The sequence below is a fragment of the Candidatus Bartonella washoeensis Sb944nv genome (assembly GCF_000278135.1).
GTDB classification, from domain to species: domain Bacteria; phylum Pseudomonadota; class Alphaproteobacteria; order Rhizobiales; family Rhizobiaceae; genus Bartonella; species Bartonella washoeensis.
Genome location: NZ_JH725022.1, coordinates 469,557 through 527,227, shown reverse-complemented (window position 1 = coordinate 527,227; position 57,671 = coordinate 469,557). Strand labels below are relative to the sequence as shown.

Annotated in this window: 39 protein-coding genes, 1 tRNA gene and 2 pseudogenes (2 of these 42 cut by a window edge); 12 read left to right on the top strand and 30 right to left on the bottom strand. The window is 38.1% G+C overall.

What is annotated here, in order from left to right:
- The 8 genes and pseudogenes from MCQ_RS02215 to MCQ_RS02175 form a co-directional block, all read right to left on the bottom strand.
- Positions 1 to 135 carry the 5' portion of an autotransporter outer membrane beta-barrel domain-containing protein gene (locus MCQ_RS02215; RefSeq protein WP_006923274.1) on the bottom strand. 2,619 nt of this gene lie to the left of the window's left edge, so the window shows 135 of its 2,754 coding nt (coding positions 1-135); its start codon is at positions 133 to 135; its stop codon lies off the left edge, out of view.
- A 963-nt stretch (positions 136 to 1,098) separates the two neighbouring features.
- Positions 1,099 to 1,540 (bottom strand): annotated as a pseudogene (locus MCQ_RS09905) (hypothetical protein).
- A gap of 179 nt (positions 1,541 to 1,719) precedes the next feature.
- Positions 1,720 to 2,107, bottom strand: a pseudogene (locus tag MCQ_RS09505) (hypothetical protein).
- Positions 2,104 to 10,116, bottom strand: a complete 8,013-nt coding sequence (locus MCQ_RS02200) for a hemagglutinin repeat-containing protein (RefSeq protein WP_006923272.1) — start codon at positions 10,114 to 10,116, stop codon at positions 2,104 to 2,106. The pseudogene MCQ_RS09505 and the gene MCQ_RS02200 overlap by 4 nt, the downstream one beginning before the upstream one ends.
- Positions 10,117 to 10,141: 25 nt before the next feature.
- A complete protein-coding gene (locus MCQ_RS02195; RefSeq protein WP_006923270.1) occupies positions 10,142 to 11,905 on the bottom strand; it encodes a ShlB/FhaC/HecB family hemolysin secretion/activation protein in 1,764 nt (587 codons plus the stop codon).
- Positions 11,906 to 12,753: 848 nt separating this feature from the next.
- Entirely contained in the window at positions 12,754 to 14,133 is a 1,380-nt protein-coding gene (locus MCQ_RS02190; RefSeq protein ID WP_006923268.1) for an amino acid permease, read from the bottom strand.
- A gap of 1,425 nt (positions 14,134 to 15,558) precedes the next feature.
- Entirely contained in the window at positions 15,559 to 17,097 is a 1,539-nt protein-coding gene (hutH, locus tag MCQ_RS02180; RefSeq protein ID WP_006923266.1) for a histidine ammonia-lyase, read from the bottom strand.
- A gap of 504 nt (positions 17,098 to 17,601) precedes the next feature.
- Positions 17,602 to 17,678 (bottom strand) — tRNA-Arg (locus tag MCQ_RS02175).
- 268 nt (positions 17,679 to 17,946) lie between these two features.
- Here MCQ_RS02175 and MCQ_RS02170 point away from each other — a divergent pair.
- Together MCQ_RS02170 and MCQ_RS02165 are read left to right on the top strand one after the other, a co-directional pair.
- Positions 17,947 to 18,720 carry an NAD kinase gene (locus MCQ_RS02170; protein ID WP_006923264.1) on the top strand — a complete coding sequence of 258 codons (774 nt, stop codon included), beginning with the start codon at positions 17,947 to 17,949 and terminating at the stop codon, positions 18,718 to 18,720.
- 146 nt (positions 18,721 to 18,866) lie between these two features.
- Positions 18,867 to 20,270, top strand: coding sequence for a DEAD/DEAH box helicase (locus tag MCQ_RS02165; protein ID WP_006923263.1), 1,404 nt, complete (start codon positions 18,867 to 18,869; stop codon positions 20,268 to 20,270).
- A gap of 60 nt (positions 20,271 to 20,330) precedes the next feature.
- Here MCQ_RS02165 and gltX (MCQ_RS02160) read toward each other — a convergent pair whose 3' ends face one another.
- The 7 genes from gltX (MCQ_RS02160) to MCQ_RS02130 form a co-directional block, all read right to left on the bottom strand.
- Positions 20,331 to 21,710: a glutamate--tRNA ligase gene (gene gltX, locus MCQ_RS02160; protein ID WP_006923262.1), complete on the bottom strand. Its 1,380-nt coding sequence runs from the start codon at positions 21,708 to 21,710 to the stop codon at positions 20,331 to 20,333.
- Between the two features lie 10 nt (positions 21,711 to 21,720).
- Positions 21,721 to 23,382 carry an NAD+ synthase gene (locus MCQ_RS02155; protein WP_006923260.1) on the bottom strand — a complete coding sequence of 554 codons (1,662 nt, stop codon included), beginning with the start codon at positions 23,380 to 23,382 and terminating at the stop codon, positions 21,721 to 21,723.
- Between the two features lie 127 nt (positions 23,383 to 23,509).
- Entirely contained in the window at positions 23,510 to 24,889 is a 1,380-nt protein-coding gene (locus tag MCQ_RS02150; RefSeq protein ID WP_006923258.1) for a class II 3-deoxy-7-phosphoheptulonate synthase, read from the bottom strand.
- Positions 24,890 to 24,963: 74 nt separating this feature from the next.
- Complete coding sequence (gor, locus tag MCQ_RS02145) at positions 24,964 to 26,355, bottom strand: glutathione-disulfide reductase (protein ID WP_006923256.1); 1,392 nt, start codon at positions 26,353 to 26,355, stop codon at positions 24,964 to 24,966.
- Between the two features lie 199 nt (positions 26,356 to 26,554).
- A complete protein-coding gene (locus MCQ_RS02140) occupies positions 26,555 to 27,112 on the bottom strand; it encodes a DUF2059 domain-containing protein (protein WP_006923254.1) in 558 nt (185 codons plus the stop codon).
- Between the two features lie 107 nt (positions 27,113 to 27,219).
- Positions 27,220 to 27,924: a ribose-5-phosphate isomerase RpiA gene (rpiA, locus tag MCQ_RS02135; RefSeq protein WP_006923253.1), complete on the bottom strand. Its 705-nt coding sequence runs from the start codon at positions 27,922 to 27,924 to the stop codon at positions 27,220 to 27,222.
- A 389-nt stretch (positions 27,925 to 28,313) separates the two neighbouring features.
- Positions 28,314 to 30,581, bottom strand: a complete 2,268-nt coding sequence (locus MCQ_RS02130; RefSeq protein WP_006923250.1) for a ComEC/Rec2 family competence protein — start codon at positions 30,579 to 30,581, stop codon at positions 28,314 to 28,316.
- 116 nt (positions 30,582 to 30,697) lie between these two features.
- Between MCQ_RS02130 and gltX (MCQ_RS02125) the strand changes: the two genes are divergently transcribed.
- The 7 genes from gltX (MCQ_RS02125) to MCQ_RS02095 all read left to right on the top strand — a co-directional run bounded on the left by gltX (MCQ_RS02125) (position 30,698) and on the right by MCQ_RS02095 (position 38,687).
- Positions 30,698 to 32,125 carry a glutamate--tRNA ligase gene (gene gltX, locus MCQ_RS02125; RefSeq protein ID WP_006923249.1) on the top strand — a complete coding sequence of 476 codons (1,428 nt, stop codon included), beginning with the start codon at positions 30,698 to 30,700 and terminating at the stop codon, positions 32,123 to 32,125.
- A 264-nt stretch (positions 32,126 to 32,389) separates the two neighbouring features.
- Positions 32,390 to 33,685 carry a citrate synthase gene (gene gltA, locus MCQ_RS02120; protein ID WP_006923247.1) on the top strand — a complete coding sequence of 432 codons (1,296 nt, stop codon included), beginning with the start codon at positions 32,390 to 32,392 and terminating at the stop codon, positions 33,683 to 33,685.
- A gap of 713 nt (positions 33,686 to 34,398) precedes the next feature.
- Positions 34,399 to 35,151 (top strand): transporter substrate-binding domain-containing protein, encoded by a 753-nt coding sequence (locus MCQ_RS02115; protein WP_006923246.1) that lies wholly within the window; start codon positions 34,399 to 34,401, stop codon positions 35,149 to 35,151.
- A gap of 429 nt (positions 35,152 to 35,580) precedes the next feature.
- Positions 35,581 to 36,333, top strand: coding sequence for a transporter substrate-binding domain-containing protein (locus MCQ_RS02110; RefSeq protein ID WP_006923245.1), 753 nt, complete (start codon positions 35,581 to 35,583; stop codon positions 36,331 to 36,333).
- 76 nt (positions 36,334 to 36,409) lie between these two features.
- Complete coding sequence (locus MCQ_RS02105) at positions 36,410 to 37,129, top strand: ABC transporter permease (protein ID WP_006923244.1); 720 nt, start codon at positions 36,410 to 36,412, stop codon at positions 37,127 to 37,129.
- Positions 37,129 to 37,836: an ABC transporter permease gene (locus MCQ_RS02100; RefSeq protein WP_006923243.1), complete on the top strand. Its 708-nt coding sequence runs from the start codon at positions 37,129 to 37,131 to the stop codon at positions 37,834 to 37,836. Before MCQ_RS02105 ends, MCQ_RS02100 begins: the two co-directional genes overlap by 1 nt.
- A 77-nt stretch (positions 37,837 to 37,913) precedes the next feature.
- Positions 37,914 to 38,687, top strand: a complete 774-nt coding sequence (locus tag MCQ_RS02095; protein WP_006923242.1) for an amino acid ABC transporter ATP-binding protein — start codon at positions 37,914 to 37,916, stop codon at positions 38,685 to 38,687.
- Between the two features lie 14 nt (positions 38,688 to 38,701).
- Here MCQ_RS02095 and lpxB read toward each other — a convergent pair whose 3' ends face one another.
- The 13 genes from lpxB to MCQ_RS02030 form a co-directional block, all read right to left on the bottom strand.
- Complete coding sequence (gene lpxB, locus MCQ_RS02090) at positions 38,702 to 39,892, bottom strand: lipid-A-disaccharide synthase (RefSeq protein ID WP_006923241.1); 1,191 nt, start codon at positions 39,890 to 39,892, stop codon at positions 38,702 to 38,704.
- Entirely contained in the window at positions 39,885 to 40,757 is an 873-nt protein-coding gene (locus tag MCQ_RS02085) for an LpxI family protein (protein WP_006923240.1), read from the bottom strand. Before MCQ_RS02085 ends, lpxB begins: the two co-directional genes overlap by 8 nt.
- 1 nt (position 40,758) lies before the next feature.
- Positions 40,759 to 41,583: an acyl-ACP--UDP-N-acetylglucosamine O-acyltransferase gene (gene lpxA / locus MCQ_RS02080; protein WP_006923239.1), complete on the bottom strand. Its 825-nt coding sequence runs from the start codon at positions 41,581 to 41,583 to the stop codon at positions 40,759 to 40,761.
- 22 nt (positions 41,584 to 41,605) lie between these two features.
- Positions 41,606 to 42,073 carry a 3-hydroxyacyl-ACP dehydratase FabZ gene (gene fabZ / locus MCQ_RS02075; protein ID WP_006923238.1) on the bottom strand — a complete coding sequence of 156 codons (468 nt, stop codon included), beginning with the start codon at positions 42,071 to 42,073 and terminating at the stop codon, positions 41,606 to 41,608.
- A gap of 1 nt (position 42,074) precedes the next feature.
- The gene (gene lpxD, locus MCQ_RS02070) at positions 42,075 to 43,121 is read right to left on the bottom strand and encodes a UDP-3-O-(3-hydroxymyristoyl)glucosamine N-acyltransferase (RefSeq protein ID WP_035007777.1); all 1,047 of its coding nucleotides are present in this window, start codon (positions 43,119 to 43,121) and stop codon (positions 42,075 to 42,077) included.
- Positions 43,122 to 43,187: 66 nt separating this feature from the next.
- Positions 43,188 to 45,584, bottom strand: a complete 2,397-nt coding sequence (bamA, locus tag MCQ_RS02065; RefSeq protein WP_006923235.1) for an outer membrane protein assembly factor BamA — start codon at positions 45,582 to 45,584, stop codon at positions 43,188 to 43,190.
- A 207-nt stretch (positions 45,585 to 45,791) separates the two neighbouring features.
- A complete protein-coding gene (gene rseP / locus MCQ_RS02060) occupies positions 45,792 to 46,937 on the bottom strand; it encodes an RIP metalloprotease RseP (protein ID WP_006923234.1) in 1,146 nt (381 codons plus the stop codon).
- Positions 46,938 to 46,952: 15 nt separating this feature from the next.
- Complete coding sequence (locus MCQ_RS02055; RefSeq protein ID WP_006923232.1) at positions 46,953 to 47,771, bottom strand: phosphatidate cytidylyltransferase; 819 nt, start codon at positions 47,769 to 47,771, stop codon at positions 46,953 to 46,955.
- 761 nt (positions 47,772 to 48,532) lie between these two features.
- Complete coding sequence (gene frr / locus MCQ_RS02050) at positions 48,533 to 49,093, bottom strand: ribosome recycling factor (RefSeq protein WP_006923230.1); 561 nt, start codon at positions 49,091 to 49,093, stop codon at positions 48,533 to 48,535.
- Between the two features lie 37 nt (positions 49,094 to 49,130).
- The gene (gene pyrH / locus MCQ_RS02045) at positions 49,131 to 49,850 is read right to left on the bottom strand and encodes a UMP kinase (protein WP_006923229.1); all 720 of its coding nucleotides are present in this window, start codon (positions 49,848 to 49,850) and stop codon (positions 49,131 to 49,133) included.
- 157 nt (positions 49,851 to 50,007) lie between these two features.
- Complete coding sequence (gene tsf / locus MCQ_RS02040; protein ID WP_006923227.1) at positions 50,008 to 50,931, bottom strand: translation elongation factor Ts; 924 nt, start codon at positions 50,929 to 50,931, stop codon at positions 50,008 to 50,010.
- Between the two features lie 109 nt (positions 50,932 to 51,040).
- Positions 51,041 to 51,814, bottom strand: a complete 774-nt coding sequence (gene rpsB, locus MCQ_RS02035; protein ID WP_006923225.1) for a 30S ribosomal protein S2 — start codon at positions 51,812 to 51,814, stop codon at positions 51,041 to 51,043.
- Between the two features lie 158 nt (positions 51,815 to 51,972).
- Entirely contained in the window at positions 51,973 to 52,797 is an 825-nt protein-coding gene (locus MCQ_RS02030; protein WP_006923223.1) for an EipB family protein, read from the bottom strand.
- 144 nt (positions 52,798 to 52,941) lie between these two features.
- On the opposite strand from MCQ_RS02030, the gene MCQ_RS02025 reads away from it, so the two are divergent.
- Entirely contained in the window at positions 52,942 to 53,403 is a 462-nt protein-coding gene (locus MCQ_RS02025) for a RidA family protein (protein ID WP_006923222.1), read from the top strand.
- Between the two features lie 55 nt (positions 53,404 to 53,458).
- Positions 53,459 to 53,881 (top strand): HIT family protein, encoded by a 423-nt coding sequence (locus MCQ_RS02020; protein WP_006923221.1) that lies wholly within the window; start codon positions 53,459 to 53,461, stop codon positions 53,879 to 53,881.
- A gap of 7 nt (positions 53,882 to 53,888) precedes the next feature.
- Here the strand turns inward: MCQ_RS02020 and clpA are convergent, their stop codons facing one another.
- Both clpA and clpS read right to left on the bottom strand, forming a co-directional pair.
- On the bottom strand, positions 53,889 to 56,240 hold the full coding sequence (gene clpA, locus MCQ_RS02015; RefSeq protein ID WP_006923220.1) for an ATP-dependent Clp protease ATP-binding subunit ClpA: 2,352 nt from the start codon (positions 56,238 to 56,240) through the stop codon (positions 53,889 to 53,891).
- 6 nt (positions 56,241 to 56,246) lie between these two features.
- On the bottom strand, positions 56,247 to 56,618 hold the full coding sequence (gene clpS, locus MCQ_RS02010) for an ATP-dependent Clp protease adapter ClpS (RefSeq protein ID WP_181461092.1): 372 nt from the start codon (positions 56,616 to 56,618) through the stop codon (positions 56,247 to 56,249).
- Positions 56,619 to 56,860: 242 nt separating this feature from the next.
- On the opposite strand from clpS, the gene MCQ_RS02005 reads away from it, so the two are divergent.
- Positions 56,861 to 57,671 carry the 5' portion of a D-alanyl-D-alanine carboxypeptidase gene (locus tag MCQ_RS02005; RefSeq protein ID WP_006923218.1) on the top strand. It continues 539 nt past the right edge of the window, so the window shows 811 of its 1,350 coding nt (coding positions 1-811); its start codon is at positions 56,861 to 56,863; its stop codon lies beyond the right edge, outside the window.

The window sequence follows — 57,671 nt, the reverse complement described above, 5'->3', positions numbered from 1 at the left end:
ATAAGGTAATTTTCCTTCATGACATGAAAGTGGTACAGATGAAAGAGAACTCGCCTTAACATCTATATTTGATAAAAAAGAAAAAATAGCTGCTGTAAAAACGCACGAATATAAGCGATTTTTAGACACTCTCATCATCATCCCTCTTCAAATTTTCTTTTTCTAAAAAAAACAAAAAAGTAGAAAAAACCATAATTTAAAATTCGATAACTATAAAAAAAATAAAGAGTATCTACTATTTATATGATTTACATTCATACACATAATTTGTTTTGTGTTTTATGTAAAGCGAGAATAAAAAATCACAATTTACGCTTGCAACCTTTGAAAAAAACTCCTAGACATCGTTAAGAAGTAATGTAAAATGCCTAAAAAATAATCTCAATAAGTTTATATTGATAATGAAAATCACTATAAAACACGAAAAAGATAAAATGTATGGGAAATGAAATAACAATAAGAAGCTCTTTGATAACAGCGAAAATCTGCGGAAATGCTTACCATATACAGCGGCTGATGGATCAAATTTCGATACCAAAGCGATCAATACCTAAAATAAAGATTTGGAGATGCAAATAGAACTTTTGTATCAAAGCAAGGCTGCCTTAATTTTCTACCATCAATAGCTGTACCATTAAGACAATAAATTGCTTACGAAAACGTTCTTTAATGTTGCAGTCTTGCCTCACACAAAATTGAAGATATTATCTCTAATTAAATTTAAGGCTGAGGGAATATTTACGTAAAAGTGAATTGCGTAATACTGTGGATTTCCAGATAGAAACATAAGATAAAGTGGTTGACACCATTCTGAAATTGAGAACAATCAAAGTTAACTCTCTCAGTAAAATCAATTATACTAACAACTAACCACCGTGCTCTATAAAAAACTTTTTTATATCGAGTAAGTTTTGATAAACAATAACGGACAGGAATATCCATACAGTTGAAACATCAATAATATATTGCTGATCTCAAACTTAATGAGTTTTACCTGTATTTTTATTAAGAGAACCATCATTTTTCTCTCTTTCCCGTTATTTTTTCCGGTTACTTCTTTAAGAATTAGCTTAATATTATGTTGCTGATTATTACTTTTCAAAGCTTTTTTGTTTGCTGGTGCTTTCTATTCGTTTCAATATGTCTCATCAATTTACGTTCCTGTTTCGTCGAATTAGTCACACCAAAGGTATCATTATCCATAAACTGCTGATATCCGGCTATCATAAGATTTGTTAGAAAGAAGTGACTACGTTGAGCAGTCAAAAAATAAATTCCCTTTGAATCTTGCAATTTATACAGGTAGCCTGCTTTGGTCATACACTCATGAACGGATAAAAATTCACTTACGCCCGAGTCTATATTCTCGAGAGAAATATAAACTGGTTTCCAACCACATTTTGACAGTTCCTGTTAGATCACAAGTTGATTGGCCCTCGCCCTTTCCTCATAATGCTAAAGTCGATGGAGGGAGCTGATTAATACATCTAGCCGTGCTTAATAGAGTTATCCCACTCAAGAATTTCAAGATTTTCTTCATTTTCTCCTCCTTTAATTGGGTTATTTACGATGGAAAAGCTTGTAAGCCTGTTAATTTTTTTATCCTCTCTGTTCAAAAAACTATGGATAAGTATTGTAATGGTAGATTGCAAAAAATAATCGCGTCATTCCAAACGAAAACAAAAGTGTCGGAATTGTTGATCATCACCAGAAGAAAACTTAAAACTTGCATTCAGATTGTTTTGGATACTTTATACAAAAAGAGCTATTCAAGCGCTTTTTGACACTTCTCTCAAGAATGACAGCGCCTGGACAACAAATGGGCAGGTATTCTTCTTTAAAAATATAATACCAGTTACCTCTCCCTACTTTATCACAGAATCCTGATTGAATAATGCAAGCTTCAATGGATGCATAGGCTTTTGCTTTCTAGATCCTCATCATAAGGAGTAGGCATTTCACATTCTAACAACGCTTTTCCTACCTCAATCACATCTGCACTCGACTTCTCTCACATCCCCAAATATGATGTGCGAAGTTTATTAAACTTACATCTAACCATACTTAACAGAATTATTCGACTTAATAATTTCAAGATTTGTTTTATTTTCCTTTCCCCGAAGGAATTCGTACACGGTGAGGCGTGCCATAGAGCTTTTTACATCCTGGCTTCCCACTTCCAAGACAACTATGGACAGTGATGGAATCCATCATCATTTCGAATGCTTCTTTTAACCTATTACTGCCAGGAGGCACTTTATCGAAGGTAGCTGGATTATCACCAATCCAACTACCTACAAAATCATATTTATGGTTTTCTAAGCCGACACTGGTTTGCTTTCCTCCACTCAGCTTATCTAATGTATCGGCTATAACTTGAGCATTATAAGCCGGTGCAAAAAGATTAATCGTTGTTTTGCCTGCTATACCATACATACCCTTCTCGTTTAGAGATTGCAATGCATTACCCACTGTCATACCGCCACGGCTATAAGCATCAAAATGCAGTCCATGATTGCCATGATGAATTATCAAATTGCGTACTTTCTTTGTTGAATTGCTCAAACCAAAAAAGTTATTTTCCATAAACTTTTGATATCCCGCTATCAACAGTTCTGATACGACCGAGTTGCTTTTTGGGAAATATATAAAATAGTGTGGCTCATTCTTATTGTCAGCATGCTGAAGCGCATAACGTGCTGCTCCATTTGCCGAGTTAAAAATTCCATTAATTGAAACATGGACTTTACCATCAGAGCCAACTTGCAAGTGCTGCTTTTCATCAGGCGTTAAATAATGATATTGAGGAGAAAGCTGCCCCTTTTTATCTGTTAAATAGATAATCCTTCTCTTTTCATCGTGATTAATAACAGCAATAGGATGCTCTTTGATAAACATGGTTTTATAGGCTTCATCACTATATTTAAACGCTTTTTCCAAAAATTGTGTTTTCATTTGGCGATTTGCACGGGCTATACGTTCTAGCTTTGCTACATCTAACCGTTCTATGCCCTGATGGGCTTCAGCTGTATCGCGATTAAGGGCATCTATTGTTTCTTCAGCACCCTTCCCAGTGGATGCTTTTTGCCTAGCTTCATCTTTAATGATTATCGTACCGCTACTGACCGTAGATTTGGTTTGCCCCTTAGCTGAATCATAGGCTTTCCCGTGATCCAAAGCATTTTTAGCAACGTTTTTTGCAATGCCGTATTTTCCCTCTTGCAATGCACCACCTACAGCGATACTGATCCCATCACTTGTGGATTCAGCCTGTGCACTGTTAGCAATATCTTCGGTAGCGATGCTTGCATTTGTCAATGTATTTTTGTCCACGGATGCTGTACTGTCAATGATACCACCGGTGAGGATTGTTTTACCTGTAACAGCAATATCAAAACCTTGCTCTCCCGCTTTGATCCCTGATTGCTCTACAACACTGTTATAATGGCTTGATGATTTATCCTGCTGTAAGGAGAAGTTTATTGATCCTGGATTGGCAATTTTTTCACCGCCATAACCAACAGAAAGTGATTTTTGTTTTTTGGAAGTTTTCCCGCTATCACTACGGCTCGCAATGGTGAAATTACCACCCACATCTGCTTTTATACCCTTTCCAGAAACCGCTGCACCTTCCAGCGAAGTGTCTGCTTCACTGGTGATATCAATATTGCCCTTGCCAATAACATGGCTATTCTTGTGTTGAACCTCCTCGCTGGAATCTTTCCCTTGACTAAAAGAAGTATTGCCTGTCCAGCCCCTGCCATCGATGCCATAACTATAACCAATATTCAAGGAAGAGCTTTGAGTTTTTCCATTACTTGATTGCACATTTTGGATACCTTCAAGATTGATATCCTGTCCTGCTTTCAGGATCATTTCTCCACTGTGTTCATTATTGCACTCATCATTATTTGGAGTATAAGCAGAAATTTTTCCAGCGATAATATCTGCTCCAACATCATGAAGAGTCCCTTTTTTGGCTTCAATACGCACAGCACGCCCAGCTTCTATTTTATCTGTCACCGCCATTGAGGTATTAAAAAACGCCTCTGTTTTATCAGATTTAAAGCCTGCTGTAACGTTGGCAGAAACATTTGCTGTATTGAAAAGATTATCTTTTGTTGCTTTACCTTTCATCCCATTGTACAAATTTTTGCTTTGGTTATAGAGATCATAGCCTTTCAAGCCAATCTTGCCAATCTTGCCGATCTTGTGTTTTCCATCACCATGACCAAAATGTTGTACTGCATCCCCCATCTCTTGTAACGTGCCAACAATGCCAGCATTGGCAGAAGTTGTGATACCTGCAAATGATTTGTCATGCATTTCTTTACCGTTGGATATATTATGGCTTTCCGAAAGCGTGACATCATTGCCGGCATCAATTTTCACATCACGATCTGCCACAATATCTGCAGCTTGCAAATGAACATTATGATCGGTGTTAATTTGAATATCTCTTCCCGCGATAAAATGCGATTGCACTGAAGAACTTCCCTCTTGATTTGCCTTGTCCTTTGAAGAAGTCAATCCAATGCCTATCGAAGTACCGTTGTGGTTCTTTGTCACTTGAATACCAAAAGCAGATTGTTTTTCTTGCATGTTCGACGTATAATTACCATAACCGTCCTTAACATTGACATCACGCACTGCGAAAAGAGTAATATCTTTATTCGCTGCAAAGTCAGAGCCTACCATAGTTACATTTGATTTCTTTGCAGCAATGTTTATATTGCCACCAGCACCCAAGGAAGATCCTTTATGCTCAACACTTTCATCAGTTTGTGTTTTTGATTTTTTTCCCCAGATAGATACAAAACCTGAACCTGAACCTATTCCAAAATCAGACTTATGCTCTTGTAAATACGTGTTATGATAGTCTTTCATGCCATCGATGAAGACATTCTCCCCGATCAAAGCAATATCTTTCCCTGTGAACATTTGAGAGCCTGAGATTATCGTCTCGTTCTTTGCTTTTATCACGATATTGCCCTCTGCTCCAAGGTTGCTTGAAATTGTTGTTGTATGTTCCTGAGATTTGTTTGACGATTTCTCAGTGAGAAATGCTTTTTTTGTCAACTTTTCTTGCTGTTTAAAACGTTCTTGGCCTCCTTTTATGGTAATATTCCTACCGGACTTAAGTAAAATATTAGCTTTTACCTGATCTTTTGTTTCATCCGCTATATTGGCAATGAGAATTGATTCAATAACTTGTGTATCTTTTCCAGATTCAATAGTAATTCCTTCATCCCCTGTTATGTTTGCACTTACCACTTGCGTGCTCTCAACATTGTTATGAACTGATTTACCACCACCAAACACTCCACCACCTGCGAAACCTGATATTTTTCGCTGTAAACTATTCTCTGTATTGGTAATCAAGATATCGTTGCTAGCTTTCAGCCCCACATTGCCATCAGCCGCAACAGAACTGCCTATAATGCTGAGGTCATGCTGCTTTCCATCTTGACCTGCGATCATACTAATATCACCCCCAGCTTTTATCGATGCTCCAAGAAAAGCTGACACATGCCTGTCGATTGTCGTGTTTTGACTTTGAAGATGATACTCCATTTGATCTTTTTTTGCACTTATAGTTACTTCACCTTGTGCGCCAAAAACAATATTGCCCTTAGCGTCCACACTAGAAGCAGCAACATGGATATCTCGACCAGATGAGACAGCGATGCCTTTTCCAGAACTCAAATAAGAACCTTTGTGCAATGCTAGGTGCGATGTTTCACCATGAACATGATGATTCATGTTATTATGTATAGCATCTATCGAAACATTTCGCGCAGCTTTTAAGTGAAGAGTATCGTGGGCTTGAACACGAGAATTTACAACATTCAAATCTTTCCCTGCTAAAAGTACTACCAAGTTTCCAGAGTTCACTTCTGTTTGATGCTGTATGACGGAAACGCGTTGTCCCATACGATTGGTGATAGCTGCTGCTCCTACAGACAAGGTTCCCTGTTCTGCTGACAATGCCAATACCCCTCTTGTTGTGATACACACTCCTGAAGCTGTCACATCTTGTTTTGCAATGACAACAGCATTACCACTGGCAGAAATTGCACCAGTTTTTAACGCTGTCTTGACGCTTTCTACAGTGGCATGACCTGCTTCAAAACGAATGTTGTTATCAGCAACCAAAACAATATTATCACCAGAAGCTAAATGTCCCCCTTGATTGAGAATATTACAGCCCTTGATATGTAATTGGTGTGATGCCTCAACTAGCCCTGAATTGGTTATCGTTGAATTGCTCGTATTTTGGCTGGTGATATTAACATCCCTCCCCATGATCAACGCACCAGAAGAGACAAAGGAAGCCCTATCTTTTTTGGGAATGTAAAGCACAGGCGCATAAACATCCATGCCCTTTACTTGTTGGCGCACATAAATCACCATCGGTGCTTCTAGGGAAGCCAATTGTTCTTCACTCAAGGCATCACCAAAGGGAAGATTGTGTGCTCTTACATATTCTGCTCCCTTGTCAAGCAAGGTTTTGACTTGTTCAATGGCATCACTGCCAGGAATAAAGGAGCCCTTGCCCAAACCTTGACCAACAAGATCACGCAATTGTTTCTCAATCAGTTGCTTTTCGAAATAAGCATCCCCTAAGAAAAAAATCTCTCTGTTAGGATTGTAACCAATTCTGTTTAAATAATAGGCTGAGCCATAAAACTTGCCAACATCGAGGAATTGCGCCCGCGTTTCATAAAGGAAATTTTGTTTCGGCAAGGTGCCACCAACCCCACCCGATTGTGGTTTTGGTAAAGGCAACGAACTCCCATCCGAAACACCAGCTGTACCATCTATAGCGATGTTTGGCGTAAACAAAGCACCTGCTGCTGTTAAACCACTCAGTGCCCCCAGTGGATCACCCCCAACGGCTTGTGCCTTAAAATGCGCATCCCCTGTAATGGAACCTTCAGCAGCCATGTTGTTGAGTGTCTCAACCACCAGATTCAACGTGCCACCCGCTTGAACAAGACCAGAAACGGTATCCGCAATTTCCGAACTGATATGGCGAAGAGCACCATTACTTGCTATGTCTAAAGCAACATTACGACTTCCATCAGCGTTATAAGCATAACAATAATAATCCGTATTTGCGTTACAGCCCATAAAGGTATTTTTATAAGCCGTTGCCCCTAAATTGCTCAGCACATTGGCGTGGATATCAGCGTTTCCTTCCACTCTTATAATACTGTAATGGTTGTCAATGGTATCAGCATTAATGATGAGATTGCCGCTAGATTGTATCATCCCCTGAATAGTGGGTTTATGCGAAAATGCTTCAGTGACAGTTTTCTCTGTCATATGTGACAAGTTATTCCATCGATACCCTTGATAAAAAAGTAGATTTTCACTCTCTTTCCAAGTAAACGTCTTGTACATTACCGCATCTTTTAAAGTTATCTTACCATAAGTTGCTTCTTTGTTGGGCAAAAAATTTTTAATGTGAAGATCACATGTGTCTCCTGAACATTCAACTTCTTTATAGGAGACGCCCCATTTTTCTTTTATCCCAAAATCATGTACTACACTTGTTGTATGATACAAAATCGCATTTTCAATTGAATCAAAGCGCTCTGGTTTTTGGAATGAAATAGTCGCATTTTGGGATGTTTTGATAATTTCCGGCGTACTATCGGCTTGATTTTTTAGGGATTTTGTTTGGATGGCGAGGGTTCCACCGGCTTGGATCAAGCCCGCTTTGTTGACAAGGGAAAGGCTCTTTCCGGTGCCTTGTGCATTGACAAAAAACAAATCACCCTCTGCCAAAATGGCAGCAAAATCATTCAACACAGTGCCATCGACTTTGAGGGCACCACTCCCCCCTGCATAGATTAAACCTGTCTTGTTATTGGTCACATCGCCCGTCACGGTAAAGACTAAATCCTGACCCGATGCCAATTGTCCGCTATTTTCAAGCGCCCCCGCTTTGATTACGAAATCTCTGGCAGCCAAAACAGAGGTATCTTTATCAGCCATAACACTTGGAGCAATAAAGAGAATATCTCCAGTCCCATCCTCTTGCGTAATGGCTCTGAGCAATGCATGACGAATCTCAAGAGCTTTTATGCTATTAAAGTCTAAACCGCCATAAATCAGCGTGCTGCCTGAGATATCAATAGTATCCCCCTTTAAAAACAGCGTTTGCGGCGTGTGAATATGAGAACGATCATTGCTTAAATCGAGGGTTGTTGCCGTCAATCTCACATCCCCTCTAACAGACAGCTCATGTTCAATACTGATCCCTCCAGACACCGATGTCAGTGTTGCGGTGCCATAACCCATGACATGATCATAATAAATGTCGTTGCCGGCCAAAAGTTCAATATTGCCACCACTAACAATTTGTTTAACCTTGATGCCCTCTTGTGCTGTAATAAAAAGTGAGCCATTTTCATCTAAAACAAGATCACCTATCTCGCCTCCCTCAACGATACCTGTAATAAGCGTCCCAGCATCCAAACTTCCAACTGTTAAAATGGTATCACCCCTCGTTATCAGAGAAGTAAAATCAACCGCCCCGCCCTTAATATTTGCATCGCCATTGGCTAAAAGTTGTCCAAAATGAACGGAGGTATTTGTGTTTGGTTGTGCATGAATAGCAATATTTTGATGCGATAGGATCGTTTGAGAAACAGAAAGCCCGTTATGTGAAACCAAGGTGATATCTCCTGCTCCATAAACACTTTCAGCGACAATCGCCCCTTGACTGCTCTGGAGATCAACATCCCCTTTGGTGCCAAGAACAACAACACCAATAGCACCTGTAGCCGCCATATCAACCCCACCGGCTAAAAGCTGCGCCTGGATATCACCACTGGCATGTGCTTTGAGGTTCCCTTGCGCTAAAACAATCCCCTCAATCTTCAGATCTCCACCTGCTTCAAGAGCCATATCAGCGCCAGAACCAAGCCCTGAAACTTTAAGAGTCTGGCGCGAAGACAGCTCCATATTGCCCCCAGACGTTGCGTTTCCGGCAATCGATAAAAGCCCATCCTGTACCTCTATTTTTACATGACTATCGGCAGCAACTGTTTGTAAAGTGACATCCTTTTTTGCTGTAATCTCAATATTCTTTTTCGATGTGATGTTTTTTGCCAACACGCTCTGGCTTTTCGATTTGAGCACAACACCCCCGTGACCAAAAACATTCTTCAACGAGAGTTTCCCATCAGCAGAAAGCTGTAGCTGCCCGGCATTTGTCGCCATATCATGACGCATCCGAACGCCAACACCTTTTTCTGTTGCAACAAGTTTAATGCGATCTGCCTGCAGGGCCCCCAGTGCAGAACCATCTATCGCATATTCCGGTTTACCAGTAATATCAGTAAGTTCTTTCATTTCGCGTGAAGCATAATCAAAGTGCCCCGTTCCAGCTGTTACACCGATCTCCCTACCTGCGACAACACCTTCAAAATGTACCGTGCGTGAGACAATATCGACAATATCAACCGAACCCTTGCCAGAGAAAAAATTGGCTCCCTTTGCTCCAAAGGTCATATCCCCACCTTTGACCTCAAAACCTTTCAGAAAACCGCTGGCATCAATTTCTGGAACACCCGTGGTTAAGGTCGCATGGGGTGTATTGATAAAACCACAACCATCACAGCTTATGCCATTGGGATTGGCTATGATCACATCAGCTTGATGCCCAAAAACTTCCGCTGGACCATTCAATGCACTGCGCTTGCCACTGGTGACTTCATTTAAAATCACTTTTGCTGAACCAGAATAGTGCAAATGCGGATTTCCCGGCATAATGCCCCCCAACTGAGATTGCCCTACTTCTTGCGCATGATTGTTGAGAATAACACCTGGATTGTCAATATTGAAATCGTGATATTTATTGTGCGACAAGCCCTTGCCATTGGGTGTGACAATATCAATCGACGGAACCCCATTGGGGGCTGCTACAATATCAGGCTGATGAACGGCACCGGCGTTGGAATCAACAGATATTTGCGCCTGAACCGCTAAAGGCTGCAACAGAAAAGATAAACCAAATCCCCCAAATAAAACCTTTTTGAGCATCGTACTGGAGACTAAAACGCTTAATAAATTTTCTCTGTTTGCTTTCTTCTCATATCTCATGCTTTAACTCCCCAATAAAAGACGCTTAAAGATTCATTGTGATCGTCACAAAAACCGTTCCTGACTTGTTGTGTTTGACTGTGCTCCACAAAATGCTGGAATAGCTTGCATCAAGAGAGACAATGCCCCCCACAAGCTTGACCCCTGCTGTCCAACCGGCAAGCTGTTCACGGGTCAATCCATACAAATGATTGTCTGTTTGAGATTGCGAAAACACACATCCATAATCCAAACCAACATAAGGACGAAACTCGCCAAAAACCTTTTTCAGAGGTGCACTGTTGCTCCAAGGTACTGCGCGTAAAGACAAATCATTACGGCTAAAAAAACCATTATTGCCAAAAAGCAAACTCTCACGTGTGCCACGTACATTAGAAGCCCCACCCAACGAAATTTGCTCTGCTCCCAACAAATTATGCGGTGAATATTGCCCTACCAAAAGGGTATTGAAGATAAAGTTCCACTCTCCAACCTTAAAGGGTGTCATGGTACTCAGTGTGCCGGTAAATTTAGCAAATTGTGGCTCTGCATCCCCCGCCCCTGGATCATGTTTTTTGACAGAATGAAACCATTTAAGACCTTGCAAGTAATTGACGTCAAAGGTCCAAGTCCCACCAAGCATCTGGCGAGAATGCGATATCCCAAAATTAGCAACGCTATATTGCCGACTGCCAACCTCAATCTTATTGCCAAGAAGGTAATTGTTGGTTCTCTTATAAGAAAGACCTAAATTGAGTGTGGTCAGTGAAACACTATCACGCTGTATAACAGTGCTTGTGCTGGCGTGTAATTCACTGGAATCCCCTGTCGTTTCAATCTCTGTAAAATTGCCCTTGATAATGCTCTGATAATTATAGGCATAGCCATTGAAAGCAAAGGTCCAATAACCGTACGGTATACTCACACTGGCAGAAATATTATTGCTATGCCCCTCTTGTTTGCTCTCGCCCCAATAGTCGGGTTCACTGCGTTGATAGCTAAAATCCCACGCATCATTGATCCCTAAAATATTTTCTACCTTTAAGCCCGCACTATAACGCGCATAACCCGTCGAGGCTTGGCCAAGATTATCATGAGAAACACTAACCCTCAAAGCTTTGTCAGGCTGATTGTTAATATTAACAATAGTGCTTCCCTCCTCATGCCCAGGTAAAAGTTCACTTTGGGCATGCGCTGACTGAAGCCTGTTGATCTGATCAAGCCCCTGTTCAATATCGCGCATATTGAGAATATGCCCTTTAAGCCTCGGAAAAGCACTCCACACAACATTGTTATGAGCGGAAGCCGGAGAACCATTATAATAAATCTCTGAAAGCTTACCTTCAACAACAACAAATTTGAGCGTCTTGCTACTTTTGATATCTTGATCCGGTATATAAAAACGCGCCGTCACATAACCTTTATCTAAATAAAGCTTGGTTAACTGTTTGATCAATGTTTGGATATCAGCAAGCCCTATACATCTCCCAATATAAGGCTCTGTTACTGCTGTAACAGCGTGCTTTTTTATATGATGAGCTCCCTCAACAACAATATGATGAATGGAAAAGCAGCCTCCACCATCAAGGCGCGCACCTTGCTCTCGTTCAGGAGAACTGTTCATGACTTTAGGCGTTAAAGCACGCAAATGCTCAAGATTCTCTAATCTTTGCTGCTCAAACTGTTGGCGAGAAAAAACATCTGTTGATGATTGCGCATATGCCGTCAAAATATTTAAAAAGCTAAACAATAAAATAAAAGAAATAAAAATTCTTAATAGGCGATCTTGGTTTAATATTATAAAAAACATTATAGATTGGCTCCACGCATTTTAATTCATGAAAACCACCTAAAGAAAATCTGGTGATGACAGAACATTCATTTGAAAGGCAAAAATAACTACTTCTTTATCGTCTATCCTTATTAAAAGTGTGCACAGCGTTCTGTTTTATTTAAAATCATACTCCTTATTTCTATCTATATATCTTTTATGTAGTAAATTAATAACAAAAAAACACATAATGCATAAATTAATAAAATATTTAAACTCAATTCTCGTTCATATTGTATTTATAATAATTACAAAATATTAATTTTATTATTTAATATAATATGATATTTATATTTTATTATATCAATTTGAAAATATCAATATGTAAAAAATAATTTTAAAAAATTATTTATTAATTACGTGAAGTTCATTTATTTAAAATAATAACAATTAAAAAATTTCATTATTATAATTAATATTATTATTGCTAATTTATTTCAAAATGAAAATAATATTTATGCGTAAATCAATACAAGGATAATAATGTTTACTGTTTATTTTTTATGAAAAAATACTTCAATCAATAGAGAGTAGAAAAAGCTATTCTCCTTTTCACGATACCCTTATATGCAGGTAAAAGCTTTTAGATGGCATTGGTGCTATTGAAGTCGGGGAGGTAAATTTATGTCATTGTTAAGCGTTAGCAATAAATTGCCGATTTTGTAATCATCTCTGCTTTATATGATTTAACAGTCATCATCAGTAATGACATATGTAGATCTTCCAAAAAAATAAGAATTGAAAAACTGTTTGCAATTTTTTGAGCAATTATTGGATATCTTTCTACTATAAAATCATCAGCCTTTTATTCTTAGTTCAAACATTATTCATATTTTTTTCCTCTTTTTTTTCAAATTACAAAGCTTAAGTGCATAAAAGCAAATAACAAGCCAAAAAACCCAAATAATACCTACGATTAAAACTGGTCGTGTATCATCAAAAAACCATAACAAAACAAAAATAAAAACCATAAACAAGATAGAAAAAATTGTTCCTATTGGCCAAAATGGAATTGGAAATTTCAAACCACATTGCACTTCTTTAGGCATTTTAAGCCGCATAAAAATTTGTGAAAAAAGTATCATCATCCAAACAAAAACTGTCGCAAATGTTGCCATTGCAGCAATAAGAAAAAAAAGCTGTTCATGGTAAAAATAATTAAGCACAACACCGAGAAGGAAAATACTTAAGATCAATAAAATAACAAAAATTGGTATACCATTTTTCGACAAATATTGAAACTTCTTCAATGCATAACCTTCTTGCGAGAGCCCATATATCATGCGAGCAGCACCATACATTGCACTATTCATTGCAGAAATAGCTGCTGTAACAACAACAATGTTTAAAATATTAGCCGCTGATGAGATCCCAAGGTTTTCAAAAATTGAAACGAAAGGACTATCCATAAGACCAATTTTATTCCAAGGATAAAGTGACATTAAAATGGCTAAGCTTATGATATAAAAGAGTAAAATACGAACAGGAGTAGAATTAATTGCCTTTGAGATAGTTTGATGAGGATCTTGTATTTCCATCACTGTCATTCCGATGATTTCTATACCACCAAAAGCAAACACAACAACACTAAAGCAAGCCAAAAAACCAAACCAACCATTGGGAAAAATACCATCATTTCTCCATAAATTATGGACACCAACAGTAGAAGAAGTAGAGTTTATTCCCCAACCACATAAAATAATTGCTATCCCTAAAACTATCATAGCAATGATAGCAATAATTTTAATGGAAGACAGCCAAAATTCTAGCTCACCATATACTTCTACTGCTGCCAAATTGATAGCAGTAATGATCAGTGTAATGCTGAGTGCCCATACCCAAGGTGCAACATCAGGATACCAAAAGCCCATATAAGTCGCAAAAGCCGTAATATCAGCCAAGCCAACAAGAAGCATCTCAAAAACATATGTCCATCCTGTTAAAAAACCAGCCAATGGCGAGATGTAATTTGCAGCATAACGAGCAAAAGAACCCGGCAATGGATTGTGAATAATCATCTCACCGAGAGCTCGCATAACCATAAAAATAGTTAAACCAGCAATACAATAAGCAATGAGAACACTTGGACCTGCAAGCTTAATTGCTTGTGCAGACCCGTAAAAAAGACCCGTTCCAATAGCAGAGCCAAGGGCTAAAAAAATAACCTGGCGCTTATTCATGCCTCGTTTAAGCTCATTTGTTCCCATTTCTTTCCTTCTTCACTGAATTGTTACTAAAACCTATAACTACAATGCTTGCTTTATTCATCATAAAGCCTCATTTTTCTCCCGAATATATATTAAAATAGCATTGAACAATGCCTGTTAGACTCTCTACCGTAAACAATGAAAAAACACTCTTATTACAAGTTATGCAGCTTTTTCATAGAGCTTACATTTTTTATCATTTTTAAAATGGTAATGTAATTTTTTATAATTGTCATTTAATTCATTTTCGTATTTTCTCTTTTTTGCAGAAAGAATGCTGAATTTGATAAAACTATTAATCGCAACGCTCTCTTTTCAATTCACAAAAATAGAAGCGCAAAATTCGTACAGCAACATTTGAGATGAGTCATTAAATTTTCTATCGGAACCTTAAGAAAATTCTCTATTATTTTTTTAGTTTAAAAAAAATACAAAACGTATATAATAGTGCATGAAACATCTATTAACACCAACTAAATTGTTTAAAATCAGTGATAAATGCACTTCACTCTACGCCTTTAAAAATTTGGTTTGTTTAAAACACACGTTTTCCTTCAAAGTGCTCGTTTGCCTCATGGTAATCTGATTTATCAGCATAAATTCACGAAAGCCAATGTTCAAGAAATTGCTTTTGGGAGTATTTTAAGCTGTCGTTTTATTTTATTCATTCTAAAATCATAGAGTATAAATTGTAAAATTATCAATATTTTATCTCAATTTTATTCATTAAAGAATTTATTAAATGTATATGATATAGTAAAATTAAAAATTATATTTTCTATTTGTTAAAAGATTTTATGCTTTTTTATAATTAATTAAAATAAAAAATTGGAATAAAATAAAAAATTGGAAAAATATTTAAAAAAATACATTATGTATTTTTATAACAGTTATTTTTTGTTTTTCACAAATTGTGGAGATTAATGCAAAGCTTTGGAAAAAAGATCTCAAGATGGTATTTTTACTGCACGGTAGCACACGAGAAAGCTATCCTTGTTCAGACGACAAACATGGTTTTCATGCATATTTCAAATCAAAACGCTAAAGAAAAGAATAAATCTATTATCAGAGGAAAAATTAAAAAGGAGATTATTATCGCTAGAATAACTGTTTTCTTGAAAAACTTGTAGTTAAGGCGGGAAGCTAGTTTAAAATATGAGCTGTAATTTTCCAAAACCTTTGAATATTAGCGAAATTCACTTTATCACTGATTTAAAGCCATCAAATTGGTGTTTAAAAGTGAGTTCTTGCTCTGTTGTAGACAATAGAGAGATAATTGGACATAAATACCCAATAAAGACTAACTCATAAATGAATACATATTCATTTATTATACAAATATATCACTAATCTCTCCTCGATTTTTATATAAGAAAATTCTCAAATTAAGTGTCTCTCCTCCTTATTTGATATTAAAATAAATATCTATTTGGGTTCTAGTGATGGAAAAAGCTTTTCTGGTAAAATGGACAATAAGTGCCCTTCACTTACAACCATATACCCCTTATGTAGGTCTGAAGCCATATAGCGATCTTCCTTAAGAGGATCAATATTTTTGCGTAAATTCTCTATAACAGACTGTAATAAGGAACTTGTTTTTAAAGGCGCACGACATTCAATCCCCTGTGCAGCAATAAGTGTTTCAATAGCAATAATATTAAAAAGATTCTCGCTCATTACCAACAATCGACGAGCACCATGACAAGCCATTGAAACATGATCTTCCTGATTTGCTGAAGTCGGCGTTGAATCAACCGAAGCAGGATGTGCCATTTGTTTATTTTCAGACATTAAAGCAGCTGAAGTTACTTCGGCAATCATAAAACCTGAATTAAGGCCCGCATTTTGAGCTAAAAAAGCTGGAAGCCCATAAGAAAATGCTGGATCAACCATAAGGGCAATGCGTCTTTGAGAAATGGACCCTATCTCACATAAAGCAAGAGCAATCTGATCAGCAGCGAATGCTACAGGCTCAGCATGAAAATTCCCACCTGATACCACTTCACCATTGCTTAAAATCAATGGATTATCTGTAACTGCATTCGCTTCAATAATCAGCGTTTTTGCTGCTGCTATAAGAAGATCAAAACACGCTCCCATAACTTGTGGTTGGCAACGTATACAATAAGGATCCTGTACACGAACATCATCATGCAAATGTGAAGCCCGAATTTCTGAATCCTTTACAAGATTTTCTAGTGTTTGTGATACAACAATCTGGCCATAATGGCCCCGTAAAATATGTATATCAGGATGAAATGGTGCTGTTGATCCCATGACAGCATCTGTAGTCAATGCTCCTGCAAGAAGTCCACCACACAACGCCCTATAACCACGAAAAAGCCCTGTCAAAGCCAATGCAGTTGATGTTTGGGTGCCATTGATAAGAGCTAAGCCTTCTTTAGCTTCTAAAACAATAGGTGATAATCCTGCTTTTTTTAAAGCCGCCGCTCCACTCATACGAATATTTTGAAAAAATGCTTCTCCCTCTCCTATCATAACAGCGGCCATATGAGCAAGTGGCGCAAGATCACCTGAGGCACCAACAGATCCCTTTTCAGGGATGACAGGAATAACTCCATTTGCAAGCATATTTTCTAGCAAATGCACCAATTCTAGACGAACACCAGAAGCCCCACGCCCTAGTGAAATGAGCTTTAAGGTCATCATTAAACGTACAATATTTTCAGCTAAAGGTGCCCCTACACCACAACAATGCGACAAAATGAGATTTCTCTGTAAAACATCTACATTGTGTGCATCGATTTTAATCGACGCCAATTTGCCAAAACCGGTATTGATGCCGTAAACTGGCTCACTTCCAGCAGCAATTTCAGCAATACGATCTGCTCCCTTCCTGATAGCGAGGTGCGTATCATTATGAAGTTTGCTCACTTCCCCATTCCAGTAAAGATTCTGAAGGTCGCTAAGCGTTACTTTCCCCGGATTTAGTATAATAGTCATAATTTTCTTTCTCGCGCATTTATTTATAGCATATTAGTTATACTGCTCATTGATTTATGAAACAAAAAAGTACTTCTGCTCTCTATCGCTTATGTAAAGATTAAAACTGATTGGACAAAAAAATATGCTCATAATAGCGAAAGAAAAATATCGAAAACAAAATTTCTGAATCGCAATCCGCTTACTAAAATAATGGAAAGAGCAGCTTTACCTCGTAAATTAAGAAGCATTTTTGGTTTTGCATACAGAATATAATAACCCTAGCAAAATAGCAGCAATTTTCTCCATTAAGTCCCCCCACTTTCTTGATTTCAACATTCAAAACAATTAACCAGAATGGCTCCATAAAAAGCAAAAAGCTTCCCTCTTTTTAAATTACTTTTACTCTATAGTATAGTGCTTAATAATGCACTTTAATGAAATTTCCTTTTAAAAATAGGAATAATTTATGCTTAAAAAAATCAATACTGTTACAAAAATGATACAAAATGGAACGGAAGAGTTTGGTGCACCCGACAGAATTCGAATCTGTGACCTCTGCCTTCGGAGGGCAGCGCTCTATCCAGCTGAGCTACGGGTGCTTAAAACTGATTATTAAAATCATCGCTAGCCTTTTAACTGATCACACTCCCAGCTTCAATGATGAATTATCATTTTGATAAAAAATACTTGTTTATGATTTATGCAACTATGTATTCTTCTTCTCTCTTGCAATGATACTTTATATCTTAAGACAGCTTCTTTTTCGCAAAAAATTGTTTTCTCGTTGTAAAAACAGCTTTTATTACAACTTCAAAACTCTCAAAAAGTAAGCTACAAAATAAGTTACAAATATCAGGATAACCCTTAATGATTAAATTACCAAGCCGTTTTCATTTTATTTCCGCAGACACTGAGGAAGCCATCAAAGCCACCAATAAATTAATTTCCGCTTACGGTCACTCTTCTCTCGAAGAAAGTGACGTTGTTGTTGCAATTGGTGGTGATGGAACAATGTTACAAACAGCGCGGGACATTATGAACACCGGAAAACCTATTTACGGTATGAATCAAGGTTCTGTAGGATTTCTTATGAATGAATTTCATGAGCAAAAATTACCAAATCGCATTGCTGTCGCACATAAAAAGGAAATTCATCCCCTGCGCATGATTGCAGAAGCTGGATGTCAAGGAATTATTGAAGCACTCGCAATCAATGAAGTCTCATTATTCCGTCAATCTTACCAAGCAGCAAAAATTCGTATCAGCATTGATGACAACGTGCGTATGGAACAATTAAGTTGCGATGGTATCCTCGTTGCTACACCAGCAGGATCTACTGCATATAATTTATCAGCACACGGACCTATTTTGCCCCTCATGGCTCCCCTTATGGCACTCACCCCCGTTAGTCCATTTCGTCCTCGTCGCTGGCATGGGGCACTGCTTCCCGATACGGCGATAGTACGCTTTGATATGCTCGAATCTGACAAACGTCCGGTAAATGCTGCAGCTGATAATGTTGAAGTTAAATCTGTCCATTCAGTTACTATTTCAATGGCAACAGAAGTAAAAGTCTCAATCCTTTTTGACTCTAACCATTCGTGGGATGAACGCATTTTATCAGAACAATTTCGCTATTAATTATTGTATTATGCTTTCTATGCGTATATGGCTGTTATAGTTGACTTTTTTATGAAGGCACCTTAACCCTTTTAATCGGGAAAAATACTCAATCTCACTAATAGTTCGGATAGAGAAGTTAAAATCGCAGAGCAATTGATAGAAAAATGATACCACCTTTAAAAAGTTTTGATGATTTAGGCCTTTCCGAAAAGGTTATTAAAGCAGTGAAATCAGCCGGATATACGATTCCAACTCCTATTCAGAGTGGAACAATCCCTCATGTGCTTCAAAGAAAAGATGTTCTAGGAATTGCTCAAACGGGGACTGGGAAAACTGCCTCTTTTGTTTTGCCTATGCTCACACTGCTTGAAAAAGGTCGGGCAAGAGCGCGAATGCCTCGTACTCTCATATTAGAACCAACACGGGAACTTGCAGCCCAAGTTGAAGAAAATTTCGATAAATACGGAATAAATCATCGTGTAAATGTTGCACTTTTGATTGGTGGTGTTTCTTTTGAACACCAAGAGCGTAAACTTGAACGGGGTGCAGATGTTCTTATAGCAACCCCAGGGCGTCTTCTTGATCATTTCGAACGCGGTAAATTGCTCCTAATGGGTGTGGAAATCCTTGTTATTGATGAAGCTGATCGCATGTTAGATATGGGCTTTATTCCTGATATTGAACGTATCTGTAAACTCACCCCTTTTACACGTCAAACTTTGTTCTTTTCTGCAACAATGGCACCGGAAATCACAAAGCTAACAAAGCAATTTTTACATTTTCCTGTGTCTGTTGAAGTTACCAAAGCATCCTCAACAGCCACTACAATTACACAACGGCTCGTCAAATCTGGAAATAAAGCATGGGATAAAAGGGCTGTTTTACGAGAGTTAATCCACAACGAAGGTGAAGAACTAAAGAACGCTATTATTTTCTGTAATCGAAAAAGAGATATCTCTGAACTTTTTAGATCGCTCGTCAGACATAATTTTAGTGTAGGCGCGCTTCATGGAGATATGGACCAATATTCACGTATGAACACGTTGGCCGATTTTAAAGATAATAAACTTACACTTCTTGTTGCCTCTGATGTTGCCGCCCGTGGACTCGATATCCCAGCTGTAAGCCATGTCTTTAATTATGACGTTCCCACACATGCGGAAGACTACATTCATCGAATTGGTCGTACAGGGCGCGCAAATCGTAGTGGAAAAGCTTTTACAATTGTCACAAAAGCTGACCAAAAATATATCAGTGCTATTGAAGAAATGAGCAACGAAAAAATTGAATGGCTTAATGGAGATCTCTCCACTTTAACAAACGATGATCAAGAAGATGACAGCATTGTAAAAAGAAAATCTCCCAAATCAGTAAAGAAAACTGCTCCCAAAGGGCGTGCTGTTCAAACTAAAAAGTCTTTAAAAGATGATAAAGTAGAACACATAAAAACTGCGAATAATAAAGAAAAACCGCCTGAAAAACATCGCCCTCGAAACAATAAGAATTACACTCCCCTCGGATTTGGTGATGATATCCCAGCATTTATGCTCATAAAAACCCGCACTTAAACTGGAAATTTTCTTCTTTGACAGTGCAAAAACAAATAAAATACCCCGAAAGTACTGCTCTTACTCCCCTTGGAGACTCAGTTTTTCTATTACTTTCTCACGCCCTAAAAGCTGCAAAATTTTTCCCATTTCAGGACCATGAGCCATTCCAGTAAGCGCTTGCCGTAACGGCATAAACAAAGCCTTTCCGCTACGGCCTGTTTTTTCTTTTAATGCTGTTGTCCAAATTTTCCAACTTTCATCATTCAAGACACCTTCAGGTAAAAAATTAAGTGACTGACGCACAAAAGCACGATCCTCAAGAGCTACTGTATAAAAGCTCTGTGCATCATGAATAATTTTCCACCATAAAGCAGCTTCATTCACTTTATCAATATTGCTCCTTATCGCATTCCAAAAACACTCTGCCTTTTCTCCATCAATAGAAAGCTTTTTAAGCCGCATTTTAACTTCCTCATAGGTTAGCTCATGGACAAGATGGCTATTCAAAGTAAGAAGATCAGCAACATCAAATTTTGCAACCGATCTTGACGTATCTTGAAGATTAAAATGCTCCAAAAGAGCTGCTTGATTAGGATAAGGACGCACATTTTGCGATGTCCCAATTAAAACAGCGAGACATTGAACAGCTATAGATTCAAATCCCTCTTCTCGTAAAGAGCGAATTGAAAGAGCACCATCACGTTTTGAAAACCCTTTTCCTGAAAGCGTTGATAACAAATTAATATGACCAAAAACTGGTTTTTTCGCGTTAAGAGCTTCAAAAAGAGCAATTTGAGCACCTGTATTGGTGATGTGGTCATCGCCACGAATAATGTGTGTGACAGCCATGTCTATATCATCAACGACAGAGGGCAACGTATAAAGATAGCTTCCATCTTCACGAATTAAAACAGGATCTGAAAGAGAAGCTAAATCAATCGTCTGCTTTCCCTTTACCGCATCATTCCAACAAACTTCTGTTCGCTGTGTTTGCAAAGGGTTATCTTTAAAATTAGGAAGAAGAAAGCGCCAATGAGGTTTACGACCTTGTGATTCAAAGTTTTTTTTCTCTTCTGCTGTCAATTTTAATGCAGTGCGGTCATAAACAGGAGGCAATTTGCGTGAAAGCTGGATTTTACGACGCCGTTCTAATTCTTCTGCTGTTTCATAACAGGGATAAAGAAGACCACGTTGTTTGAGAATTTCAGCAACTTCATCATATCGACTAAATCGCTTAGATTGATAATAAACTTCATTTGGTTGAATACCAAGCCATTCAAGATCAACCACGATAGCATCAATATATTCTTGTTTAGAACGTTCAACATCTGTATCATCATAGCGCAAAATAAATGCTCCATTATGCGCTTGCGCATAAAGCCAATTGAACAGAGCAATACGAATATTACCAATGTGAATATAACCTGTTGGAGAAGGGGCAAAACGAACTTTTATCATAAAATAATGCTCAATTTTTATCGCGAAAACGATTGACAATAGGATAACGACGATCACGCCCGAAATTTTTATAACTGATTTTTACGCCGGGTGCGGATTGTCGTCTTTTGTATTCTGCACCATAAAGAAGGTGTTCAATTTTCTCAACTGTTTCCTTTAAATGCCCACGCTTAACAATATCACAAACACTCATGTCATTTTCTACAAAAGATTGCAAAATATCATCTAAGATAGGATAAGGAGGAAGAGAATCTGCATCTTTTTGATTTTCTCGAAGCTCTGCAGAAGGTGCTTTTGTTATAATATTTGGTGGAATGACAATCCCTTCCGGTCCCTCAAAATTTTGCAAGTGATTTTTATTGCGCCACTCAGCTAATGCGTAGACCTGCATTTTATAAATATCCTTAATAGGATTAAACCCTCCGTTCATATCACCATAAAGTGTTGCATATCCCACAGCTATTTCGGACTTATTGCCTGTTGTCACTAACATTGAACCAAATTTATTTGAAAGAGCCATTAAAATAGTTCCGCGTACACGACTTTGAAGATTTTCTTCTGTAACATCAGATGGCAAGTTTGAAAAAACAGGCGCCATTGTATTCAAAAAAGCCTCAACAGGTTGCATAATCGGTATTATTTCATAATGACATCTTAAAAGACACGCGCAATCTTTAGCATCTTTCAATGATTCTTGCGAAGTATAATGATAAGGCATCATGATGGTACGAACCCTCTCAGAGCCAAAAGCATCTACAGCCATTGCCGTACAAATTGCTGAATCAATTCCTCCTGAAAGACCAAGGATAACATCCTTAAAGCGGTTTTTATTGACATAATCTCTCAAACCTAAAACACAAGCTTGATAATCTGCGGCTAACCCATTGAGAAGATTTTCATTTGGACCAGAAATACATTGCCATCCTGTCGTTTTTCGTTGCCAATGGCTCAAAGCGATATGGCTTTCAAAATGTTTCATTTGAAACACTATTTTGCCTTGTCCATTCAACGCAAAAGACCCACCATCAAAAACGAGCTCATCTTGACCACCAATTTGATTAGCATAAATAATTGGCAGACCAGATTGAAGAGCTTGCGCACGCACAACTTCTATACGTTTTAGTGTTTTATTGCGACAATAGGGAGATCCATTAAGAACGAGAATAATTTCAGCCCCTTTATTGCAAAGCTCTGCACAGAGTGAGTGATTATTCCAAATATCCTCACAAATCACTATTCCAAGTCTTACCCCATGATAGACAATAGGCTCGGGGCGTGAACCCGAAGAAAATAAGCGTTTTTCGTCAAACTCTGCATAATTAGGCAAGTCAAATTTCAAGCTCTCCGCAATTATCCGTCCTTCATCAAGAAGCATGACACCATTATAAACGTTACCATCACGCCTTAAAGGAAGACCAATTACGATTCCGATCCCCCCTGCTGTTATCTTTGCTAATTCCTTAACTGCATCTTCACATGCTTTTATAAAAGCAGGTTTAAGAACGAGATCTTCCGGTGGATAAGCACTGATAAAAAGCTCCGTGAATAAAACAAGGTCAGCTCCCTTTTCTTTAGCCTCCCGATATGCCATTACCGCAAGAGAAAAATTCCCGTCAATATCACCGACTACAGGATTTAATTGGGCTACTGCTACCCGAAAATCATTTTTCATAAGCCTTGGTATCATTTCATCAGTTGAGCAACCACAACTCTGTTTTAATCATCAAAAATATTCTTTTTTCAAAAAAAACTCTCCCCTCATAAACATCTAAAATAAAAAATGTGATGTAACTTTTTATCTAACCATTCGCAGCAAGTGCTAATGAATCAGTATCACGATTTTTTTTAAGAAGTTCAGCAACAAGAAAGGCTAATTCCAAAGCTTGATCTGCATTTAATCGTGGATCACAGTGCGTGTGATAGCGATCAGACAAATCTTCTACAGAAATAGCATGTGCACCACCTGTACATTCTGTTACATCACGACCAGTCATTTCAATATGAATGCCCCCTGGATAGGTTCCTTCACCATGATGCACTGAAAAAAACTTTTGTACTTCTTTTAAGACATAATCAAAGGGACGGGTCTTATAGCCATTTACAGTCACTGTATTGCCATGCATTGGATCACACGACCATATAACCTTATGTTTCTCCCGCTCAACTGCACGGATCAATTTAGGAAGATAATTTTCAATTTTATCATACCCAAAACGTGTAATGAGAGTCAGCCGCCCCTCCTCGTTTTCAGGGTTTAAAATAGCAATCAATCTCAAAAGCTCATCAGGTTCAATAGAAGGACCACACTTCAACCCAATGGGATTTTTAATACCGCGACAATATTCAACGTGTGCATGATCAATCTGACGTGTACGATCACCAATCCACAACATATGACCAGACGTTGCATACCAATCTCCAGAAGTCGAATCAATCCGCGTTAAAGCCTCTTCATAGCCAAGCAACAGCGCTTCATGACTCGTATAAAAAGATGTTTCACGTAATGAAGAATTCGTTTTTGAGGTAATCCCTATGGAGCGCATAAAATCAATCGCTTCAGAAATACGTTCTGCCAATAACTCATAACGCTCGCCCTGCGGACTGTTAGAAACGAAACTCAACATCCAGGTATGAACATTTTCTAAATCGGCATACCCCCCTTGTGAAAAAGCACGCAAAAGATTAAGTGTTGCCGCAGATTGGCGATAAGCCATAGACATTCGTTGCGGATCAGGAATACGAGAATTCACCCCAAACTCAATGCCATTAATAATATCCCCTCTGTAAGCAGGAAGTTCAATCCCTTCTTTGCTTTCCATATCACTCGAGCGCGGCTTTGCAAACTGACCAGCAATACGACCGATTTTAACAACTGGCTTAAAACTCCCAAAAGTTAAAACAATTGCCATTTGCAAAAATACACGAAAAAAATCACGGATGTTATCAGCTTCATGTTCTGCAAAGCTTTCTGCACAATCTCCACCTTGTAATAAAAAAGCTTGGCCTTTCGCAACTGCTGCTAATTCATTTTTTAAAGCCCTTGCCTCACCAGCAAAAACCAAAGGAGGATAGCTGCGCAACTTTCGTTCAACATCCGCTACCACAGATTTATCAGGATAATTCGGAACTTGTTTAATTGGCCTTGCTCTCCAAGAGCTCGGCGTCCATTCTTTTATCATTGCAATCTCTCTAGAGGTTAAAAGCTCACAGCTTATTTTATAAATAAAGCTTTGCTGTTTACAGTAACCACTGTTCACATTTCTACTTTTTTCCCATTTTCATATACATAACTTGGTTTATACATCGTTACCAGTTCTTCTGCCATCGTTGGATGCACAGCCATCGTTTGATCAAAAACATCTTTGGTTAGCTTCCCCTTAAGAGATATCCCAATAAGCTGTGCCATCTCACCAGCGTTTTCTCCCAAAATATGGGCCCCCACAACAATACGACTTTCACCATCAACGATAAGCTTCATAAACATTTTTTCTGAACTACCGGAAAGAACATTGCGCATAGGACGGAAAACTGTACGATAAATTTCAACACGCTTATAACGACGTACCGCTTCTTCTTCTGAAAGACCAACTGTCCCAATCTCCGGCTGAGAAAAAACAGCTGTCGTAATTAAATCATAATCAGGCGTGGTGGGAATATTCTCAAACGCAGTCTTAACGAAACACATTGCATCATGGATCGCAACAGGGGTCAATTGAACATGGCCCGTTACATCACCAACTGCCCAAATATGGGGTACATTTGTTGTCATCTTGTCATCAACAACAACTGCACCACATTCATTCAATTTAACGCCTGCTCGCTCAAGCCCTAAGCCTGTTGTGTTTGGTACACGTCCCGTGGCCAACATAACTTGATCAACATTGATTGTTTGCCCACTTGATAAAACAACATCATAACAATTTCCTGTAGACTGAACTTGAGAGACTGTTGCCCCATAAATAATAGAAATCCCCTTCTCAATCATTGCATCACTAAGTAACTGTCGCAAATCATAATCAAAATTACGAAGGATTAAATCACCCCGATGAAGGAGCGTCGTTTTTACACCTAATCCATGAAAAATATTAGCAAATTCAACCCCAATATATCCACCACCAACAATGACTATTGATCTTGGTAGTTTTTCAAGATCAAAAATTTCATTAGAAGTAAGACATAAATCGCTGCCTTTTATTGAAGTATTTGGAGCAATTTTTGCTCCCGTCGCGATCAGAATTTTTTCTGCTCTTACCTGCTCACCTGTCACAGAAAGCTCTAATGTATGATCATCCACGAAAACAGCACGACTTTCATAAATATGAACATTATTATTTTCCAATCCCTTGCGATAAAGCTCCTCTAATCTTAATATTTCGTTATTTTTAGCCATAACCAATTTTTCCCAGCTAAAAATTGGATCAGCGTATTTCCATCCAAAACCAATGCTTTTCCTGAACTCTTGTGCATATTGTGACGCATAAACATATAATTTTTTGGGAACACAACCGCGAATGACACAAGTCCCCCCTATACGATATTCTTCTGCTATAGCAACACGCTTACCAAGTTCTCCAGCAAGGCGCGCAGCGCGCACCCCACCAGAACCGCTTCCAATAACAAATAAATCAAAGTCAAAAGATTCCACACAATATTCCTTCTTACGCATCTATAACAAAAGGTTCTTGTTTTATTATCAAATGATAAGTTCTTTTTATTTTTGAGTATCATTTTCTTATATAAAACAATATCTTAAAAAAGACCTCCTTTTATTAAAAACAGCTGGGAAACCACCATTTAAAAAAATAAAAAAGGAACCATTCATTATTGTAATGATATCAATCAAGCTATTTGGATTTTTTTGAAGAACCAGATTTCGTAGGCGTAATAGAATTTTCCAGATTAAGTGTTTCAGACATCTCTTTCTTCACATTTTTTACAAGATCCTGCATAATAGTAGAACGCCATGAATCAAATGTAGAATAAGCATCACGCGCAATACTCGGAACTTCTGTCAAAAACTTTTTACCGGTATCGGAATTATAAAATGCCGTGATTGCATCAAGCTCTTCCTGAGTAAAATATTTTGCATATACCTGAGCAATTTCTTTTTCTAAATCAGAACGCCGTTTAACCAAAGCAAGCGCTTGCTTATCAACAATCTCAGAAATAGCCGTTGCCAAATTGGGGTCGTCACCTATGAGTTCATTTTTGAGATCACGTGCAGCTGTCGGTAAAAAGCTATCAAATTGATCCGTTGCATGAATAGCATTGATAGCCTTTCTCGCTGAAATTAAATGCTGATTGCTCACACCTTGCGCCTGCACTATTCCAATATTCACAACCAAAATGGCAACTGCACCCAAATATGCTATAACACGCCGAAAAGAAAATATTTTTTTCATTTAATGATTACCCCGATAATTAATTATAATTCAAATTTGCTATTCTATCCAAAACTTTCAACGTCCCCTTTTATTGTGCTAATATAGTGACATGTAAACTATCTTCTTTAAAAATCAAACGTTTCTAAAACTTTTATTGGACCATTTGCCATCGCCACGATTGCACGCGAAGCCAATCCTAAGAAGAGACCATGCTCGACAACCCCAGGAATTGCAAGAAGCGCATCCGATAATAATTTTGGCTGCAAAATGCGCCCCCAAGATGCATCAAGAATAAAATGACCACCATCTGTTTCAAAAGGATTCTCTCCATTCATTCGTAATGTGATTTCCCCAGAAAGCCCTAACCCCTCAGCTGCTTTCTCGATGGCTCTGCGTGTAGCATGCAAACCAAACGGATTCACTTCAATTGGCAAGGCAAAAGCACCAAGCGTTTTTACTATCTTTGTTTCATCCGCGATAACAAGCATCGTACGAGATGCAGTCGCTACAATTTTTTCACGTAATAATGCTCCACCTCCGCCTTTAATGAGAGTCAATTTTGGACCAATTTCATCCGCGCCATCAATAGTAAGATCAAGCTCAGGCATTTGCTCTAAAGTAGCAATAGGTACCCCAAACTTATGGCAAAGCTGTTCAGAATACTGTGAAGTAGCGACACCTGTCACCCGCAAACCATTCGCAACACGTTCACCAAGAAGGCGAATAAATTCATTTGCTGTAGAACCAGTTCCTATACCAAGTCTCATATCATCTCGAACAAACTCAAGTGCTTTAGTGGCCGCCATTTTTTTTAACTGCTGAACATCCATGAATCACATTGCCCTTTTACGAATTAACGATATTTCATCACAAATTGATAACAAAAAGTAGTCTATTACCCCAATTCATCATAAATTTATTCACCATCTTTTGGCTGAAAGAACATTTTTTTAACTTATATGATAGTAATAAAACAGAATAATTAATAATTTTAGCTCTTTTAAAAATTTTTTGTATATTCCATGCTCAATTTACAAAATTATAAGCGATGGAAATATCGAAAAATCATCTATCTTTTCAGAATGTTAAACATTGGTTAGTTCTGATAAAATTAATGTCCCTCCTGCATTATGAGAAAATGAAGTATAAGCAAAAAATGTTGCTATCGTTTTCTCTTCTTTTTGTGCCTGCAATTAAGAGATTCCAATAAATTGTGCATTTATTGTGAATACTGCCTGTGTATATTCCATGGCCTATGGACCCCCCTAGAAGACCAAATGATATCTCCGTTTTTGGCCATCATGACGCTTCCTCGTAATAACAATTGTTGAGGCGTAAATGTTATTTGCGTCTTCTTTGTGCATGTTTGATCACTCATTGCAAATGTCTTAATTACAACATCTGCCTCTACACATTGATCTGTTTTTTCGTGCAAAACAATGACTTTTAATCCATTTTCTAATAAGGACGTACAAATATGATCATCACAAACAAACTGTCCACTAAAAGAAGGACCGTATTTCGTTGGCTTGATCGTCTCATTTACGCGAAACGAATTTTTCCATATAGATGTTGTAAACTGAGAAATATGATAACGATCAATGTAGAGCTTTTTATCATTGATGACGCCCACAACACTCATATTGTCTGCTATAATAAGTTGTACAGGAGAGTGCGCCAAGCAAGCATAAACACCAATTAAAATAAACAGACTAAAAAAGAACCTGATGGATGTTTTGCAAAAAGTAAGCCCAGCCAAACCTATACTAAATAAAACCAACGCAGATAACGGCATGAATCCGGGATTGAAAGTAGGAGAAATGGCTTTTACAGCGTAAGCAATTTTTGTGACAAGAGCAATACCAAAACCCATAATTTGTAAAGGAAACCATTCAAAACCCAAAAGCATTGCGAGTACCGCTATTAATCCAAAGGGTATGATGAGTATTGATATAACAGGCAAAGCTAAAGCATTGCTGATAATGCTAAGGAGTGCAATATTGGAAAAATGATAAGCAGCGTAAACTCCACTGGAAGCACCTGCTACCAGCGAAGATGCGCATGTTGAAATCACCGATAAGAAAGCAAAGTGAACCATTCTACCTCCAACATAAAATGGTGTTGTTTTTCTTATACGAAAAGATAATCGCCCACTCCACCAATCAAAAAAAGCAATCAAAGCTGCAGTGGCAGAAAAAGACATTTGAAAGCTGGGGCCTAATATTTCATGTGGAGTAATAGCTAAAGTTATCAAACCTGCAATAGCGAAATTACGCATTGTTAAAGCAGAACGATTACATAATACAGCAACCAACATAACAGCAATCATCACAAAACTTCTTTGTGCTGATACAGCCCCACCTGACAACAGCAAGTAAAAAGCTGTAGTCATTAATGCGGCAATGGCAGCGAACTTTTTAGCAGAATAATAGGATGAGAAAACTGTAAAAAGTGCTAAAAAACTACGGATGCTGATAAGAACCATACCGCTCAACAGAGCCATATGTAACCCTGATATTGATAAAATATGTGCTAAACCAGCAATACGTAATGCTTCATTTACATTATTTGAAATACCACCTCGCTGTCCTGTTATGAGGGCAGCGGCAATACTCCCTTTTTCGCCGTTCAGCGCCATACTGATTCTTTGAGTCATGTTCGTTCGTAAATTTTCAATTTTCTGTAGAACTCTACCCAATATCGTATCAGGCCGTGAAACTGATATTTTGATTGGTTTTCCCAAATAAATTCCCTGTGCACCAATTCCTTTAAAATAATTATGAAAACTAAAATCGTAACCTCCTGGACGCACAGGCCCAGATAATGCACGAATTTTTGCCCTTCCATATAGCCCATCACCGATCGCTAATCCATATGGCAAGTGTCTTGCTGATAAACGAATACGATGAGGTCCATGGCGTAATGCTGGCTTTTCTGTACTCAAAATATCTAGAACTAAACGAAATCCCCCTCTTTGCATCGACTCAATAGAAATAATCCTTCCCGTTAAGGTCGTGACAATATCATGGCTCAACATTAGTGTAGATATACGCCACGTTTCTATTTTTGCAGCTAAAGCGCCTAATATAATACAACACAGCAATCCAGTGATAATCCATATTCCCCGATAGAAACGTAAAATGTACAATATTCCAAGGAATATACTCACCAGTACAGAAAATTGCTCCCAACTCGGCTCTCGCTCTAAATTAAAATAACAAATAATGCCTGTGGAAAAAAATACTAAAACTAATAAAAAAAGAAGTCCTAAAGAAATTTCTCTATTTATGCACTCTACCAACCACTCCCAGCAAAAAATGATTGCTTTTTTTAAAGGCTTAAATAGAGAAAGCTTTTGTTTGTTACAACTAGTATTCTTTATACCATTAAGAGTAGAGAGCGCATCTTGGCATACCCGATCCAATTTCTTTCTTTCTAACAAAACCCTTCTTGATAAATCATCCTTAACTTTATTTTTATTTAACATCCGCATCCCCCCACTTTACTTGCAACGCGGCTATTGCACACTCTTTTACCTATGCTAACATAAGCCTTCCATAAAGTTCCATAATAACGTCTTAATTAACTTAGAGGAAGATATCCGTGACCGTCATTACCCGTTTTGCCCCATCCCCCACTGGCTTTCTTCATATTGGAAGTGCCCGTACTGCACTTTTTAATTGGCTTTATGCAAAACATACTGGTGGAAAAATGCTTCTCCGTATTGAAGATACAGATCGAGAACGCTCAACGGAGGTAGCTGTAAAAGCTATTATAGATGGCTTACACTGGATGGGGCTTAGCTATGATGGTGTCCCTATTTCGCAATTCGAACGCGCAGAACGTCATCGGCAAGTTGCTGAACAATTGGTAAAAAACGGCAAAGCTTACTATTGCTATGCTTCACCTGAAGAATTAGCTGAAATGCGTGAGAATGCACGCGCAGAAGGCCGTCCACCACGTTATGATGGACGTTGGCGCAACCGTGATATTTCTGAAGCTCCTGAAGGCGTCAAACCTGTTATTCGTATCAAAGCTCCACAAGATGGAGAAACAATTGTGCATGATCGAGTCCAAGGTGACGTTCACTTCCCCAATAAAGATCTGGATGATTTTATTATTTTGCGTTCAGATGGCTCGCCGACCTACATGCATGCTGTTGTCGTTGATGATCATGATATGGGAGTAACACACGTCATACGTGGTGATGATCACCTTACAAATGCAGCCCGTCAAACAATTATTTTCAATGCAATGGGGTGGAATATCCCTGTTATGGCACATATTCCACTTATCCATGGTGAAAACGGTGCAAAATTATCAAAACGCCATGGCGCATTAGGTGTTAATGCCTATCGGGCAATGGGATATCTTCCTGCTGCTTTGCGCAATTACCTCGTTCGTCTAGGTTGGAGCCATGGTGATGACGAATTAATTTCAATCGAAGATATGATTTCTTGGTTTGATATTGATGATATCAATAAAGGTGCGGCTCGTTTTGATTTCAAAAAACTCGATGCCATCAATGGACATTATATACGTATGAGTTCAGATCAAGATCTTTTTGATGCTGCTCTTAACATTTTGCCAGAAATTGAAGGTGGATTAGAAATAATTAAAAGGCTTGATCAACAGCGTCGTGATCAATTTTTAGCAGCTATACCACATTTAAAAGAACGTTCTAAAACACTCTGTGAACTCATTGACAATGCCTCCTTCATTTTTAGGCAACGGCCGTTACCTCTTGATGAAAAAGCGCAAAGCATCTTAGCCCAAAATGGACAAACCTTCTTAGAAGGTATCTATCTTATCCTAAAAGCCTGCCCCAATTGGGATGCAAAAACGTTGGATGAAACTCTTCGATATTATGCACAGACACAAGATCTAAAATTGGGAGCTGTTGCCCAACCACTTCGGGCTGCTCTCACAGGACGTGCAACATCACCAGGAGTTTTTGATGTTTTGGTTTTATTGGGACGCGATGAATCTCTCAACCGTATCAATGACCAACTTGTCAAAACTGCAGTTTAAATATATATACCTAGGCTAAGTAGATTTTAGAAATGGCTATTTAAAGACAGATGCCTCGACGCAAATTGAAGCCATTTTCTCTCTTAAGTAGTCGAACTACATATTTGGTAAAATTACAAATAAAAAATATTTTTAGATTGCATGAGCCAACTTTTAGAGTAAATCTATCCTCAACATAGTTAGAAAAAGCTTCCGTTACATACCTGCCTATCTGATGAAGCGGCATCTTGATTTTTAGTGCGAAGGATCTGAAAGGAATATCTAATGTCTGAGAATAAAGCACATATTACCCTGAATGGTAAAGAAATAGAACTACCTGTGCGTAAAGGCACTATAGGTCCAGATGTCATTGAAATTGCTTCTCTCTATAAAGAAACAGATACTTTTACTTATGATCCTGGTTTTACCTCAACTGCCTCTTGTGAATCAAAAATTACTTATATTGATGGTGATAAAGGAATATTGCTTTATCGTGGTTATCCTATCGACCAACTGGCTCAAAAAGGAGATTTTCTCGAAAGCTGCTATCTTTTACTTTATGGTGAACTGCCAACAAAACAAGAAAAAATCGATTTTGACCGTCGTATTATGCAACACACAATGGTACATGAGCAGTTTGCGCGATTCTTCCAAGGGTTCCGTCGTGACTCGCATCCTATGGCCGTCATGGTTGCATGTCTTGGAGCTATGTCGGCATTCTATCACGACTCCATTGATATTACAGATCCTCAACAGAGAATGATCGCTTCTATTCGTCTCATTTCAAAGGTTCCAACTCTTGCCGCTATGGCGTATAAATATAGTATTGGGCAGGCATTCGTTTATCCGCGAAATGATTTGAGTTATGCTGCCAATTTCCTGCGTATGTGTTTTTCTGTTCCTTGTGAAGAATATAAAATCAATCCAGTGCTTACTCGAGCTATGGATCGAATCTTTATTCTCCATGCAGATCATGAACAAAATGCTTCTACATCCACTGTACGTCTTGCTGGGTCATCTGGAGCTAATCCATTTGCATGCATCGCAGCAGGTGTTGCATGCCTTTGGGGACCAGCTCATGGTGGAGCCAATGAAGCATGCCTAAAAATGTTACAAGAAATAGGTTCCGTCAAAAGAATTCCTGAATTCATTGCTCGTGCAAAAGATAAAAATGATCCTTTCCGTCTTATGGGGTTTGGTCATCGAGTCTATAAAAATTATGATCCACGCGCAAAAATCATGCAACAAACCTGCCATGAGGTTTTAAAAGAACTGAATATTCAAGATGATCCACTTCTTGATATTGCTATAGAACTTGAAAATATTGCCCTGAATGATGAATATTTTGTTGAAAAAAGACTTTATCCGAATGTTGATTTCTATTCTGGCATTACACTAAAAGCTTTAGGCTTTCCAACTGAAATGTTTACTGTTCTTTTTGCATTAGCACGCAGTGTCGGATGGGTCGCACAATGGAAAGAAATGATTGAGGATTCCGCGCAAAAAATTGGTCGACCACGCCAACTCTATACAGGCTATGCAGCGCGTGAATATGTCCCTATAGATAAGCGTATGAATTAAAAAATAAACAACCAATCAGTAAATTTCAATTTATCTTACTGAAGCTTTATTGTGAATAATGAAATAGCTCTATAGTAACAGTATTTTTATAAACTTTGATCAATGATTCTATCTAAACATATTTCTCATAATTTGATGTCAAATTTAGAATCATTATCGCATAAAGAAACTAAACGATGATAAGAATTTTTCTCTCTAATCTCCCCTCTCCAAAAACCTTGCAAAGAAGGAATCAAAGTGCTATTTTGAAACTATACACCTGATATCTTTTATCCCTCTCTTCTATAGATTTTGTGAAAAGATGAGACACACTCTTAAAGTTTTTTTACGCAAAATAATGAGGCATTCTAGGAAAGGTCCTTGTATGGCTATTAGTAGACACCTTCGGTAGAACCTTTTATTGGTGATATACTTCTTTTTACAAGTAAAATTTGCGTATCCGTCAAAAGAACAAATTTTTAAATTTCATGAATACGATAGAAAAGACGGAACATTTTCTGCAAACAATCTACGGTATATTCAAGATATTTATTTTTTTCTGTGTTCATCATACTCATATATTTAATAAAAACAGAATATTTCTTTGATACTCATGTTCTTGTAATGATAGCAAAATAGACACTCATAGATTTTTGGATTGCTCCCAAAGAACTTAAATATTATAAAATTTATGACAATCTCACGTTTTTGCGCTTATTCAACAGGAGAACAGAATGAAATTATTAAAAATAGCTCTTATAATAAGCACAACACTGTTCACCCAATCTGCCAATGCTCAAATGCTAAAAATTGCAAGTGACGCTTCTTACCCTCCATTTAGTTACATTGACTCAAATAATAAACTCCAAGGTTTTGATATTGATATATCTTATGCACTTTGTAAAAAAATGAATGTCGAGTGTACTTTCATCACTCAAAACTTTGAAGGAATGATTCCCGGTCTTCTTGCAAAAAAATACGATGCGATCATTTCTTCCCTTGCACCTACACAAGAGCGCTTACAAAAGATTGACTTTACAGATCCCTATTATAACACAGCACTCGCTGTCATTGTTACTAAAGATTCAGAAATTAAAGAGATCTCAGCAGAAGCATTTAAAGGTAAAAATCTTGGCGTCCAATCCAATACAACACAAGCTGCATACGCAGAAGACCGTTATGCTTCTGAAGGAGCAAATATTAAACTCTATCCTACAATAATAGAAGTAAATCGTGATCTTTTGAGCCGTCGACTTGATGTCGTTATTGTTGATAAAATACAAGCTCTAAACTGGCTTGAAAATGAAGGAAAAGATTGCTGCAAACTTCTAGGAACTCTGGAAGAGACCAAATTTCCTATTGCGATTGCAATACGTAAAAATAATAATGACCTTAAAAATAAATTTAATGAAGCAATAAAAGGAATCCGTTTGGATGGAACGTATGATAAAATTATGAAAAAATATTTTACAGTTGATATTTATTAAATATCAAATTAGACGGACTGTTTATTTCTAAATAATATTCCTATTTAAATTTTAATTCTTATATGTACCTCATTATATGGATATGGTTTTTTTATAAGAGCAATGATGATAACAGTTTTTTGTTTTTGTATTCTTGATATCTAAAACCTTCTTCGTACTTAAATTGAATAGTCTTTTTTAACGCTAAATATTTGATTTTTTTTTGAATGAAATGCTCAAGATAAATCATCTCATGAAAAAAAATCTATAATATGAGCAATGAGAGAGAGATTTTTTTACGTTTGTCATAATTACATTAATAAAAAGGTGTTCATCATTACAGTATCAAAATAAACACTCATAAATTTTTGCATTGCTCCCTGAAAAACTTACAGATTATAAAATACATGACAATCTCATATTTTTCCGCTTATTCAACAGGAGGACAGAATGAAATTACTAGCAACAGCTCTTATAATAAGCGTAGCATTGTTCACCAAATCTGCCAATGCTCAAACGCTAAAAATTGCTAGTGAAGGCTCCTACCCTCCGTTTAGTTATATTGATTCAAATAACGAACTCAAAGGATTTGATATTGATATATCTTATGCACTTTGTAAAAAAATGAATGTCGAGTGTACTATCAACACTCAAGACTTTGAGGGAATGATTCTTGGTCTTCTTTCCCAAAAATACGATGCGATCATTGCTTCTCTTGCTCTCACGAAAGAGCGCATGCAAAAGATTGACTTTACAGATCCCTATTATAGCACAGCACTCGCTGTTATTGTTACTAAAGATGCAGAAATTAAAGAGATCTCAGCAAAAGCCTTTAAAGGTAAAAATCTTGGTGTGCAATCCAATACAACACAAGCCGCATACGCAGAAGATCATTATGCTTCTGAAGGAGTAAATATAAAACTTTATCCTACAACAATAGAAGTTAATCGCGATCTTTTAAGCCGTCGCGTTGATGTCGTTATCGTTGATAAACTGCAAGCATTAAACTGGCTCAAAAATGAAGGCAAAGATTGCTGCCAGCTTCTAGGAACTCTAGAAGAGACAAAACTTCCCATTGCAATTGCAATACGGAAAAATAATAATGATCTTAAAAAAAAATTCAATGAAGCAATAAAAGAAATCCGTTTGGATGGAACGTATGATAAAATTATGAAAAAATATTTTACAGTTGATATTTATTAAATATCACTCTGATCTCAAATTTGACAAACTGTTTATTACTAAAAACATTATCTAATTCTTTATGAGGAATGCAAGAATGATTGAAGATTTAGCATTGCTATCATTTAGCAATGGTCGGTGGGGTATCGTTATACTTTCTAGTGCGGGAATAACGTTATCATTGGCTTTGTGCTGTGGGCTCTTGGGACTTCCTTTAGGTCTTCTAGCTGCTGTGATGATTCGATCGGATATCAAAATAGCCAAAGCTATAGCGTCTCTCTTTTCATCGGTGTTTCGTGGGTTACCGGAGCTTTTAACCTTATTTTTAGTTTACTATGGATTACAAAATATTATTCAAATTGTTTTTGATTATTTTAATATTGAAATAATGTTCAATATTAATGCTTTTGTTGCTGGCGTTCTTGCACTTAGTATGGTTCTTGCTGCCTTTTCTTGTGAAGTTTGGCTTGGAGCATTCAACATTTTTGATAAAGGCCAATATGAAGCGGCTAAAGCTCTAGGGCTTTCACGCTCAACTACATTTTTTCGTATTGTCTTTCCTCAACTCATTCAAAATGCTTTGCCAGGGCTTTCTAATAATTGGCTTACCTTACTTAAAGATACATCTCTCGTATCAACTATTTCACTTGTTGATCTTATGAGACAAACGAACTTAGCAGTCGCAGCCACCGATAAACCTATGCTTTTTTATCTTGTGGCATGCTTACTCTATTTGTTATTTTCAGCGTTCTTTTCTGCAATCTTGCGCACTCTAGAAATATATACTCAAGCAGGATATCGAAAGGTGTTGAGTTGATGATTCCTGAGTGGCTTTATTTCCTTTTTAATCCTGCTCTTTTAAACCGTTATGGGCCTAAATTTATTGAGGGCTTTATTGTTACTGTTGAGCTTGTTTCTATTGCTTGCTCCATTGGTTTTTTTCTTGGTATGCTTATTGCGTTTGCACGCTTATCAAATAATAAATTTGTACGATATTTTGCAGAAATTTATGTCTATTTTTTCCGCGGCTCTCCTTTATTAGCACAGCTTTTTCTTTTTTATTATGGCCTTGGTTCAATGAATGACTTCTGGCAACAGGTTGGTTTGTGGTGGTTTTTTCAAAATGCGTGGTATTGTTGTCTTTTCATTTTTGCACTCAATTCTGCTGCCTATCAATCTGAAATTTTTAAAGGAAGTTTTCTATCTGTAACAACCGGACAACGTGAAGCATCAAAAGCATTAGGATTGAGCAGTTCTACAACATTTTTTAGAGTTATTCTTCCGCAAGCCATGGTCGTAGCATTACGCCCTTTGGGAAACGAAGTTATTTTAATGATTAAATCCAGTGCTATTGCCTCACTCATTACTGTTTATGATTTAATGGGAATTGCTAAGCTAACTTATTCACGTACATTCGATTTTCAAGTTTATGTTTGGGCTGCTCTTATCTATCTTCTTATCGTTGAGCTTATTAATCGTTTTATTATTTTTATCGAATATCGTTTAACCAGATATCTACGGTAAATAAAGAGCACAAAAACCTCTACCAAATCAAAATTTTAAATTAATCAATTTATTTATCAATGAAAGAATACAACAAGATGAATTTGGAAAATAATCAATCTGCGCATACCGCTAAAAATTCCGTGATTTCTATTCGGAATTTAAATAAATGGTACGGAGATTTTCAAGTCCTTTACGATATTAACTTCGAGGTTAAAGCTGGCGAACGAATCGTTATCTGTGGTCCTTCCGGATCAGGAAAATCAACTTTGATTCGTTGTATTAATCAATTGGAAAAAGCACAAAAAGGTTCAATTTGCATCCATAATATTGATATTCATGCTTCCCCTCTATACCAGCAAAAGAATGTCCTACGTAAAATAGGAATGGTCTTTCAGAACTTCAATTTGTTTCCTCATATGAACGTTATACAAAATTGCATTTTAGCACCTATGGCAGTTCAAGGGCTTTCTAAAAAACAAGCAAAAGAACGAGCAATTCGTTATCTTACTGATGTTGGAATTGAACAACACTGTAACAAATACCCTTTACAACTCTCTGGCGGGCAACAACAGCGTGTTGCAATTGCCCGTGCACTTTGTATGGAACCTGAAGTAATGCTTTTTGATGAACCAACGTCCGCTCTTGATCCAGAAAGCGTCGGAGAAGTTTTAGAAGTTATGGTTCAATTGGCAAATACAGGCATAACAATGCTCTGTGTCACCCATGAAATGGCTTTTGCTCGCGAAGTTTCAGAAAGAATTCTCTTTTTCGAAAATGGGAGAATTATTGAAGATATAGAATCTGACGAATTTTTTACCAATCCTAAAAGTCAACGTGCTCGTGATTTTCTTGCTAAAATTAAACACTAATCATCAATATTGTTTCACCTACACAATCCCAAGTGTCTTGATTTTTCTTTCAAAAGGGTGATAATCGTTCGAGCTGCAATCTCCCTAGATGGTACTTCAGTCTTCATTTTTTGTTCCATCATCTCAAAAGCCTCAAGTTGTGCCTGTCGCAATAAAGGATTACGCAAAAGTTGTTCTATCTGCCTTGCTAACATACCAGGTCGTAGAAATTCATTAAAATATTCTGGTACAATAGGCTTATCAGAAATAATATTCGGAAGAGCAGCGCTCCATAACATTATTTTAGGAAAAATAAAGAATTGAGAAAAACGATCAAGTTTATAACAAAGGACCATTGGAATTTTTGCTAATGCCAATTCAAGTGAAACCGTTCCAGATGCTGCAAGTGCCACATCTGCATCCGCAAAAGAACGCCATTTTGCATCTTCGCCAACAACAATTTCTACTTTACTTCTCCACCCCTGTACAAAACAACGAACTTTATTCATTAAATGCGGCAATGTTGGTAAAATAATACGTAAATTAGGAATCCGTTGAGTAAGAATCTTTACCACTTCTCCAAAAATGGGCATTAAAGAGCAAATTTCTAAATTACGAGATCCTGGTAAAATAAGCACTGTGAACGATCGTTTCTGTTTGCTACACGGCTGTTTTTTTTCTGATTGAACAGCCAAAAGCGGAGGATAAGTTAAAAGACGATGTCCAACATAAGTAGTGGAAGGACCATCCAAATCTTTCATAATTTTTTCTTCAAAAGGGAAAACCGCCAAAACATGGTCGACGAATTTGCGCATAGCTTTAGCACGTTCTGGACGCCATGCCCAAACAGTTGGAGCAACGTATTTAATGATAGGAATAGAAGGCGCTAAAATACGTACTTTTTTTGCAACACGATGGGTAAAATCAGGACTATCAATAATAATGAGACAATCAGGTTGTTCTCGTGCAATAAATTTGGACAAATTACGAATATGTGCTAATAATGATGGCAATTTTTTTAACACTGCACCTAACCCTATTAAAGCAATATCATTGGGATCAAAAATGCTTTTTAAACCCAATGACTGTAGGCGCCTTCCACCAACACCAATTAGTTGAATATTACATCCTGTTTGTTCTGATAAACAAGCAATCAAATCGGCTCCAAGAAAATCACCGGACTCCTCACTTGCAACAACAGCAATTTTTAAGGAACAATCACTCATAATCAGATTTTTCAAATGTTTCTATAAAAAGTGAATATTTGTTGGCTTTTTCTATTGTTGCTTTTGCTGCTAATATTAGACTTCTATTCGCTTCCACAGCAATACCAGACAATCCACTCTTTGCAGCATTTACTATCGTCGCAGGTCCAATTGATGGCAAATCAACACGATGATCTTGTTGTGGTTTTGTACATTTAACAAGAACACCACCTTTAGGCGGGATTTGCTGTCTTTCCCTCATTTCACAAACCCGCCACAGCATATTATCAGTTCCCTCTGCACCCTCTACCGCAACCACCCTTCCATTTATAGCAACAGCTGCTTGCCCAATATCTAATTGACCTAAAAGCTTTACTGCTTTAGCTGCTAATAAAATATCTTTTTTCTCTTTTCGCATAGCACGCCGCACTGTTAAATCAAATTTCGTTGGAGCTAAGAGGTCTGGCACTATTTCATGGACACCAATAACACAAAAACCATGCGCTTCAACAATCCTTATAAAAGCCTTCAATAAAGCATCATCACCTTTTGCTAAAGCCCCGAGTATCTTGGGTAAAGCTAAAAAGGTCGTCCAATCTGGTTGCAATTGCCTAAGAAGAGGCCGTTTTTTCACACCACCCGCCAAAACGATATTACGAATTTCCGCTGCTTTTAAGATTTTAATGAGCCGCGCTAATTCTACAATTGACAACTCACAATGCTCATAGCGATGAAGCACAGCATCTGCCTCATCACGTAAAAGAACAAGAAAAGGATTCTGTCCATGTCTCTCAAGTGCTTGAGCCACAGTGATAGGCAAAATACCGTTTCCCGCTATGATAGCAGTGCGACCAGAAAAAAGATTTCTAGCATCCCAAACAGACATTCTAATCCTTATTTGCTTTTATCCTGTCATCCTCAAATTTAGGTGTACAATAAAAACGTTTTCCTTCTTCCTTAATAAAATTAACGACATCCAGAACAGATTGAGAAGTAGAATAGAAAGAAGAAACATCACTTATACGCTCTTTAAAAGGTTTACTACGATCAAAAAGCATGGCAACTGCATGGCGTAGTGCATGAATATCTTTACGCTCAAGTCCTGCACGTTTCATGCCGATAATATTTAAACCAGCAAGTTTTGCCTGCACACCAACAGCTGTCCCGTAGGGAATTAGATCGCCAACCAGTGCAGATACACCACCGATAAATGCATGATGCCCAACACGAACAAATTGATGAACAGCAGAACCACCACCAATAATGACATAATCACCAATAGTAACATGACCAGCAATCATTACATTATTCGCAAATGTTACATGATCCCCTACGTGGCAATCATGAGCAACATGCGCATAACAAAAAAATTGGCAATCCTCACCAACAATCGTCATTCCCACACTCGAATCTGAGCCTCTATGCATTGTTACGCCTTCACGAATCGTGCAATTTTTACCAATCGAAAGAGTTGTCTCTCCTCCCTTATGTTTATTATTTTGTGGATCTGCTCCCAAAACTGCATGTGAAAATACTTTACTATTGGCTCCTAACCTTGTCTTCCCCATTATCACAACATGACTCATCAAACTGCATTCATCACCAATAATAGCCTCTGAACCAACATAACAAAACGGTCCAACTTGTACATTCTCACCAAGCTGCGCCCCTTTCTCTACAAGAGCAGTTGGATGGATTCTCGTACCGGACATTTTAAATCCCCATCAATATCGTTTACTCTTCTTCAATAATCATCGCAGCAATTTCCGCTTCAGCGATGCGGACATCCTCTACTTTTGCAATACATGAAAAACGCCGCATACCAGACCTCTTTTTTAAAAGCCGCACATGTATCCTTAGCTGATCACCTGGGACAACCGGCTTACGGAATTTCGCATTATCAACAGTCATGAGATAAACTAAATTCGCTTTCTTATACCCTAATGTTAGAAGTGAAATTGCTCCTGCTGTTTGCGCCATCGCTTCTAAAATTAAAACCCCAGGCATAACCGGTTTTGCAGGGAAATGTCCCATAAAATGCGGCTCATTAATTGTTATATTTTTAATACCAATGGCTTTTTGCTCACCATCAATTTCAATTATGCGATCAATCAATAAAAACGGATAACGATGCGGTAATATTGATAGCAATTTTTCAATATCTACAGCCTCTAAACTTTTCGTTTCTTCTATGCTAACCATATTAGCGTTTTTCCTTTTTGACTTTGCCAATATTACGCAACGCCGCTACTTCACGAAACCACTGTTTGAATGGTCGCGCTGGACTACCTCCCCATTTTTCACCATCCGGGATATCATTCATAACGCCGCTACCAGCAGCAATTTGAACATATTTACCTATTATAATATGATCTGCTACTCCGACACTCCCGCCAAGCTGAGACATATCACCTATGGATGTACTTCCAGCAATTCCACACTGAGCAGCAATAAGGCAATAACGACCAATCTTCACATTATGGGCAATCTGCACTAAATTATCAATTTTGCTCCCTTCACCAATAATAGTATCTTCAAATGTCCCACGATCAATTGTTGTATTTGCACCAATTTCTACACCATCCTCGATTATAACACGACCAATCTGTGGAACTTTTTCAATTCCAGAAGCACTGCCAACATAACCGAAACCGTCTTGTCCAATGCAAGCACCAGGATAAAGGTGAACCCTGTCACCTATCAAAGAATACTGAACTGTTACCTTAGGAGCAATATAACAGTCACGCCCAATATGACAATTTTCACCGATAACAGCAGTCGATGAAATAAGAGACCCTGAACCAATTTCAACATTTCTACCAATAACAGCTCCCGCTTCAATACACACATCGTGCGCTAATTTAGCACTTGGATGAATATGCGCATGCGGAGAGATCCCTCTCTTTCCAAACCAAGGCATCGGCTTGACAGAATCAGGAAATAAGATGCGACCAATTTGAGCAAAATCACGCTGCGGCGTGGACGTCACCAAAATTGCCATAGATTCAGGGACTTTAAAAACAATTTCATTTGTACAAAAAACTGCTACAGCGGGACTTCCTAAGAGAGCATCAGAAAACTTGCGATGCTCCACAAAGACAAGAGAACCTTCTCCAGCGCTTTCAAGAGAAGAAAGAGTGTTTATAACTGTGTTAGAAAACTCTGGATTAAGAAGTTTTGCACCTGTCAACTCAGCAACATTAGCAACTGTCAATCGCCGGGACGGCGTAAAAAAAAACGTATCCGCCATCAAAACACTTTCTCTCCCAGCCTCCCCCATTCTCTTCAAAGCTTTTCCTTTTAGAGAAACTTGAAATCAGAACTTAGTAGAAATACCAAAGTTCAATTTCTGCACACTATCACCTACCTGCTTACTTATTGGCCAAGCATAATCAAAACGCAGCGGACCAAATGGTGAATCCCACATCAAACTAACACCTGCAGATGAACGCCATGCACTTTTGACATTTGTAACAGGCGCTTCACCCTGAAAAGCAGGTTTATAATTATTGCCATACAGAGTTACAACATCCGCAAACAAAGCACCACGGAACCCTAACCCCTCAGGCACAACAGGTATAGGAAATTGTACTTCAGCAGTTGCATTCATATACGTCGTTCCCCCTAAGAAATAAACCTCACCTTTATTGGAAACCTGACGCGGACCTATTCCATTGTATTTGAAACCTCGGATCATATCAGAGTTTGCTTTAAACATATCGAAGATACGAACACCCTCTCGGCCTATTCCGTGGATATAACCACCACCAAAAGAAAGTAAACCGACAAGATCCATCCGATCAGAAAGCGTCTTATACATCATCGCTTTACCAGTTGTCTTCAAGAACTTCGCATTTCCACCAAGTCCTGCATATTCCTGAAGAATACGCACATACCATCCATCATGCGGATTTCTCATATCGTCAATAGTATTATAAGTCAGACCATAACTAATTGATGAACGCTTCCAAGGGCTATGCTGTGCCGCCTGAACAATTGCACCAGAATATTTTCCATATAATTCTTTTATATCACTCTCTTTGCCTAAATCATATTCTTTACCAAAATCATATTCTTCCTGCACATAAGAATAAGCTAAATTAGCAGATAACTGATCATTAATAGGCAACCCAAACCTAAGTGATCCACCTGTCTGCCGTACATCATATGCTTTATCGGCACGGTAAGTACTGCGAAAAACATCAACACCAGCGGATAAACGGTAACCCAAGAAATAAGGATCAACAAATGATAAATTGTAATTACGAGACTTTTCTTGCCCAGCACCTAAGCTTAAACGAACATACTGACCCCGTCCACCAAGATTACGCTCGGTAACAGATACCTCAAGTGACATACCAGGGCTTGTACCACCGGTTGTATACCCTCCAGAAAAAGAAAGATCTCCTGTTGGGGATTCAACTACATCTATAACCAAGACGATCTGATCAGACTGATCCGTCGGAATCATTGAAATATTAACGGCTTTAAAAAAACCTAAATTTTCTAGACGACGTTTTGCCCGCTGCACTAAGGTCTGATTGTAAGCATCTCCTTCATTTAAATCAATCTCACGGCGAATGACATAATCACGTGTCTTTTCATTGCCACGTATTTCAATACGTTGAACATAAGCCCGCGGACCTTGCTCAATGTTATACAAAATTGAAATTGTATGATTTGCCAAATCACGATTCCCACGTGGCTCAACTTTAGCAAAAACATATCCTGAATCAGCGGCTTTATTATTGATAATTGCAACAGACTGTTCAATGTTCTCTGCACTATAAATATCGCCTGAACGAGTTTTAAGCATCCCTTTTATAGATTGGAGATCAATACCATCGATATCACTTTCAACCTGAACATCACCAATTTTATAGCGTACGCCCTCATCAAGAACGAAATCAATTTTATATGCATTCTGCGCTTCATCAAAAACTGCTTTAGAGGAAATGACACGAAAATCCGCATAACCACGATTATAATAAAAACGACGGAGCGCTTCTTCATCAGCAGCCAAACGTTCTTCAGTATAAACATCACCCCTCAACAAAAACGAAAGTATTCCCGAAGGCTTTGTTGAAATCACATCACGCAAACGGCGACTTCCAAAAGCATTGTTCCCCTTAAAAGTGATATTGCTAATCTTTGTCTTCCGGCCTTCAACAACATTAAAGACCACATTTACACGCCCTTTTCCCAAGTTAATAGTTTGAACTTTAACCGCTACATTATTACGACCAACAGTTTTATAAGCTTCACGAATCACATTAACATCAGCCGAAAGCTTAGCAGAATTGAAAGGCTCATTCGGTTTTAGAGAAATAAACCGTTTAAGATCAGGATCTTTAAGAGATTTATTTCCTTGAAACAATACCTGATTGACGACCTCATATTCTTTGACAAACACAACCAGTTTATTACCGACCTGATTTATTTTAACATCATAAAATAAACCTAATCCATAAAGACGCTTCACAGCAGAATCGATATGTCCACTGGAAAAACTCTTTCCAATTTTAATGTCCATATTGTCTCTAATTGCCTGAGCACTTACAAATTTATTTCCGCGAACCTCAATAGAATGGACTACAGATGCTTGCGCTTCTTCAACCATCGCAATTGACATAAAGGCTGCTGTTGGAGCAAATAACCCCATACCTAAAACCAATACAGATGCTGCATTTAAAAACTTTGAATTCGTAGTCATTGGCTTTTTTACCTTACTTTATTCCCTGGACATAACGCCTCAAAAACTAACCGCCATAACAACTCTTTATATTCACAGCGAAATTTTTCATCCCTTAATTACTAATTATAGCGCACGATGCCACAATATTTTGTGGATATGGTAAACGACTTTTAATTTATATTTTTCTACTATTACCTAATTTATAAAATGTTTTCCATAATTTAATTAGCTAAACCAACAAAAATAATCGTTAAAGAGCGCAAAAATAATAAATAAGAGAACAATGAAGAAACCTAAACGAAAAATAATTTCCCGAATTTTAGCTGATATTGGCCTTCCAGCAATGATCTCAATAACATGAAATAACAAATGCCCACCATCAAGTGGTGGAATCGGAAAAAGGTTAATAAGTCCAACGCCTATAGAAAGAAAAGCTGTAAAATTCAATAAAGAGATAAAACCTGTTTCACTCATTTGCCAAGCAATCTTAACCGTCTTAGAGGGACCACTTAACCGACAATGATCTTCTTTCCCCCCTATTAAACGACTTATAAAAAAAATTGTTTGGGTAACAATAAACGTAGCACGTTCTGATGCTTCTCTTACAGCTTCACCAAAACTATAGCGAATATGTTTTACATAAGCTGGATCTAAACGCGTAGGATTATCTGGATCAACAGGAACCCCTACACCTATGACACCACTGCGAACCCGATTACCAAAACCATCATCTCGCTCAATTACCTTTGGTATAACCACCGTCGTAAACACCCGCCCCACGCGTTCTATTTTAAATTCTATAGGATCTCCACCATGAGAAGTCACATGATTCATCAAATCTTCAAAACTCTCAACCCGACGACCATCCATTTCAATAAAACGATCACCCAATGCCAAACCAGACTGAACAGCAGGAGAGTCTTCTACTAAAGAACCAACAACAGGTTCAATAGCTACACGTCCATAAATAAAGAAAAAAAACGTTAAAATAACAATGGTAAAAAGGGCATTGAATAAAGGACCAGCAAAAACAGTTGCTGCCTTTTTCCAAGCATGTGCATTGGCAAATGAACCATCAACAATCGGAAATGATTGGGGTGGCGATATACCCGCTTCTTCATCACCAATAAATTTTACATATCCTCCCAAAGGAATAAGCGCCAAACGCCACTGTGTGCCATGCTTATCTGTGTAACCCACTATTTGTGGTCCAAACCCAAGTGAAAAAACCGATGCCTTAATACCGCACCACCGCCCAATGAGATAATGCCCAGCTTCATGTACAAAAATGATAACTATAACGACGAAAAGAACACTTAAACTTCTTAAAAGCAAGTCGCCCATAGCGATTATATGATTCAAAAAATCCAAGACATCTTCTCCCGATTAAACCATACGAAAAAGATTAAAAGGTGTATTCATATCAGACATAAATGAACCAATTAAATAAAGCAGAAAAGCAGCTCCTATCAACCCATCCATACGATCCATAAATCCACCATGTCCAGGCAATAAAGAACTAGAATCTTTAACTGAAAATTGTCTTTTTAGCCATGATTGTCCCAAATCACTCAATTGCGAAACAATCGATAAACTAAGTGCAAGTAATGGCACAAAAAAACCTGTTAAATTGACATCAAAAAACTGAAAAGCAACCAATATACCGCCAGAAACTCCGACAAATGTACCACCAATCGCCCCTGCCCACGTTTTATTAGGAGAAAATTGTGGTGCTAATTTAGGACCACCAAACGCACGTCCACTAAAATATCCAGCAATATCTGTTCCCCACACTATTGTAAATAAGAAGATAACAACGCAGAATCCTAGCGTCTCATAACCTCGCAAAAAGCACAAAGACACAACCGGAAAAGATGCGTATAAAAAACCCAAAAAAATCCAACCACTCTTTTTTATAGGCCCGATAATAGCTAACAGTGCTGCCAAAGCTATCAAAATACAAAAAATTAATGAAGCAGACACATTCGCTACTAGCAAAGAGCCAAAAACTAAATAAAAAACACCCACTAATATTTTTTGAGAAACATGCCATTTTTCTTTAGTGATACTAGTCCATTCATAAAGAATAAAACCGCCAATCACCCATGCAAACAAAAAAAATAAAGTTCCTCCCAGCCATGTTAAACTTAAAGCAATAATACCAAAAACAAAAGCCGTCAGAGTACGAGAAATAAGATTAGACAAAACAACATCCAAACAATAAATAAATTACAAACTCAAGAGGTCATGCGAGCAAAAGACTTTGCGCGGTAGCATTTTTACATTCACATTTTTGCAAACTTTACCGATAATTTATCATAAATGATTGGATATACCAAGATGGCGTTCATAGGAACAATAATCAGAAAACTTATCACGATCAAACCCAAAACACATTTCCCAATATTCAATTAATCGTAAGAATGAGAAAATGTCGTTCCTGCCTACACGAATTATAAAATTTAGATCTGGTATTCACTGCGTATGAAAACATTTTTCTACCAAACTATCAGTCATCTGCTCAAAAGCTAAAAAGACATCGGAAACGCGTTGTGTAAAACACCGATCATCTGCTCTATCCCATTGTATTCTTTAAATAGAGAATAACAGCAAAATTAAAGCACTTCTTTTGTCATATTCCTCTCTAACATTTGCCATAGAATATTTGAAAGATCTTCAATCATAAAAACATTTTTATCATGCAACTTAATAAAGCTACATTGAACAAAAACCTTTTATTATTCTGTTACATAATTTTCTCCAGCAGATAGCCCTCCCCTAAAGCGCAAATAAAAATTCAAAAAACATTTGCCACTTCAAATCAATCTTGCTTATACAGTCAATCCAAGAATACATCTATCCTCATACTCATGCCCTGCTACCAACAGAACACATCATCTCCGCTTTTTACCCATAAGAACGATGTTATAAGACACAGATATAATATTTCTGGCAAAAAAATTACCTTAAACGTGCATAATTTCAGATTCTTTTACTGCCAAAATCTTATCAATATCAGCAATGGTTTCATCTGTGAGTTTTTGAACTTTCTCAGATAAACCATGAGCCTCATCTTGACCAATTTCACCTTCTTTTTCTAATTTCTTCAAATTGTCCATTCCATCCCGACGAACATGGCGCGTAGCAATACGAGCTTGCTCCGCATAATGATGCGCAATTTTTACGAGTTCTTTACGGCGCTCTTCATTCAATTCAGGTAAAGGAATACGCAAATTCATACCATCCGTTATGGGATTTAAACCAAGACCAGAATCGCGAATAGCACGCTCCACAGCCCCTACCATCGTTTTATCCCATACAGAAACTGAAAGCATCCGCGGTTCAGGAACAGAAATATTTGCAACCTGATTTATATGTACAACAGAACCATAAGCCTCAACGGTTAATGGCTCTAATAAACTGGCTGATGCTCGCCCAGTTCGCAAGCCACCTAATTCGTGTTTAAAAGCCGAAATAGAACCATCCATGCGACGCTTCAAATCATCCATAATAGATGCAACATTCATATTTCTGTCTCCTTTAATTACGCCTTTAAGATTATCTTCATTCAGATACTATTGTAAATCGTCCTGTCCCATTCAATACCTTCGCTAAACCACCCTTCTCATGAATAGAATACACAATGATTGGTACATTGTTTTCGCGCGCTAAAGTAACCGCCGTTGTATCCATAACCGACAACCCCCGCTGCAGAATCTCGACATGTGTTAATTGGTCAAAACGCTGAGCTGTAGGGTCTATCTTTGGATCTGCAGAATAAATACCATCTACTTGTGTTCCTTTCAGGAGAACATCTGCACCAATTTCTGCTGCACGTAAAGTAGCGGCAGAATCAGTGGTAAAGAATGGATTACCAGTACCTCCTGCAAAAATAACGACTTTTCCTTGATTCATATAAGCTACCGCTTTACGTTGTGAGAAACTCTCACAAATTTGTGGCATAGCAATCGCAGATAATACAACTGTTTCAACCCCTATTTTTGTCAATGATGTTCGCAATGCTAAAGAATTAATAGCAGTTGCAAGCATTCCCATATGATCACCTGTTACACGATCTCCACCGCGCGAAGCAACAGCAACTCCACGAAAAATATTGCCTCCACCTATAACAATAGCAACTTCCACACCCATTGCCCGCACTTCAGCAATATCAGCAGCGACACGGTCGGCAACAGAAACATCAATCCCAAAGCTCTGCCCTCCCATAAGGGCTTCACCAGAAACCTTTAAAAGAATACGTTTATACTGAAACGCTAACGCCATTGATAACCTCCCCAAAAGCACATTTACTGTTTGCTTTGGACACCACTAAGGGCACCACTTTACCACGTGACGCCCTCTCAATAATCATAATTTTTACTATCAGTGATTTTATAACAAATAATATATTTTCAAATCTCTGATAAACAGTTTTCAAGAGCTAACCTTTTGCAGCAGCCGCAACCTCTGCTGCAAAATCAGACTCTTCTTTTTCTATACCTTCGCCCAGTGCAAAACGAATAAAACCTGTAATTTTTGCCGGTGCACCAATCGATTTTTCAGCATCCTTTAAAGCTGCTTCAACAGTCACATCAGGATTCATAACAAAAGCTTGAGAAAGCAAAGCTACCTCTTCGAAAAACTTACGCATACGCCCTTCTACCATTTTTTCAATGATATTTTCAGGCTTTCCAGATTGACGTGCTTGATCTGAAAAAATCGCTTTTTCACGCTCAATAGCACTAACATCAACATCTTCTGCTGTTAGCGCCAATGGATTGGTCGCAGCAATATGCATCGCAACCTGCCTACCGAAAGCAGCAGCAGCCTCTTTATTGCCTGCCGTTTCAACAGCAACCAAAACGCCAAGTTTACCCAGCCCTTCAGCCACACTATTGTGTATATAAGTGGCAACGACACCATCTTTAACAGAAAGTTTAGCAGAACGACGAAATGTCATATTTTCGCCAATTGTACCAATCGCATCTTTAATTATCGTCTCAACAGTCTTCTCAGAACCAGGATAAAGAGATGCAGAAACAGATTCAACATTGCCCTGTGTATCCAAAGCAGCTGTCGCGACATTACGTACAATGTCTTGAAAGACATCATTGCGCGCAACAAAATCTGTTTCAGAATTAACTTCAACCAAAACCGCACTCGAATCTTTTGATACAACTCCGATGAGTCCCTCAGCAGCTGTACGACCAGCCTTTTTATCTGCTTTGGCTATTCCTTTTTTACGAAGCCAATCAACAGCAGCCTCCATGTCACCATTGGTCTCTGCCAAAGCCGCTTTGCAGTCCATCATACCAGCGCCCGACAATTCTCGAAGTTCTTTTACTTGTGCAGCAGTAATGCTCATATTTGCCTCTTCGTTCTGTAATGGCGAAAATGTGCAAGAAGGAAAATCCTATGCACATTTACAACCTCTCCTTTAGAAAATAAGTGCCCTAATAGGCGTTTTTAAATTGCTATTCAGAAACTGGAACCGCATCTTCCAAAACAGGCTCCACAGGCGCATCAATTTGAGCTCCTAGATCAACACCCATTGCGCCTTGCTGACGAGCAATACCATCAAGAGCTGCACGAGCAAAAAGATCACAATAAAGAGAAATTGCCCGCGAAGCATCATCATTACCGGGAATCGGATGATCGATGTTATCAGGATCACAGTTGGTATCAATGATAGCAATAACAGGAATACCTAAACGCTTTGCTTCTTGGATAGCAATATTTTCCTTATTTGTATCAACGATAAATATAAGATCTGGAACTGATCCCATATCCTTAATTCCCCCAAGCGCACGATTAAGCTTTTCACGGTCACGTTCAAGATTCAAACGCTCCTTTTTGGTAAAACCTTGTGCTTCAGCAGCAAGAATTTTGTCAAGCTTACGTAAACGATGTATCGAATGGGAAATCGTCTTCCAATTTGTCAACATGCCACCAAGCCAACGCGCATTAACATAATACTGTGCAGAACGATTCGCCGCATCAGCAACAATCTCAGATGCCTGCCGCTTAGTACCAACAAAGAGAATGCGACCACCACGCGCAACGGTATCTGAAACAAGCTTTAGTGCTTGGTGTAAAAGTGGAACAGTCTGAGCAAGATCAATAATATGAATATTATTACGCTGACCGTAAATATAGGGGGCCATCTTTGGATTCCAACGATGAGTCTGATGACCAAAGTGCACACCCGCTTCTAAAAGCTGGTGCATAGTAAAATCTGGTAGTGCCATAATTTATCCTTTCCGGTTCAACCTCCGCAGAAAAAGTAGGCAAGCCTACTACCGGCGGACGCCTGCTAAGCTTTCCTTGCAAACACCCAAACTCTGCGTGTGGAGTAGCGTAACCATACTAATATTTAATTCTTTTTCAAGTTATTTTATACAATCATCTAATGTTTGCATTGATCAAGATTTTTTCCAACGTCGAGAAATTCAAGACTGTTCAATTTTGCACGCACCGAAAAAGTCCCATAATCTATATGAAGATCGCGCATGACACCATTTTCATGTAAGAGAAAGCTGGTACGATAAACAGGTAAGCCATTTTTATTTTCTACATCATCAAAATAAGAAATTGTAACTGGCCAATATTCCCATTCATCTAACTTTTGTATTTTTTCCGTTTGATCATCAGATATATGCGTCTTCTTTTCCCCAATAATGACACTTTCTTTTATGACTTTGTCTGCTTTCTCTGTTCCATCAAAGACGGTAGTGTGATAAAAGTGGCGACCTGCCTTTGCATGCCGAATGATACTCTTCAGTTGCATAATTGGAAACTCAGCCATTGCAAGCTTGTATTCCTTCTCTTTTGGCTCTTTCAGTTTAACTATAATCCCATCTTGAACACGCTCTGCTATCCCTTCAGCACGATGCGCAACCTCTTGTCCAACCTGATCTGTAACGCTAAAATGAAATGTGCGACTATCACCTGTTTCATAACTTGTAGTCTGTTGATCCGTTAAGCGCACCGGCATATTTTCAACATGCATACGGCTGATAAAACGAAAGCGTGTGGTATAGCCATGACATACTGAACCCGTGAGTTCGTAAACCATTCGCCCAGTCATACCTGAAATTGTCATTTCATGAGAAACATTATCGAGCTGGAAATCATAAATTGCTCGATGTGGCGCAACAAAAACGGATTCTTCAGCTCTCGCAGTACATAAAAGAGTACTATATAAAATGATTATAAATAATGATCTGAACATTCCCAACTTCCAATTCTTTTCTCGCTGCATACCATCATACAACAAGGCGAAAAAGGCTAACTTTTCAATTAACCACACATTTCCTTAAATCGAAAAATAGTTTATGCAATAGATGCATTATAAAAACAGCTATGGAGTTTAATTATGACCAACACGATTGAAAGCCGTCTAAAAAAATTTGGAATTACTCTTCCTGAAGCAGTGCAACCCATTGCCAATTATGTAACAGCTTCACAAAGCGGCAACCAACTCTTTATCTCCGGACAACTCCCTCTTTTCAATGGACAACCAATAGCTATTGGTAAAGTGGGGACAACCGTTAGCGCAGAACAAGCAAAAAAATCAGCTGAAACCTGCGCACTCAATATTCTCGCACAAATCAAAACAACTCTTGGTGATTTAAATAAAATAAAGCGCGTAGTAAAAATCAGCGTTTTTGTTGCTGCCGACCCTCATTTTACCGATATTCCTCTTGTCGCTAATGGAGCTTCTGATTTACTTGTCAATATCCTCGGTGAAGCTGGAAAACATGCTCGTTCTGCTATTGGTGTTGCCTCTCTTCCTATGAACGTCCCGGTAGAAATTGAAGCTATCATAGAAATCTAAACTCCCAGTCACTCATAGCATCACCTCCATAAAACGAATAAAAGGAAATCTTTGTATGAAACAAACTTATGACAATAACAATATTTTTGCTAAATTGATTCGTAATGAAATCCCTTCCGTCCGTGTCTATGAAGATGATGATGTCATTGCATTCATGGATATCATGCCACAAGCACCAGGCCACACGCTAGTCATTCCCCGAAAAGGCTCTAGAAACTTGCTAGACGCGGATACTGAAACATTGTTTCCAGTTATCAAAGCTGTCCAAAAAATCGCCAAAGCTGTCAAAAAAGCCTTTCAAGCAGATGGTATAACAGTTATGCAATTTAATGAAGCAGCTAGCCAACAAACCGTTTATCATCTGCATTTTCATATTATACCACGTATGGAAGGAGTAGCACTTAGCTCTCATAACAATGTCATAACACCTACAGAAATACTTGAAGAGAACGCAAAAAAAATCCGTGCTGCTCTTTAAAACACTTTTAAGTTGCTGAGCTTTTTTTCCCCACATGTTTTTTTGTAAAATATGTTGTTTTTCTGTTCTTTGCACCAACAGACATATCAGAAGATAAAATTTTTAACTGTAACTTCTCTTTTCCTTCATTTGATTTGTGTGTCAATACGCGAACCATGCCACCGTTACGTAACTTTCCAAATAAAATTTCGTCAGCTAACGGCTTTTTAATATGTTCTTGGATGACACGACTCAAAGGACGCGCCCCCATTTGAGAATCGTATCCTTTATTGGCAAGCCACCCCATCGCAGAAGAACTTAATTCAAAACAAATCTCCCGCTCAGCCAATTGTGCTTCAAGCTGAAAAATAAACTTTTGCACAATCTGACTGATGATTAACTGAGATAAAGGTGCAAACGGAATGATCGCATCCAGCCTATTACGAAATTCCGGTGTAAAGAGCCGATTGATGGCAGCTATATCATCACCATCGCGACGCACTTTGCCAAATCCGATAGCCGACTTTGCCATATCTGAAGCACCAGCGTTGGTTGTCATAATTAAAATGATATTGCGGAAATCAATTTTTTTGCCATTATGGTCTGTTAACTTACCATAATCCATTACCTGCAATAAAATATTAAATAATTCTGGATGCGCTTTTTCAATCTCATCCAGCAACAAGACTGCATGAGGCTTTTGGTCAACTGCATCTGTAAGAAGACCTCCTTGATCAAATCCTATGTAACCTGGAGGTGCCCCGATTAAGCGCGCTACAGTATGCCGTTCCATATATTCTGACATATCAAAACGTAACAGTTCAATTCCTAAAGAAGACGCAAGCTGTTTGGCAACCTCAGTTTTTCCTACACCTGTTGGTCCTGAAAATAAATAACTTCCTATTGGTTTGTCTAATTCGCGCAATCCTGCGCGCGCCAGTTTAATTGACGACACTAATGCGGAAATTGCCTGATCTTGTCCATAAACAACATGTTTGAGTTCTCTTTCAAGCTTGTTAAGAATTTTCTGATCATTTCCAGAAACTGTTTTTGGTGGAATCCTTGCCATAGTAGCAACAGTCGCTTCAATTTCTTTAACACCTATACTTTTTTTTCTTTGTTTTTTGGGCAAAAGTTTTTGCGCTGCACCACTTTCATCAACAACATCAATCGCTTTATCAGGTAAACGACGATCAATCATATAGCGTGCAGATAATTCTACGGATGCCTTCATCGCCTCATCAGTATATTTGATTTGATGAAATTTTTCAAAATAAGGCTTTAAACCTTGTAAAATCTTAATTGCATCAGCAACAGAAGGCTCGTTAACATCAATCTTTTGAAAACGGCGTTCTAAAGCTCGATCTTGTTCAAAAATTTTGCGATATTCTCTGTAAGTCGTCGAACCAATACATCGAATAATTCCAGAAGATAATGCAGGTTTTAAAAGGTTTGCTGCATCCATATTCCCCCCCAATGTAGCTCCTGCTCCAATCAATGTATGAATTTCATCAATAAATAAAATACCATCTGGAAATGCCTCAAATTCTTTAATAATTTGCTTTAATCGCTCTTCAAAATCACCGCGGTAACGCGTACCGGCAACAAGTGCTCCCATATCAAGGGAAAATATTATTGCATTTGATAAAACTTCAGGCACTTGCCCATCAACAATACGTTTCGCTAACCCTTCAATTATAGCGGTTTTTCCAACTCCAGGATCCCCCACCAAGAGCGGGTTGTTTTTTGATCTTCGACATAAAACCTGAATCATTCGTGAAATTTCTACGTCACGGCCAATCAATAAATCAATTTTACCATTGCGTGCTTTGCAATTGAGATCAATACAATAAGCAGTCAGTGCACTCGTCACCTTCTCACCACTGTCCGAAATCTGTTGATCCAATTGCTCTTCAAGATCCTCAAGTAACATAGATAATCCATCATCACGCGTAATACCGTGTGAGATGAAACGCACAGCATCATAGCGCGTCATTCCCATCTCTTGGAGGAAATATGCTGCATAGCTTTCATGTTCAGAAAAAATTGCAACGAGAACGTTCGCTCCCGACACCTCGTTTTTTCCAGTGGACTGAGCATGAATCACTGCACGTTGAATAACACGCTGGAAAAATGTTGTCGGTTTTGTATCCTCATCAGCTCTAATCTGCACATCCAATTCTGACTGAATATAATTGGTTAAGCGCTCTCGTAATTCTTCCATATCCACCTGACAAGCTCGAATAACTGAACTTGCATCCGCATCATCTAGCAAAGCAAGAAGAAGATGCTCTAATGTCGCATATTCATGTCGCGCTTGAGTCGCAATTGTTAATGCGCGGTGCAAAACCTCTTCAAGACTAGGTGTAAAAGACGGCATAACCCCTCACTTCCATTCCATTACGCATTGTAAAGGATGTTCATTTTGACGTGCGCACTCCCTAACTTGTACGATTTTCATTTCAGCTACTTCATAACTATAAATTCCGCATTCTCCTACCCCATTCCAATGAACATTTAACATAATACGCGTTGCTTCTTCGAAACTTTTTTTAAAAAAGTTCTTCAAAACAAAAACAACGAAATCCATAGGTGTGTAATCATCATTAAGTAAAAGGACACGATACAATTTAGGCTTTTGAAGTTTTGGTCTAATTGTCGGTATTATAACGGCATCATGCGTGCTTTTATCCCAATTCTTGCCCTTTTCATTGTGCATAGTATGCAGTATAGAACTCGTTATTAGTTTCTGTACCATCATCATTTTCCGTGCTGGTTACTTTTTATTAATCTTAAGTTCTTTCATAACTATTGCAATACCTGTTTGTGTAAAGAAAAGGAAAACTTTTTTTGAGGGAGAGATTAGGTTAAATATGAAGACTCTAAAAATATTTCTGTAAACAAATTAGTAATATCATTCGTCTAAATTGCATCGAAAAGCTTTAGTAAAAAGGAGCTTTATAGAAGTTTTTCAGAGTATGGAGAAATAGGATACTGCAAGTGTATATTAATTGCCAAAAAATTGTGCGTTGCTATAAAAAGTTAGCAATTGCTTTTGTTGTTTTAGCTCTTTCTTACTCTTGGGCATCAGCTACTCCTCAAGAAGCTTACCCTGATAAATATGCCGCTATCGTTATAGATGCAAATACAGGAAAAACCTTATTTCAAGCCAATGCAACGCTAAAACGTTATCCTGCTTCTTTGACGAAAATGATGACACTGTACATGCTGTTTGAATCTATGCATATGCGTCGTGTAACACCAAATACACCAATTCCTGTCTCACGTTATGCAGCAGCACGCCCACCAACAAAACTCGGATTTAAAGAAGGCCAAACAATTTCTGCACAAACAGCTGCTAAAGCACTCATTACAAGATCAGCAAATGATGTTGCTACTGCCATTGCTGAATATCTTGGCGGCAATGAAAAAAAATTCGCTCGAATGATGACAGCTAAAGCCAAAAAACTTGGTATGATAAACACCCACTTCGCAAATGCTTCGGGACTCCCCGATGTGCGCAATTATTCCACAGCACGGGATATGGCCACTTTGTCATTAGCTCTACGCAAACATTTTCCACAACAGTATAAGCTGTTCAAAATAAAAAGTTTTGTTTTCCGTGGACATACAGTTAATAGCCATAATAAACTCGTTCAAACAATAAAAGGTGTCGATGGAATTAAGACTGGTTACACACAAATGTCAGGTTCTAATTTGGCAACATCAATGCATATTGATGGACGTTCTATCGTTGCTGTCGTGATGGGAGGTAAATCATCTACCGCACGTGATACCCATATGGCTAGCT

Bases quoted from the DNA above. Each gene is read 5' to 3' on its own strand.
- MCQ_RS02200 (WP_006923272.1), bottom strand. From the start codon at position 10,116: ATGAGATATGAGAAGAAAGCAAACAGAGAAAATTTATTAAGCGTTTTA.
- MCQ_RS02195 (WP_006923270.1), bottom strand. From the start codon at position 11,905: ATGTTTTTTATAATATTAAACCAAGATCGCCTATTAAGAATTTTTATT.
- MCQ_RS02190 (WP_006923268.1), bottom strand. From the start codon at position 14,133: ATGGGAACAAATGAGCTTAAACGAGGCATGAATAAGCGCCAGGTTATT.
- hutH (WP_006923266.1), bottom strand. From the start codon at position 17,097: ATGACTATTATACTAAATCCGGGGAAAGTAACGCTTAGCGACCTTCAG.
- MCQ_RS02170 (WP_006923264.1), top strand. From the start codon at position 17,947: ATGATTAAATTACCAAGCCGTTTTCATTTTATTTCCGCAGACACTGAG.
- MCQ_RS02165 (WP_006923263.1), top strand. From the start codon at position 18,867: ATGATACCACCTTTAAAAAGTTTTGATGATTTAGGCCTTTCCGAAAAG.
- gltX (WP_006923262.1), bottom strand. From the start codon at position 21,710: ATGATAAAAGTTCGTTTTGCCCCTTCTCCAACAGGTTATATTCACATT.
- MCQ_RS02155 (WP_006923260.1), bottom strand. From the start codon at position 23,382: ATGAAAAATGATTTTCGGGTAGCAGTAGCCCAATTAAATCCTGTAGTC.
- MCQ_RS02150 (WP_006923258.1), bottom strand. From the start codon at position 24,889: ATGATAAAAGAATGGACGCCGAGCTCTTGGAGAGCAAGGCCAATTAAA.
- MCQ_RS02140 (WP_006923254.1), bottom strand. From the start codon at position 27,112: ATGAAAAAAATATTTTCTTTTCGGCGTGTTATAGCATATTTGGGTGCA.
- rpiA (WP_006923253.1), bottom strand. From the start codon at position 27,924: ATGGATGTTCAGCAGTTAAAAAAAATGGCGGCCACTAAAGCACTTGAG.
- MCQ_RS02130 (WP_006923250.1), bottom strand. From the start codon at position 30,581: ATGTTAAATAAAAATAAAGTTAAGGATGATTTATCAAGAAGGGTTTTG.
- gltA (WP_006923247.1), top strand. From the start codon at position 32,390: ATGTCTGAGAATAAAGCACATATTACCCTGAATGGTAAAGAAATAGAA.
- MCQ_RS02115 (WP_006923246.1), top strand. From the start codon at position 34,399: ATGAAATTATTAAAAATAGCTCTTATAATAAGCACAACACTGTTCACC.
- MCQ_RS02110 (WP_006923245.1), top strand. From the start codon at position 35,581: ATGAAATTACTAGCAACAGCTCTTATAATAAGCGTAGCATTGTTCACC.
- MCQ_RS02105 (WP_006923244.1), top strand. From the start codon at position 36,410: ATGATTGAAGATTTAGCATTGCTATCATTTAGCAATGGTCGGTGGGGT.
- MCQ_RS02100 (WP_006923243.1), top strand. From the start codon at position 37,129: ATGATTCCTGAGTGGCTTTATTTCCTTTTTAATCCTGCTCTTTTAAAC.
- MCQ_RS02095 (WP_006923242.1), top strand. From the start codon at position 37,914: ATGAATTTGGAAAATAATCAATCTGCGCATACCGCTAAAAATTCCGTG.
- lpxB (WP_006923241.1), bottom strand. From the start codon at position 39,892: ATGAGTGATTGTTCCTTAAAAATTGCTGTTGTTGCAAGTGAGGAGTCC.
- MCQ_RS02085 (WP_006923240.1), bottom strand. From the start codon at position 40,757: ATGTCTGTTTGGGATGCTAGAAATCTTTTTTCTGGTCGCACTGCTATC.
- lpxA (WP_006923239.1), bottom strand. From the start codon at position 41,583: ATGTCCGGTACGAGAATCCATCCAACTGCTCTTGTAGAGAAAGGGGCG.
- fabZ (WP_006923238.1), bottom strand. From the start codon at position 42,073: ATGGTTAGCATAGAAGAAACGAAAAGTTTAGAGGCTGTAGATATTGAA.
- lpxD (WP_035007777.1), bottom strand. From the start codon at position 43,121: ATGGCGGATACGTTTTTTTTTACGCCGTCCCGGCGATTGACAGTTGCT.
- bamA (WP_006923235.1), bottom strand. From the start codon at position 45,584: ATGACTACGAATTCAAAGTTTTTAAATGCAGCATCTGTATTGGTTTTA.
- frr (WP_006923230.1), bottom strand. From the start codon at position 49,093: ATGAATGTTGCATCTATTATGGATGATTTGAAGCGTCGCATGGATGGT.
- pyrH (WP_006923229.1), bottom strand. From the start codon at position 49,850: ATGGCGTTAGCGTTTCAGTATAAACGTATTCTTTTAAAGGTTTCTGGT.
- tsf (WP_006923227.1), bottom strand. From the start codon at position 50,931: ATGAGCATTACTGCTGCACAAGTAAAAGAACTTCGAGAATTGTCGGGC.
- rpsB (WP_006923225.1), bottom strand. From the start codon at position 51,814: ATGGCACTACCAGATTTTACTATGCACCAGCTTTTAGAAGCGGGTGTG.
- MCQ_RS02030 (WP_006923223.1), bottom strand. From the start codon at position 52,797: ATGTTCAGATCATTATTTATAATCATTTTATATAGTACTCTTTTATGT.
- MCQ_RS02025 (WP_006923222.1), top strand. From the start codon at position 52,942: ATGACCAACACGATTGAAAGCCGTCTAAAAAAATTTGGAATTACTCTT.
- MCQ_RS02020 (WP_006923221.1), top strand. From the start codon at position 53,459: ATGAAACAAACTTATGACAATAACAATATTTTTGCTAAATTGATTCGT.
- clpA (WP_006923220.1), bottom strand. From the start codon at position 56,240: ATGCCGTCTTTTACACCTAGTCTTGAAGAGGTTTTGCACCGCGCATTA.
- clpS (WP_181461092.1), bottom strand. From the start codon at position 56,618: ATGGTACAGAAACTAATAACGAGTTCTATACTGCATACTATGCACAAT.